56 protein-coding genes and 1 other RNA gene (1 of these 57 cut by a window edge) are annotated in these 57,671 nt (G+C 45.3%); 18 read left to right on the plus strand and 39 right to left on the minus strand.

Annotated features, from left to right (window positions below; translation table 11 throughout):
• Positions 1-206: 206 nt before the first annotated feature.
• The gene (locus KFE96_RS13530; protein WP_255833090.1) at positions 207-938 is read right to left on the minus strand and encodes a hypothetical protein; all 732 of its coding nucleotides are present in this window, start codon (positions 936-938) and stop codon (positions 207-209) included.
• A gap of 148 nt (positions 939-1,086) precedes the next feature.
• Here KFE96_RS13530 and KFE96_RS13535 point away from each other — a divergent pair, with 148 nt between their 5' ends.
• The 3 genes from KFE96_RS13535 to KFE96_RS13545 are packed head-to-tail and all read left to right on the plus strand — an operon-like array spanning position 1,087 to position 2,948.
• Positions 1,087-1,557, plus strand: a complete 471-nt coding sequence (locus KFE96_RS13535) for a hypothetical protein (protein WP_255833091.1) — start codon at positions 1,087-1,089, stop codon at positions 1,555-1,557.
• Positions 1,558-1,566: 9 nt separating this feature from the next.
• The gene (locus KFE96_RS13540; protein WP_247015977.1) at positions 1,567-1,776 is read left to right on the plus strand and encodes a helix-turn-helix transcriptional regulator; all 210 of its coding nucleotides are present in this window, start codon (positions 1,567-1,569) and stop codon (positions 1,774-1,776) included.
• A gap of 11 nt (positions 1,777-1,787) precedes the next feature.
• Positions 1,788-2,948, plus strand: a complete 1,161-nt coding sequence (locus KFE96_RS13545) for a glycosyltransferase family 4 protein (RefSeq protein ID WP_255833092.1) — start codon at positions 1,788-1,790, stop codon at positions 2,946-2,948.
• Here the strand turns inward: KFE96_RS13545 and KFE96_RS13550 are convergent.
• Complete coding sequence (locus KFE96_RS13550; RefSeq protein ID WP_247015981.1) at positions 2,945-3,373, minus strand: CBS domain-containing protein; 429 nt, start codon at positions 3,371-3,373, stop codon at positions 2,945-2,947. The two genes, KFE96_RS13545 and KFE96_RS13550, sit on opposite strands and share 4 nt — an antisense overlap.
• Before the next feature lie 209 nt (positions 3,374-3,582).
• Here KFE96_RS13550 and KFE96_RS13555 point away from each other — a divergent pair, with 209 nt between their 5' ends.
• The 4 genes from KFE96_RS13555 to KFE96_RS13570 are packed head-to-tail and all read left to right on the plus strand — an operon-like array spanning position 3,583 to position 6,184.
• On the plus strand, positions 3,583-4,380 hold the full coding sequence (locus KFE96_RS13555) for a DUF1499 domain-containing protein (protein ID WP_255833093.1): 798 nt from the start codon (positions 3,583-3,585) through the stop codon (positions 4,378-4,380).
• Between the two features lie 24 nt (positions 4,381-4,404).
• Entirely contained in the window at positions 4,405-4,653 is a 249-nt protein-coding gene (locus KFE96_RS13560) for a hypothetical protein (protein WP_255833094.1), read from the plus strand.
• 13 nt (positions 4,654-4,666) lie between these two features.
• Entirely contained in the window at positions 4,667-5,803 is a 1,137-nt protein-coding gene (locus KFE96_RS13565) for a mechanosensitive ion channel family protein (protein WP_255833095.1), read from the plus strand.
• Positions 5,804-5,815: 12 nt separating this feature from the next.
• Positions 5,816-6,184: an acyl-CoA thioesterase gene (locus tag KFE96_RS13570; RefSeq protein ID WP_255833096.1), complete on the plus strand. Its 369-nt coding sequence runs from the start codon at positions 5,816-5,818 to the stop codon at positions 6,182-6,184.
• 77 nt (positions 6,185-6,261) lie between these two features.
• On the opposite strand, the gene KFE96_RS13575 is transcribed toward KFE96_RS13570, so the two are convergent.
• The gene (locus KFE96_RS13575; protein WP_255833097.1) at positions 6,262-6,645 is read right to left on the minus strand and encodes a hypothetical protein; all 384 of its coding nucleotides are present in this window, start codon (positions 6,643-6,645) and stop codon (positions 6,262-6,264) included.
• 99 nt (positions 6,646-6,744) lie between these two features.
• Here KFE96_RS13575 and msrA point away from each other — a divergent pair, with 99 nt between their 5' ends.
• The gene (gene msrA, locus KFE96_RS13580; RefSeq protein WP_255833099.1) at positions 6,745-7,215 is read left to right on the plus strand and encodes a peptide-methionine (S)-S-oxide reductase MsrA; all 471 of its coding nucleotides are present in this window, start codon (positions 6,745-6,747) and stop codon (positions 7,213-7,215) included.
• A 4-nt stretch (positions 7,216-7,219) separates the two neighbouring features.
• On the opposite strand, the gene KFE96_RS13585 is transcribed toward msrA, so the two are convergent.
• The 19 genes from KFE96_RS13585 to miaA all read right to left on the minus strand — a co-directional run bounded on the left by KFE96_RS13585 (position 7,220) and on the right by miaA (position 27,626).
• Positions 7,220-9,508 carry a tetratricopeptide repeat protein gene (locus KFE96_RS13585; RefSeq protein WP_255833100.1) on the minus strand — a complete coding sequence of 763 codons (2,289 nt, stop codon included), beginning with the start codon at positions 9,506-9,508 and terminating at the stop codon, positions 7,220-7,222.
• A 66-nt stretch (positions 9,509-9,574) separates the two neighbouring features.
• Complete coding sequence (locus KFE96_RS13590; protein ID WP_255833101.1) at positions 9,575-10,048, minus strand: transcriptional repressor; 474 nt, start codon at positions 10,046-10,048, stop codon at positions 9,575-9,577.
• A gap of 86 nt (positions 10,049-10,134) precedes the next feature.
• On the minus strand, positions 10,135-10,989 hold the full coding sequence (locus KFE96_RS13595) for an acyl-homoserine-lactone synthase (RefSeq protein WP_255833102.1): 855 nt from the start codon (positions 10,987-10,989) through the stop codon (positions 10,135-10,137).
• Positions 10,990-11,027: 38 nt separating this feature from the next.
• A complete protein-coding gene (locus KFE96_RS13600; RefSeq protein ID WP_255833103.1) occupies positions 11,028-11,753 on the minus strand; it encodes a LuxR family transcriptional regulator in 726 nt (241 codons plus the stop codon).
• A gap of 111 nt (positions 11,754-11,864) precedes the next feature.
• A complete protein-coding gene (locus KFE96_RS13605; protein WP_255833104.1) occupies positions 11,865-13,178 on the minus strand; it encodes an amidohydrolase in 1,314 nt (437 codons plus the stop codon).
• Positions 13,179-13,258: 80 nt separating this feature from the next.
• The gene (gene rodA / locus KFE96_RS13610; RefSeq protein ID WP_255833105.1) at positions 13,259-14,413 is read right to left on the minus strand and encodes a rod shape-determining protein RodA; all 1,155 of its coding nucleotides are present in this window, start codon (positions 14,411-14,413) and stop codon (positions 13,259-13,261) included.
• Positions 14,413-16,257 (minus strand): penicillin-binding protein 2, encoded by a 1,845-nt coding sequence (gene mrdA, locus KFE96_RS13615; RefSeq protein WP_255833106.1) that lies wholly within the window; start codon positions 16,255-16,257, stop codon positions 14,413-14,415. Before mrdA ends, rodA begins: the two co-directional genes overlap by 1 nt.
• A 3-nt stretch (positions 16,258-16,260) precedes the next feature.
• Entirely contained in the window at positions 16,261-16,770 is a 510-nt protein-coding gene (gene mreD / locus KFE96_RS13620; RefSeq protein ID WP_255833107.1) for a rod shape-determining protein MreD, read from the minus strand.
• Positions 16,763-17,641 (minus strand): rod shape-determining protein MreC, encoded by an 879-nt coding sequence (gene mreC, locus KFE96_RS13625; RefSeq protein WP_370650594.1) that lies wholly within the window; start codon positions 17,639-17,641, stop codon positions 16,763-16,765. Before mreC ends, mreD begins: the two co-directional genes overlap by 8 nt.
• Positions 17,642-17,678: 37 nt before the next feature.
• On the minus strand, positions 17,679-18,713 hold the full coding sequence (locus KFE96_RS13630; RefSeq protein WP_255833108.1) for a rod shape-determining protein: 1,035 nt from the start codon (positions 18,711-18,713) through the stop codon (positions 17,679-17,681).
• 172 nt (positions 18,714-18,885) lie between these two features.
• Entirely contained in the window at positions 18,886-19,626 is a 741-nt protein-coding gene (locus KFE96_RS13635; protein ID WP_255833109.1) for a CPBP family intramembrane glutamic endopeptidase, read from the minus strand.
• A 41-nt stretch (positions 19,627-19,667) separates the two neighbouring features.
• On the minus strand, positions 19,668-20,399 hold the full coding sequence (locus KFE96_RS13640) for a CPBP family intramembrane glutamic endopeptidase (protein WP_255833110.1): 732 nt from the start codon (positions 20,397-20,399) through the stop codon (positions 19,668-19,670).
• Positions 20,400-20,513: 114 nt separating this feature from the next.
• Positions 20,514-22,064: a 2-isopropylmalate synthase gene (locus KFE96_RS13645; protein ID WP_247016019.1), complete on the minus strand. Its 1,551-nt coding sequence runs from the start codon at positions 22,062-22,064 to the stop codon at positions 20,514-20,516.
• An 89-nt stretch (positions 22,065-22,153) separates the two neighbouring features.
• A complete protein-coding gene (locus KFE96_RS13650) occupies positions 22,154-22,294 on the minus strand; it encodes a hypothetical protein (RefSeq protein ID WP_255833111.1) in 141 nt (46 codons plus the stop codon).
• 155 nt (positions 22,295-22,449) lie between these two features.
• A complete protein-coding gene (locus tag KFE96_RS13655) occupies positions 22,450-22,989 on the minus strand; it encodes a GNAT family N-acetyltransferase (protein WP_255833112.1) in 540 nt (179 codons plus the stop codon).
• Positions 22,990-23,079: 90 nt separating this feature from the next.
• Positions 23,080-24,099 (minus strand): ketol-acid reductoisomerase, encoded by a 1,020-nt coding sequence (gene ilvC / locus KFE96_RS13660; protein ID WP_247016025.1) that lies wholly within the window; start codon positions 24,097-24,099, stop codon positions 23,080-23,082.
• A 44-nt stretch (positions 24,100-24,143) separates the two neighbouring features.
• A complete protein-coding gene (gene ilvN / locus KFE96_RS13665) occupies positions 24,144-24,656 on the minus strand; it encodes an acetolactate synthase small subunit (RefSeq protein WP_343264849.1) in 513 nt (170 codons plus the stop codon).
• A 34-nt stretch (positions 24,657-24,690) separates the two neighbouring features.
• Positions 24,691-26,475 (minus strand): acetolactate synthase 3 large subunit, encoded by a 1,785-nt coding sequence (locus KFE96_RS13670; protein ID WP_255833114.1) that lies wholly within the window; start codon positions 26,473-26,475, stop codon positions 24,691-24,693.
• 206 nt (positions 26,476-26,681) lie between these two features.
• On the minus strand, positions 26,682-27,626 hold the full coding sequence (miaA, locus tag KFE96_RS13675; protein WP_255833115.1) for a tRNA (adenosine(37)-N6)-dimethylallyltransferase MiaA: 945 nt from the start codon (positions 27,624-27,626) through the stop codon (positions 26,682-26,684).
• 31 nt (positions 27,627-27,657) lie between these two features.
• On the opposite strand from miaA, the gene serB reads away from it, so the two are divergent.
• The gene (gene serB, locus KFE96_RS13680) at positions 27,658-28,551 is read left to right on the plus strand and encodes a phosphoserine phosphatase SerB (RefSeq protein WP_255833116.1); all 894 of its coding nucleotides are present in this window, start codon (positions 27,658-27,660) and stop codon (positions 28,549-28,551) included.
• A 14-nt stretch (positions 28,552-28,565) separates the two neighbouring features.
• On the opposite strand, the gene KFE96_RS13685 is transcribed toward serB, so the two are convergent.
• The 8 genes from KFE96_RS13685 to hflK form a co-directional block, all read right to left on the minus strand.
• The gene (locus tag KFE96_RS13685) at positions 28,566-29,060 is read right to left on the minus strand and encodes a hypothetical protein (RefSeq protein WP_370650595.1); all 495 of its coding nucleotides are present in this window, start codon (positions 29,058-29,060) and stop codon (positions 28,566-28,568) included.
• 49 nt (positions 29,061-29,109) lie between these two features.
• Positions 29,110-29,604 carry a MarR family winged helix-turn-helix transcriptional regulator gene (locus KFE96_RS13690; RefSeq protein ID WP_255833118.1) on the minus strand — a complete coding sequence of 165 codons (495 nt, stop codon included), beginning with the start codon at positions 29,602-29,604 and terminating at the stop codon, positions 29,110-29,112.
• A 101-nt stretch (positions 29,605-29,705) separates the two neighbouring features.
• A complete protein-coding gene (locus KFE96_RS13695; protein WP_255833119.1) occupies positions 29,706-30,872 on the minus strand; it encodes a metallophosphoesterase in 1,167 nt (388 codons plus the stop codon).
• Between the two features lie 331 nt (positions 30,873-31,203).
• On the minus strand, positions 31,204-31,752 hold the full coding sequence (locus tag KFE96_RS13700) for a hypothetical protein (protein ID WP_255833120.1): 549 nt from the start codon (positions 31,750-31,752) through the stop codon (positions 31,204-31,206).
• A 9-nt stretch (positions 31,753-31,761) separates the two neighbouring features.
• Positions 31,762-32,139, minus strand: coding sequence for a PadR family transcriptional regulator (locus tag KFE96_RS13705; RefSeq protein ID WP_255833121.1), 378 nt, complete (start codon positions 32,137-32,139; stop codon positions 31,762-31,764).
• Positions 32,140-32,301: 162 nt separating this feature from the next.
• Positions 32,302-33,822, minus strand: a complete 1,521-nt coding sequence (locus tag KFE96_RS13710; protein ID WP_255833122.1) for a Do family serine endopeptidase — start codon at positions 33,820-33,822, stop codon at positions 32,302-32,304.
• Positions 33,823-34,087: 265 nt separating this feature from the next.
• Positions 34,088-34,957, minus strand: a complete 870-nt coding sequence (hflC, locus tag KFE96_RS13715) for a protease modulator HflC (RefSeq protein ID WP_255833123.1) — start codon at positions 34,955-34,957, stop codon at positions 34,088-34,090.
• A 3-nt stretch (positions 34,958-34,960) separates the two neighbouring features.
• Positions 34,961-36,046 carry an FtsH protease activity modulator HflK gene (gene hflK, locus KFE96_RS13720; RefSeq protein WP_247016049.1) on the minus strand — a complete coding sequence of 362 codons (1,086 nt, stop codon included), beginning with the start codon at positions 36,044-36,046 and terminating at the stop codon, positions 34,961-34,963.
• A gap of 147 nt (positions 36,047-36,193) precedes the next feature.
• On the opposite strand from hflK, the gene KFE96_RS13725 reads away from it, so the two are divergent.
• Complete coding sequence (locus KFE96_RS13725) at positions 36,194-37,258, plus strand: Mrp/NBP35 family ATP-binding protein (RefSeq protein WP_255833124.1); 1,065 nt, start codon at positions 36,194-36,196, stop codon at positions 37,256-37,258.
• Here the strand turns inward: KFE96_RS13725 and folA are convergent.
• The 3 genes from folA to KFE96_RS13740 are packed head-to-tail and all read right to left on the minus strand — an operon-like array spanning position 37,255 to position 40,452.
• Positions 37,255-37,734 (minus strand): type 3 dihydrofolate reductase, encoded by a 480-nt coding sequence (folA, locus tag KFE96_RS13730; RefSeq protein WP_255833125.1) that lies wholly within the window; start codon positions 37,732-37,734, stop codon positions 37,255-37,257. The two genes, KFE96_RS13725 and folA, sit on opposite strands and share 4 nt — an antisense overlap.
• Before the next feature lie 22 nt (positions 37,735-37,756).
• A complete protein-coding gene (locus KFE96_RS13735; RefSeq protein WP_255833126.1) occupies positions 37,757-39,634 on the minus strand; it encodes a HAMP domain-containing sensor histidine kinase in 1,878 nt (625 codons plus the stop codon).
• A 23-nt stretch (positions 39,635-39,657) separates the two neighbouring features.
• Positions 39,658-40,452, minus strand: coding sequence for a thymidylate synthase (locus KFE96_RS13740; RefSeq protein WP_255833127.1), 795 nt, complete (start codon positions 40,450-40,452; stop codon positions 39,658-39,660).
• Between the two features lie 100 nt (positions 40,453-40,552).
• On the opposite strand from KFE96_RS13740, the gene ssrA reads away from it, so the two are divergent.
• Positions 40,553-40,945, plus strand: a transfer-messenger RNA (tmRNA) gene (gene ssrA, locus KFE96_RS13745).
• 51 nt (positions 40,946-40,996) lie between these two features.
• On the opposite strand, the gene KFE96_RS13750 is transcribed toward ssrA, so the two are convergent.
• The gene (locus tag KFE96_RS13750) at positions 40,997-42,454 is read right to left on the minus strand and encodes an MBL fold metallo-hydrolase (protein ID WP_255833128.1); all 1,458 of its coding nucleotides are present in this window, start codon (positions 42,452-42,454) and stop codon (positions 40,997-40,999) included.
• Between the two features lie 280 nt (positions 42,455-42,734).
• Between KFE96_RS13750 and KFE96_RS13755 the strand changes: the two genes are divergently transcribed.
• Positions 42,735-43,262 (plus strand): SspB family protein, encoded by a 528-nt coding sequence (locus tag KFE96_RS13755; protein ID WP_255833129.1) that lies wholly within the window; start codon positions 42,735-42,737, stop codon positions 43,260-43,262.
• Positions 43,263-43,387: 125 nt separating this feature from the next.
• Positions 43,388-44,998 carry a fumarate hydratase gene (locus tag KFE96_RS13760; RefSeq protein WP_255833130.1) on the plus strand — a complete coding sequence of 537 codons (1,611 nt, stop codon included), beginning with the start codon at positions 43,388-43,390 and terminating at the stop codon, positions 44,996-44,998.
• Between the two features lie 80 nt (positions 44,999-45,078).
• Here the strand turns inward: KFE96_RS13760 and KFE96_RS13765 are convergent, their stop codons facing one another.
• Genes KFE96_RS13765 through KFE96_RS13775 form a run of 3 tightly spaced genes read right to left on the minus strand, consistent with a single transcriptional unit; the run spans position 45,079 to position 48,169 of the window.
• Complete coding sequence (locus KFE96_RS13765; protein ID WP_255833132.1) at positions 45,079-45,786, minus strand: hypothetical protein; 708 nt, start codon at positions 45,784-45,786, stop codon at positions 45,079-45,081.
• A gap of 12 nt (positions 45,787-45,798) precedes the next feature.
• Entirely contained in the window at positions 45,799-46,911 is a 1,113-nt protein-coding gene (locus KFE96_RS13770; protein ID WP_255833133.1) for a hypothetical protein, read from the minus strand.
• Positions 46,912-46,921: 10 nt separating this feature from the next.
• On the minus strand, positions 46,922-48,169 hold the full coding sequence (locus KFE96_RS13775; protein WP_255833134.1) for a hypothetical protein: 1,248 nt from the start codon (positions 48,167-48,169) through the stop codon (positions 46,922-46,924).
• Between the two features lie 376 nt (positions 48,170-48,545).
• Between KFE96_RS13775 and KFE96_RS13780 the strand changes: the two genes are divergently transcribed.
• Both KFE96_RS13780 and KFE96_RS13785 read left to right on the plus strand, forming a co-directional pair.
• On the plus strand, positions 48,546-50,087 hold the full coding sequence (locus KFE96_RS13780; protein ID WP_255833135.1) for a SulP family inorganic anion transporter: 1,542 nt from the start codon (positions 48,546-48,548) through the stop codon (positions 50,085-50,087).
• A gap of 145 nt (positions 50,088-50,232) precedes the next feature.
• Positions 50,233-50,697 carry a GNAT family N-acetyltransferase gene (locus KFE96_RS13785; protein WP_247016073.1) on the plus strand — a complete coding sequence of 155 codons (465 nt, stop codon included), beginning with the start codon at positions 50,233-50,235 and terminating at the stop codon, positions 50,695-50,697.
• On the opposite strand, the gene KFE96_RS13790 is transcribed toward KFE96_RS13785, so the two are convergent.
• Entirely contained in the window at positions 50,698-51,825 is a 1,128-nt protein-coding gene (locus tag KFE96_RS13790) for a DNA alkylation repair protein (RefSeq protein ID WP_255833136.1), read from the minus strand.
• Positions 51,826-51,929: 104 nt separating this feature from the next.
• On the opposite strand from KFE96_RS13790, the gene KFE96_RS13795 reads away from it, so the two are divergent.
• The gene (locus tag KFE96_RS13795; RefSeq protein ID WP_255833137.1) at positions 51,930-52,157 is read left to right on the plus strand and encodes a ribbon-helix-helix domain-containing protein; all 228 of its coding nucleotides are present in this window, start codon (positions 51,930-51,932) and stop codon (positions 52,155-52,157) included.
• On the opposite strand, the gene KFE96_RS13800 is transcribed toward KFE96_RS13795, so the two are convergent.
• Positions 52,117-55,533 carry an AsmA family protein gene (locus KFE96_RS13800; RefSeq protein ID WP_255833138.1) on the minus strand — a complete coding sequence of 1,139 codons (3,417 nt, stop codon included), beginning with the start codon at positions 55,531-55,533 and terminating at the stop codon, positions 52,117-52,119. The genes KFE96_RS13795 and KFE96_RS13800 overlap by 41 nt on opposite strands.
• Before the next feature lie 152 nt (positions 55,534-55,685).
• On the opposite strand from KFE96_RS13800, the gene KFE96_RS13805 reads away from it, so the two are divergent.
• The gene (locus KFE96_RS13805) at positions 55,686-56,162 is read left to right on the plus strand and encodes a thioesterase family protein (RefSeq protein WP_255833139.1); all 477 of its coding nucleotides are present in this window, start codon (positions 55,686-55,688) and stop codon (positions 56,160-56,162) included.
• Positions 56,163-57,671, plus strand: the 5' portion of a protein-coding gene (locus KFE96_RS13810; protein ID WP_255833140.1) for a chloride channel protein. It continues 276 nt past the right edge of the window; only the first 1,509 of its 1,785 coding nucleotides appear in the window; its start codon is at positions 56,163-56,165; its stop codon lies off the right edge, out of view. It abuts the gene before it with no gap.

A 57,671-nucleotide genomic window follows, 5' to 3' on the forward strand; every position in this document is an offset into this window, starting at 1 on the left:
AACTAATTTCATGTTTTTTGAAAAAACCTGATTTTCGCGTTTAAACACCTAAAAACTTTACGAATATTTCAAAAATACGCGCTCAAACGAAGCTTCCTTAAGCTAGCTTTTGTGAATAGTCGAATGAATCGGAGAATCTATGTTATTTTGAGGATAGAACGAGTCTGAAACTGTTCAGTTAAGTGCCTGATGTATGTGAATCGCCGCTACTGCTTTTCAAGCTTCTTCTGTGCATCCCGTAGCATAATCTGAAAAGTGCCATGGTCCTTAAACTCTTGCGCGGTCCACATAATAGATTCGTTAAACTGTTTCTCGAAAAGATAAGGTCCTGTACCACCTGTCTTAGCCAGCGGATGAAAAGCTCCGCCAGACACCTCAGGCCTATAGTTCTTATTCCGGCCAGGAACAAAGTAGCGGTATATCCCCTCAAGAATCTGAGTAGGCTTCGAAATGGTTGGTCTTGCATCGTATGAAACAAGAGGCCCGCTATCGGTAAGACTGTTATGAACCAGTGTTTCATCAAGCCCTAGCGCTGCCCTAGCTGCCTGCCCCAGAAAGAGGCGCCGCTCATAATCATCCATCAAGTGCCCAGACCGGTCTTTCCGCAATGCCCCAAGCATCCAATCAGCGGCAGATAAAACAGAACCGTCTTCCATCAGGATATAGTTGTTCCCAAGCGCTTTGAAGAATTCCTTTTCATTTTTAATCTCTTCAGGCTTTCGCATGATCGCTTTAGGCACAACGGGCACTTGAAGAGGAGTGCCTGGAATATGGGATTGCTCGGTATGTTTTGAAGGCTTCTTTACTGGCTTTTCATCTTCGACATCCTGCGCATGAAGAACCGGTGTGCATATATGTATATATAATAAAGAGTAACAGAGAGCTTTTACTGCTCTTCTCCCTACACCCGCTCTAAGCCCTGAATAGCCATTGCTCATTATGATGAAACCCCCTAATATGGCCACAAATCGATAAGCATTTATCGTAAAACAATAATAATTATGCAAGTGAATAAGGCAAAAAATGGACAACATTGGCAGAAACTTATTAGCCCTGAGAATATTGATCGTCATTTTGGTATCAATGATGTCCATTCTACATGTGCTTTACTGGCTCTATCCCTCCAGTTTGAGCGAAGTAATAGCTACTCACGAGCTTGTTGACCAATATGGCGGCTTTGAGCGCCTAGATACTCAACAACGTGCACTAGCTTTTACAGTTACCCTAGCTTCGGTTGCCCTTTTGTGTTGGTCAATGATTCTTATCTACCGATTGTCTCTTCAAATTGGTAACCATGAATGGTTTAGCGCTCTAACAGAAAAGCTTTGTCTGCAACTGGGGAAAACACTGTTCTTTTACACGCTCGCACGATTGATGGAGAATACTTTACTGATCCTCGTCTTAACGATGAACAACCCTGAAGGCGAACGCACCTTTGCTCTTACTGTTTCTTCAAGCCAAGTTGTGATCTTGATACCTGCTTTTCTTGCGATTATTGCTGCTCAGGTAGTGAAGGCTGGCCGCCTTCAAAAAGAAGAACTTCAGCAGATCATCTAGGGATAACACATGCCGATCATTGTAAAACTAGATGTTATGCTCGCCGAACGTAAGGTTAAATCGAAAGATCTAGCCTCAGCTGTGGGTATTACCGAAGCCAATTTAAGCCTTCTTAAATCCGGAAAGGTAAAAGGCGTACGCTTTGCTACACTTGAAGCAATCTGCGATTATTTAAACTGCCAACCGGGCGATATTCTCCGATTTGAAAATGACAAATGAGATTTATTTAAGTGCCTAAAAAACTGAAGATACTTTATCATCACCGCATTGCTGCTCAAGATGGGCAGAGCGTTCACATTCATGAACTGACAAAAGCATTTAAAGCACTTGGACATGAGCTGATATTTGTCGGCCCCTCTCTGCGCCCCAAAGAATTTGGTGAAGAGAATAAGTTTCTCGATCTTGTACGAAAGGTTTTACCTCATTTCGCTCAGGAATTTCTGGAGCTACTATACGGTAGGCATGCCTATAAAAAACTAAAACAAGCATACGAAGAACATAACCCCGATGTGCTCTATGAACGGCATAACCTATTTCTCACCGCAGGTTCCAAATTAAAGCGAAAAACAGGCATTCCTTATCTCGTTGAAGTGAATGCCCCACTTATGGAAGAACGGTCTAGATATAACGGGCTTCACCTCAAAGGCATCGCTGCGAAAATGGAAGAAGATACATGGCGTGCTGCCGATATGAACTTTCCAGTATCCAACGTGCTTGCCGATAAATTGCGGGAAAAAGGTGTAAGGGAAGATCAGATCACCGTAATGCATAATGGCATCAACTATGAAGATTATGAGAACATAGATCAAAACGCCATTCGCAAACGGTATGGGCTTGAAGGAAAAACAGTACTTGGTTTCACTGGCTTCCTGCGAGAATGGCATAAACTGGAAAGAGTGGTTGAGCTTATTTCCAATTTCAGTGAAGAAGAAAGCCCTCACTTACTTGTGGTTGGCGAAGGTCCTTCCGTTGCTACCTGTAAGGAATTAGCAGCAACACTCGGTGTAAGCCACCGAGTGCATTTCACTGGTTTCGTAAAAAGAGAAGATATTCCAGAGCATCTGGCGGCTATGAATATCGCCTTACAACCAGCTGTAACAGATTATGCCAGTCCATTGAAAATTTTCGAATATATGTATTCAGGGCTCGCCATTATCGCCCCTGATCAGCCAAATATTAAAGAGATACTGACTGATCAGGAAAATGCGCTTTTCTTCACACCCGGCAATTTCGAACAAATCGAAGCACTAATCCTAAAACTTGTGGCAGATAAGGAACTGCGGGACCGCATTGGTAACAACGCCAAAACAACCATCCCTGAAAGAGGCTATATTTGGCAGGAAAACGCAGTCCGCATTGCAGAAATTAGCGAACGTTTAATAAAAGCCTAAGCGGTACTGATATATTCCTTAAGGGCATCTGCTTCCTGCTTGGTCTCTTCCATCTGAACTTTCACCACATCCCCGATGGAAATAATCCCAACAACCTTTTCACCGTCCAGCACAGGGATATGGCGAATACGGCGCTCTGTCATCATTTCCATGAGATGACCAACGGAATCATCACCTGTGCAGGTAAACACGGATTTGGTCATTAAACTTTCAACAGGATCTGCAAGCACAGAACCACCTCTTATAGCGAGGCCTCGCATAATATCACGTTCGGAAATAATTCCCGCTAGTTTCCCTGATGATAAAATAGGTATCGCACCAATTCGGCGCTCCCCTAAAAGTTTTGCAACATCTAAAACAGTACTGTCTACGCCAAGCGAAATTACGCTTGATCCTTTAGTCTCCAAAATTCGGCTAACATTCATATAAATCCCCTTTTTGTTGATAGCGGAGGATAGTGTTGCGCTGATGCGCTAAACCATTATGCACTTTTTTAGCGAAATACGCAAAACCAGACTAGAAAATGAAACATTGGCAGCGATCAGAAAGTCTCTTTTCATCACCCTTGGTCTGCGCTATGAAGTTTTGGGGCAAAATTCGGGACCAACGTATTGATTTTACGTAAGGGGAAGTTATGTCTCGGATTTTTTTCAAGAAAGCCGGACAAAAACCGTCTATATTTTCTACACTTGGTCTCATCTTGATGATCATGACCATTCTGGTGTTTGTAAGTGCAGGGCCAATTCTCGGGGTCTGGCAAAACGACAGCATGTCACCAAATGACTTTTTTGATTTGAGAATCAAATTATTAGATTTGGATCAAAAGCTTCTTATTGCAGGAAGCTTCCTCACTTTCTTTGGTATCCTACACGGCAGGTTCAGTTCAAGAGTTCGAACGAGTTGGCGCGGCATTTCAGCTGCGCTTCTGGCTGTCACCGTGGCAGCAACCATGTGGCAGGTTGATCAATCAATCCGGAAGTCCCCCATTCTGCATGATATAACAACAGATATAAGCGATCCCCCATTTTTCACGACACTTGCAGAAAGAATCTATGAAAGTAATTCACCAGAAGACTTTGTCGGTAGCAGGCTTTCAGCAAATTATGCCCAGCTACACACCTCAGCTTACCCCTATATTCAGCCCGTTATTAGCCCGCTGGATAAATCAGGTTTGTTTGATAAAGCACAACTGGCGGTCAAAAAATGTGGATGGGATATAGCTGCTTTAAATGCACAAACTGGCCATTTAGAGGCCGTTTATACGTCTCCATGGTTCAGGCTGAAAAGTAATGTCGTTATCCGCGTGCGCGAAGATGCCGCAGGTAGTAAACTTGATATCAGGGCCACTTCTGCATTAGGGCTAAGTGACTTTGGTATTAACGCCGCCCTTATTGAAGAGTTCAAGGAAGCACTCAATAAAGAAATCTCATAGGGCGCAAATGAAAGCTGTGAGACTATGCTCCAAACTATCCTGAAAATTGTCGCTGCCTGTATTGTGGTAAGCGTCATTACACACTTTGGCATTATCTATTTCACAGAGTTTGAAATGTCCATTCACGGTCATATTGCTATGGGCATTGGAATTTTATTCACTTATGGTGTCGGTGCTGGCTTGATGGCTCTTTTGTTTTTCTCTAACAAACATGGGCATGATGATGAGGTCTACTCATCATCACAGGCTAAGGAAAACAGTGACGATCAATAATTGAGGTAAAAGCGTGGATACAGGAAGCTTCGATGAATTCCTATCTCTGGTAAAAGAAGTTTGGGAAAATGGCCTATACGGCGTTGATATTGGCCATATTGTAGTTGCAGTTTCTATTCTCGCCCTATTTCTTATCTTAAGAAATCTGCTTACACGCTTTTTCATCAACCGCATTAAAAGCTTAGCCAGCAAAACCAAAACGGATCTGGATGACACCGTTGTAGATGCTCTTGAGCAGCCTATTCGTTTCATCCCCGTTTTGCTTGGCATTTTCTTCGCAATAAGCTCCTTAAATTTGGATCAAGAATCTTCTGAATTTGCCTCTAACGTGAATAGATCTTTAATCGCGTTTGTTATTTTTTGGGCGCTTTACCGAGCATCAGACCCTGTCAGCGAGCTTTTGCAAACCGCAGAACGTTTCTTGACCCGCTCAATGATAGAATGGTTATCAAAAGCTATTAAGCTGGCTTTTGCTTTACTCGGCGGTGCTACCATTCTGGAAATTTGGGGCATTCAGGTTGGCCCGCTGATCGCTGGCCTTGGCCTATTTGGCGTTGCTGTCGCACTTGGTGCGCAAGACCTCTTTAAGAACCTGATTGCAGGCTTATTCATCATTGGCGAGAAACGCTTTCATCCTGGGGACTGGATTTTGGTATCAGGCGTTGTGGAAGGCACTGTTGAACACATTGGCTTCCGTACAACTACCGTAAGACGCTTTGATAAAGCGCCGGTTTATGTACCAAATGCCTCGCTTGCAGATTCAGCTGTAACTAACTTCTCCCGTATGACCTTCCGCCGCATTAAATGGCTGATTGGCCTTGAGTATAGCGCTACAGCCGAACAGCTTGAAGCAGTACGAGCGGGCATCGAAGAATATCTGGATAAAAATACAGCGTTCGCGCGTCCTGAAGATACAGCAACCTTTGTACGTATTGATCGTTTCTCTGACAGCTCTATAGACATCCTCCTTTACTGCTTTACAAACACAACAGACTGGCTGGAATGGCTCGCTATCAAAGAAGGCTTGCTGCTAGAAATAAAACGCATAGTAGCTAGTGCAGGAACGGACTTTGCGTTCCCAAGCAGAACCCTTTATTTAGAAGCTATGGGCGATGACCTAGAAGTCGCGCCTCTACATGGTTCTAAATAAGGAAGCAAAGCTTTGACTACAGATAGACGTGTAACAATCCGCGCCATCCCGCAACCGTCAGACCTGAATGTGAATGGCAACATTTTTGGCGGCTGGGTTCTCTCACAAATGGACCTTGCGGGTGCTGACGTAGCTTCAAGCCGTGCCGGAGGTAACGTAGCAACTGTTGCGATTGAAGGCATGACATTCCACTGCCCCATTGAAGTAGGTGATGTGATCAGTGTGTACGCTGAGATTACAAAAATTGGCCGCTCGTCAATCACTACAAATATAGAGGTATTCGCGGAACGTGGTCCGCAGCGCGACATCCACAAGGTAACTGAAGGTGTTTACGTATTCGTTGCAGTTGATGACGAAGGTCGCCCACGTAAAATCGGCTAATTTCTATTTTATAGGTTAGTAACTTTAAAGGGCCTCTAAAGGCCCTTTTTTTTGATACAAAACTTAAACAATTACATTTAGTTCTGCTTAGGTTGATCAGCCTCTTTTGGCGGGCTTTGCTCTATCTGGATACCAGATTTCTCAACGACAGCCGTACATCTCTTTGCAATAACATCTAAAAGCAAACGGTTCTCGGGAGAAATTTCTTCACGTGACAACTGTGCTGAGAGTTCAAGATACTTGTCAAAATCTAACCGTTTTTGAAATTCACTGATGGTACATTCGCAGAGCATCTTACAAACCTGTTCCCCAACTTGTTCAAGACACCCGGTTTCACAACGTTTACGGTCAAGCTCAAGAAGTTCTTGAGGGATTTTACTATCTTTGGCGGATTGCGCCATCACACTTGCAGATGTTGCCAGTGAAATAACGAATATCGATGCTTTTAAAATCCGCTTCACGCCCTTGCTCCCAATTATTTGACCGATTGCCTCTCGACAATTCCACATATCACTTCCATATAGTGGCCTAAAGTTAGAATTTAAAAAAGGGTCAAAATAATGGCAAAAGCAACTTTTGGAGCCGGATGTTTCTGGGGCGTCGAAGAAGTTTTTCGAACGCTGGACGGCGTTGAAGAAACCCTTGTAGGCTATATGGGCGGCTCTAAAGAGCGTCCAACATATAAAGAAGTATGTACAGATACCACCGGCCATGCCGAAGTAGTGGAAGTAACGTACGACGCTGATAAAGTTAGTTTTGATACGCTCGTAGACGTTTTCTTCAACAACCATAACCCAACGCAGCTAAATATGCAGGGGCCTGATGTTGGTTCACAGTACCGTTCTGTTATTTTTTACGCAGATGACGCTCAAAAAGCAGCGGCTGAAGAAGCTAAAGCGGCCCTTATCGCATCGGGCCGTTTCAAAAAAGAAATCGTAACCGCTATTGAGCCTGCGGCCACTTTCTGGGCAGCGGAAGAGTATCATCAGAAATATTTGATGAAACGCGGCATGAGCAGCTGCCATATTTAAACTGTTAACTTTCAGTTTTACGGTATTTCAGGATATATGGGTTCGCTTGTTGGCGAGCCCATTTTTTATAATCTAATCCAACAGGCGCAAGCTCCAAGGCCTTCACCTCTGCTTCTTTTGCTTCTGCATCTCTATCAAACTGTACCTTTAAGAACTCCGCCAACATCATCCAGCCTTCAAAGCTGTCTGGCGCCAACATGGTAGCCTTTTCGAGTGATTGTTCCGCAGTCGTTACATCTTCGCCGGTTAACCACAAAAACCGCCCATATAAACGCCAAGCTTCTGCGCTATCTGGCTCTAGTTCCAACGTTTTCTCACACAACTGCCTGGCTTCAGCTTCACGGCCCTGTACATAACGAATAAGCGCTAAGTCAGAATATACAGTGGAACAATCATGATCATGCTTTAATGAGGTAAGGATAGCTTCTTCTGCATCTTCCATATTGCCTTCATCATAAAGCAGAAATTCACCATATTCATGCCAGTTCCAGTGTGTCTGGCTTAAATCCAGCCCACTTCGAAATAGTTGCTTCACCTCGTCAGGTGCCCCACCAATATAACGAAGACAACAAGCATAAAGAGAATGTGCGAACCCTACGTCTGGATACGCAATCCGTAACCGTGATGCATATTCAAACGCTTCATTATACCTGTACATAGAAAGATATAAGACCGAGAGTTCAGCTACCGCTGCAATCTCTTCAGGTTCGATTTCAAGCACAGCTTTATATATAGTTTCCGCTTCAGCATATTGTTTGAACTGATGATGATGAATATTGCCAATCGCAATACGGCACCAAATATCTTCAGGCTCAATTTCTATAGCTGTTTCAAAATGCTTAAACGCCAAGTCATACTCACTCATATGATCTGACAGAAGATAACCCAGTTCTTTATGTGCCCAGTAAAATTCTGGTTCCAGTTCAAGGGCCTTTTCAAAAGACTTGCGAGCAGCACCTAATTTTCCCAGCGAAGTATATGCTTCACCAAGTTTGGCCCAACCCAGTTCAATGTCAGGCGAAATTTCTGTTGCGTTTTTTAGATATTCTACCGCTTCGTCCCACCGTTTCAGATCGCTACCAAGCAGCACACCTAATCGGTAATTTAAATCACTATCATCTGGGGCAAACTGCAATGCATGCTTATAATTTTTAGCTGCTTCTTGATAGTTCCCTATCTTCTCATGATAAAGCGCACCTAAATAACGCCGAGCCGTAATATCCTTTGGGTCATTCTCAATAATCGCTTTGTAATGCCCTTCAGCCTTATCAAAGGTTTTTTCACTTTCTTCAAAGTGCAAAGCAAGCTTATAGCGAGCCGGAGAATGATCCCGTTCAATTTCTACCAAACGCTCTAGAAGCTGTATCGCCTTGGATTTTGCATCAAGTTGTTCATCATAAAGAGCCGCCAGATGAAACATGGATGCAGTATCAGTATCATCGAGCTTTAGCGCCCTTTCAAAAGACGCTTTGGCCTCTTTAACTTTCCCACCAATGGCATATTGAACATAACCCAAATGGAAAAATGCCCATTGATATCCCGGCAATAATCTTGTTGCTTCTTTAAGCGCTTTTTCGGCCTCCACGAAATTTTCGCTCTGGCGGTAAAGCGACCAACCAAGCCAGCCATGATAATATGGTTCTGTTGGGTCAAGTCTAATCGCTTCTCGTAGGTACTCTTGCCCTTCCGGAACCTTCCCAAGAAAGTCAGCGAGCATGATGCCTAACTTTCCCCAAGCCCAGTCATCCGTTGGGTCTTCCTCTATTGCCCTTCTAAACGCAGTTTCAGATGCTTGGTAGTCATGCAAATGAACACTCAGCAAATGGCCATATTGGCTCCAAACCCAAGTGTCAGAGGGGTCTATCTTAAGAACATATTCCCAATATTCCTTCGCTTCTTTCCAGCGTTCTGCAGCTTCCGAGGAACGAGCGGCCGCTATGTATTTATCTTTATCCCCCAAAGCAGCAAGCTGAGGAATACCTGGGCCTTTGTCAGCATTTGTCGGTGCGGAAGTTTCTCTATCACTCAAAGCATCACGAGCGATGATCGAGTTTTGATCAGATGGATCATATTCAAGAGCACGGCTATACGCCTGCGCCGCTTCTGCTCGCTTACCAGGAACGGCAGATAAAACATCACCAAGGGCACGCCAAGCCGGCGCATATCGCGGAGCAATAGCAATTACCGCCCTTGCTGTATTTTCAGCTTCAAGAAGCTCATCATCACGAAGCTGCTGCTCCGCCAGCATGATAAATTCCTGTGCTGATTTTATAATATCTGCTAATTCTGCCATAAGGCTATGCCGTTTAACGACGAAAAGGCTAAAACACGAGTCTTTATTGTATTTTAGCCTAAAATATTAGGCTGCTTTATTTTTACCTGCGCAGGATCTACAGGTGCCGTGAAGTTCCAGCGTTTGACGCTGAATTTGGAATTCAGCTTTTTTTGAAGCAAATACAACCGCTTGTGACAACTCTGGACTCGTTACTTCTTCAACATTTTCACATGCATCACAAATCAAAAATTGGCTAACATGCCGATCACCAGCATGTGGGCACCCTATATAGGCATTCAGCGATTCAATTTTATGCACCAAACCTTCTTCCATTAGAAAATCCAGAGCACGGTAAACAGTCGGCGGTTTAGCAGAGCCACCTTCATTCGCAAGTTGATCTAAAAGATCATATGCCTTTACTGCTTTATGTCCCTTCCATATCATAATCAGAATGCGACGCCGAAGATCGGTAAAGCGCGAACCACGTTCCGCACAAATTTGTTCTGCTTTTGCAACTGCATTATCAATGCAAACATCATGATCGTGTTTATGAGACACACTATTTTCCTTAGCTAGTTCTCTTTAACATTAACTAAGTATTTGGCAGGTTTCCAGCATTCTGTTCATCAACTTTTGAAAATCCTCTAATTCAGGTGGGAACTGCCACCTGAGAATTGTGAGTTTGCAACGATATGTGCACGTACATCGCTAATTAGTTTATCCAATTCCAATTCTGCAATTGCAACTTCATCTGGATTTGAAGAACCAAGTCGAGGCATGATTTCCGCCATACGTTTAATATGAGGCGTTCTCCTACCTATGAGCTGCGAAAAAGCAATATCAGTCTCATCAACCAGATACGGCTCAGCCTCATCATGCAGACGATTAGCATCTACTATCTCCATGGCACCTTTTGGCACATGATAATAATTTAAAGATTTGTGGAGACTTGTATCATCAAGAAACATTTTATAGGCGATTAACTCACCCCATTCTGTACGCTTGGGCAACCCAAGCGGCACAACCTTGATGCCACATTCAAGTACACGCGGCAGGAAAAAGCTATCATTGATACCTGTTATATAATTTATGCCTTTACTTCGGGCATAAGAAACCATTGCACAAAACAGTAAGCCTTTAAGCGGTATTCCATCTTTATTATATCGAGAATTACTAGACACAAATACCCGAGACATCTCCCAAGCATCCGATTGAGCGGGAGCTTCCTCTACACTGCAAAATGCTTCATATTCATTTTTAAGAAGATGTGGCTTTTCAGTCGGCACCAACCTTAAGCCAGCCTCCAATTCACCATCGGGTCCTAGCGCTACAAGATAGATAGTTCCTTCAGCATCATATGCATCTTTTTCTCTTCCATCAGCACTTCCCCAATGCCGAATTTTGCGACCTTCCACATACAATTTATGGCGCATACAATACATATGATCGAACAATTCTTTATATTCATGCTGTTTTTCAAAAGGAATAATTTTAATCATCTAAATACCAATATAATAAACTTGAAACATGCGCGCGTCTAAAGGGTGATTAAATTTCGCCTAGCAGCTTCTTCTACTGCTTGCGCACGCGTGGAAACACCAAGGCCATTAATGGCTCTGTTAATCTGAAAATTCACTTCACCTTCACTAATACCCAGTAGGTGTGAAATCTCCATGTCACTTTTCCCTAATGCAATACATTTGATGCATTCGAGTAGGTTATTATTCCCTCCTTTTCTTTCATTGTTGTTAATACGTTCCAAAGCAGCCTGATGAAAAAAGGCAACCGTACCTAAAGCCCTAATGGTTTCCGCAGATACATCCGGTTGTTCACCATAAACTACTAAAACGGTGATTGATCCTTCCGGGCCGTGAATTGGCGCGATAAAACCATCTTTACCATCAAAGAAATGCTGAGTTTTTTCCAAAAAACGCTTCGCAAGAGGCGATGCATCAACATGCTCTAAAAGAGTGTTCCACGTAAACGGATATCGAGTATGAAACCGCTCCCCCGTTTCTTCGCCGTAATGAAGTATTTCCTGTTCTGCATGCTTGGATAACCATGCCTGATCTGCAGCCATTGCAGGATTTACTATTGAGGTACCTAAATCATCAGGCGTTACTATTTCAATATACGTCGATTGTTCATACCCAAATTCACGAAGCAGTTTCGCAAAAATACTATCAATTTCATCTGTATTTTTTGCATTCTGAATTAGGCGAATAATATCCACCATCTGCGTATCAATAGACGTATCTTGCATAAACTTAGCACCCCAAACACTATGTTATGCTTGAAGTGCACAAGATCAGACACTTCAAGCAATATGGTTTCTCTTTCACCCAAAAAAGAAACACGTCATAGAAGCAATTCGCTAATTACCTTCTGCCATAATATCCATCACAGCGAGAGTCATTGCTTCTACTCCTTGTGTAATAGTAGCCTGATAATCGGGCTTAAAGAAAGGTGAATGTAAACTTGGTAGCTTTTTTTTGCCTTCGTTCGCTGCTTTTACATCCTCTGGATCTGCAGCTCCTACCCAAAACATGAGACTTGGAATTCGGTCTTCCGTGCGCCCATAATATGCGAAGTCTTCTGCCCCCATGACTGGAGATGACCAGATAACACGATCTTCTCCGAATTTCTTAGTCATTGCCGCATGTATTTTGCCGGTAAAATCAGGTTCATTATATGTCGCAGGTGTTCCCTGACTGTATGTTACTTCAGGCCATAGATCTTCAGGCAATCCAATTGACATAGCCTGCGCTTCTGCAATTCGTTTGATACCTGTCAGCAAATTTTCTCTCACCTCATCGGTGTAAGACCGAACCGTTAACTGCAAATGGGCACCATCAGAAATAATATTATGCTTGGTACCTGAATGGAAAGAGCCAACCGTTACAACACCTGAATCAAGAGGTGACGTTTCTCTGGATACTAATGTCTGAAGCGCTGTAACAATCTGCGCGCCAAGTACAATGGGGTCTTTCGTTGTATGAGGATAAGCCCCGTGCCCACCAATCCCTTTAATAGCAATATCAACGCTATTAACATTGGCAAGCGCAAAACCTTGGGTCATGCCAACGGTTCCTGATGCCATTGCAGAGCTTACATGTAGCGCGATATTATAATCAGGCTTAGGAAAACGTTCAAAAAGCCCATCTTCAAGCATTGCCTGCGCACCACCCACAGTTTCTTCCGCTGGCTGGCCAATAAACACCAATGTGCCTTTCCATTGATCTTTCAATCGAGCAAGCTGCCTGGCGGTTCCAATGAAAGAAGTCATATGAATATCGTGGCCACACGCATGCATCACACCAACGGTATCACCTGCTTCATTCACCCCCATCGCTTTACTGGCAAATGAAAATCCGGTTTGTTCTGTTACAGGCAAAGCATCCAGATCAGTTCGTACAAGCACCGTCGGCCCATCACCATTTTTCAAAACACCAACAACACCGACACGACCAACCTTCTCAGTCACCTCGAAACCAATTTCACGCAGTTCCTTTGCTATGCGTTCAGCGGTATTGAACTCTTTGAAAGAAAGCTCAGGATTACTGTGCAGATGTTTATATAGACTATCCAGGTAGCTATAATCCTTTTGAACGGCGCTTGAAACATCATCCGCTGAAAGTGCAGAAGTACCGAGAAGAGCACATACAAGTGCTGCTTTTATTTTTTTCATTTTCCTACCCCTTATTCTTGTAATTTTGAGCATTACAAATTGAACAGGAATTGCAAACTGAAAAAAACGTGTGCAACAAATTAGATAATGCCGCTACCTCTAGGGGCCAAAGAAACATGTCTATGTGAAGCGACGGAAAGGATAAGCCCAAAAGCAATTGCCCATGTCAGGATTGCTGAACCGCCATAAGAAATAAGAGGTAAAGGCACGCCTACCACAGGCATCATTCCCATAACCATGCCAATATTAATGAACACATAATAGAAAAGGGTCATCGAAAGCCCCGCAGCTAATAATCGCCCAAACTGGTTCCTGCAGCCAATACCCACAAGCAGGCCATACGTTAGAACAATTGTATAAAGCAATAACACAATAATTGCGCCAATCAGGCCAAACTCTTCAACCAGCACGGTGAAGATAAAATCTGTTTTCATTTCGGGTAGAAAATTCAAATGACTTTGGGTTCCTTCCAGAAAGCCTTTACCCGTCATCCCCCCAGAACCCAAAGCGATCTTTGACTGAGTAATCTGGTATCCGGCACCTGTTGGATCAGACTCTGGATTCAAGAACGTAAGTACTCGGCCTTTCTGATACTCCTTCATCAGAGACCAAACAATTGGAGATGCTGCAACTACGGAAACACCCGAAGCGACAAAGAACCATGTTGGGAGACCAGCTAAAAATATGATGGCAACACCGCCGGCGACAAGAGTAATACCAGTACCAAAATCAGGTTGCCGCACAACGAGCAGCACTGGTATGGCTATCAGAATAAGCGGCGTAAACAGAGTAGAGATCTTCTTACTCTGATGAAATGGCCTAGCATGATAGAAGCGCGCTAGGGCCATAATAAGTGCAATCTTCATAAGCTCAGAAGGCTGTAGTCGCATAAAGCCAATATCAAGCCAGCGTTGGGAATTCTTACCAAAATCCCCTACCAATTCCACAGCAACCAGCAACAAAACCCCTATTCCCCAAGCAGGATAGGAAAGTGCCATCCAATAACGGATATCCATTACACCAACAATAAGCATGATGATAAAGGCAACGCCCAAGCGCATAGAATGCCGGGAAGCCCATGGATCCCAGGCGCCTCCAGCAACACTATAGAGCATGGCTACACCGACAGAGCCAATAAGCAAGGTAACAAGGATCATTCCCCAATTCAGACTTAGAAGCCGCTGAAACGCATTCTTTTCGTCCCGCCTGGGGCCAAACATACGCGCACTACCCATTATGCCTCTCCCTGTTCAACAGGTGGTAATGCTGGCTTATCTTTAAGCTCTAATGCTTTATCTAATACTGCACGGCCAATCGGAGCGGCTTTACTAGCTCCACCACCACCATGCTGTACCAGTACAGAAACCGCTACTTCAGGGTTCTCTGCCGGGGCATACCCTACAAACAGCGCATGATCACGTGCTGCCCAAGGTTTTTCGTCATTTTTTAATACACCGCTCTCTCGTTCTGCCCGGCTAATACGCCTTACCTGAGCGGTACCAGTTTTACCAGCCTGCTTTATGGCAGACTTGGAACGCCTGTAATCATGGGCAGTGCCTTTTGGCTCCATCACCATCTCCATGCCGCGCCGCATTAAACGCATCATAAGAGGATTCACTTCCATAGGGCTGAAGTTAGGGTCAAAATCAAGTTCATCAGTATAGCGAATTAATCGCGGCGTTACTTCATTACCTGAAGCAATACGAGATGTCATCACAGCAAGCTGAAGAGGCGTTGCCAACATTGCACCCTGACCAATGGATACATTCAGTGTTTCACCCAAATGCCAGGGCTGGTTCTGAATAACACGCTTCCATTGGCGGTCAGGAACAAGGCCTTCTTTTTCACCGTCCACGCCAAGTGCATAAGTTTGACCCAAGCCAAACCGCTTTGCCATCTCAGCAATAATATCAATATCAAGCTTCTCAGCTATCTCATAAAAATAGACATCGCAGCTTTTGGAAATCGCGTCCAAGAGATCTACATGACCATGACCATTTCGCTGCCAACAGTGGAATAAATTATTCCCTAATCGATGTTTCCCATTACAGAAAAACTTAGTTTCCGGGGTAATAATACCCTGTTCCAGTGCAGCAAGTGCAATAACCATCTTTACCGTAGAACCTGGTGGATATTGGCCTGTCATACATTTGTTAAGCAGCGGCTTCCTGGGGTCATTCAACAAACCCTGCCAATTGGCACTGCTAATTCCCGAGGTAAACTCGTTCGGGTCAAAAGTAGGCGCCGATGCAAGCGAGAGCACATCACCGTTTTTCACATCCATCACAACGACGCCAGCGGATTCCTCACCCAATTGATCAAGGGTGAATTCCTGCAAATCCATATCAAGCGTAAGATGAAGGTCCTGCCCTTTAAGAGCTTCCTGTCTCGGAGGTAGTTCGCGAATTTCCCTGCCAACAGCATTAACTTCTACCCGGCGCGTACCGGCTTCGCCTCGCAATTCTTCTTCAAACCGTTTTTCTATGCCTTGTCTGCCAACTTTAGCTCCGGGTAATTGGTAAAGAGGATTTCGCCCAACATCATTTTCACCCGGACTAGCCAGATATCCAACAATATGCGCAACCGATTGCCCGCTTGGATAAAAGCGAGAGAGACCAACGTTAGTTTCAACCCCCGGAAGGTTGGGCATATCTACATTCACGCGACTGAATGTTTTCCAGTCCAATCCCTTAGCAACAGTAATAGGCAAGAACTTACGCTGTCGTTTGATCTGGCGTTCGATACGCTTCAGCCTACGGTCGCTGATTTTTACAATTCTGTTGAGTTTGGTTAGCGTGTTGGCCACTTCCTTCGCTTGTTCCGGAATAAGATACACACTGAAATCACGGCGATTGGTCGCTATCTTCCGCATCTTGCGATCAAATATCTCTCCGCGAACAGGCGCTAAAAGCCTGACTGATATCCGATTTTTATCTGCGCGAAGTTTGTATTTTTCACCATTTACAATAGAAAGATAATAAAGGCGCCCGCCTAGCGCGGTTACTGCGAGACCTTGTGCACCAGCCAGAATAAAGGCCCGGCGGCTGAATGCTTGATATCTTAATCCTTCACGCGCCATAGTTTACCGCAACACCAAACGTCTTACTCGCCCCAGCAGAAATGCGACAGGTGCATATGAAAAAGCTGTTACCAACCACTGTACTAATAGTGGCTGCACAGGAATTAACGACCTTTCAACAGCGGATACTATCACCCAAGAAACGGCATATAGACCAAAGGACATTAATCCAAAAACAATCCAATGTACCAATTTGTTTCGGCCTTTATAATGCTTTAACTGGTTGAGAACAAAAAGGCGAGTAAGCAGCAAAATCAACATATTTAGACCAAGTGGTACCGAAAGCCATAAATCTAGCCAAAAGCCTAAAATAGCACATGCACCATACGGCATAAGCAGCGGCCGCGATGAGAGCCAATAAAATACTGCGATCAGAACCAGATTGGGAACAACCACATTCGCAGCACCTGTGCCAATGGGCACAAGCATTAGAATAGCAAGGAAGAAGGCTGAAACGACAGGAAGTAGCCCCGCTGGGCCACTAGCCACCATTGGAGAGCGCATTTTATTCATTGCTCTGCTCCGCTTCCAAAAGCTCTACATCATCCGGCACAGCCTGATAATCCATCACGCGAACATAATTAAGTTTATCAAGCAACCCAAGTGGTTCCAACGTGATAATATCCGCATCGATATTTGAGACCCGAGCGACAGGGATATCCGGCGGGAATACCCCACCATGGCCAGATGTTAAAAACCTGTCACCTATTCGAATATCTGCTTCTTCTGGGAAAAAACGAAGTCGCATGAACACTTCATTCTGGCCTTCTGCGATCGCTAGCTCGCCTGAACGCTCTAACCTTACAGGTACTCTACTGTTCAGATCAGTAACCAATAAAACCCGGCTACTTAAAAAACCAACATGAAGCACACGGCCAACAAGGCCTTCACTATCCACTACAGGCAAATTATAGCGCACATTATCCCGGCTACCTGCTCCAATTAGGATGCTACGCTCAAACGCACCACCGCCAACACCAATAACCCGTGCTGTTGCAGCTGGCGTTACCTCGCGTTTTGGCACTTTAAGGATTGTACGTAACTGCTCGTTTTCTCGGCTGAGCTGCATGGCAGCTTCTCGCCATTGCTTCAATCTAGCGTTTTCATCTTTGAGCGTTTCATTTTCTAGATAGATATCTGAAACGCCAACGACCCTCTCAAGCCCCGACTGCACAGCACGTACAGGCTTTTCAAGAAGCGTTAATACTGGCGACACCACATCACCGGCATAGGCACGCACTTGGGAAGGAATTGCAGAACTCACTACTTCCATCCCAAGAAACACGATAGAGATAACCAGATAAAGCCACAGAGCATCCCTGCCGCGGTTCGAACGCCTCGTCCCACTACCAGAAAAATTCGCTGATTGCAGTCTCGTCGCCAGCGTTCTTCCCCTAACTACGCCATGTTAACTTGATGGTTTAGTAGCTTTCAGTAAGCACTAATTTCAGTGTTTCATCTTCAAGTGCACGCCCTGTACCAAGAGCAACACATGTAAGTGGCTCCTCAGCAATAGTAACAGGCAATCCTGTTGCACGACGAATAACCGTATCCAGATCATGTAGCATACCACCGCCACCGGTAAGCACAACGCCGCGGTCAACAATATCAGCCGCGAGTTCTGGTGCTGTATGCTCAAGAGCTACTTTCACCCCTTCAACAATTGCACTTACTGGCTCAGAAAGTGCTTCCGCTACTTGCAACTGGTTAATTTCGATCTCTTTTGGCACACCATTCATCAAATCACGGCCTTTGATCGTAAGATTTTCACCTACGCCATCTTCTGGAATAAGGGCTGTACCAATTTCTTTCTTAATACGTTCCGCTGTCGCTTCACCGATCAATAGATTGTGGTTGCGGCGAATATAAGCAATAAGTGCTTCATCCATCTTGTCACCACCAACACGAACAGATGTAGCATAAACAATACCGCAAAGAGAAAGAACCGCTACTTCTGTTGTACCACCGCCAATATCAACAACCATAGAGCCTTGCGGCTCCGTTACCGGCAGACCTGCACCAATCGCTGCAGCCATTGGTTCATCAATCAAATATACTTTACGAGCGCCAGCTTGCTCAGCTGATTCCTGAATGGCTTTACGTTCAACGGCTGTAGAACCAGAAGGTACACAAACCACTACCTGCGGGCTTGCCCACGAACGATTGTGTACTTTTTGAATGAAATGTTTGATCATCTGTTCCGCAACATGGAAGTCCGCGATCACGCCATCGCGAAGAGGACGGATAGCCTGAATACCACTTGGTGTACGGCCAAGCATAAGCTTCGCTTCATCACCTACCGCTAAAACCCGGTCTCTACCTTGCTCATTTTTGATAGCAACAACAGATGGTTCATTCAGAACAATCCCTCTGCCTTTCACATAAACAAGTGTGTTGGCTGTCCCCAGATCGATAGCCATGTCAGATGAAAACATACCGAGCAGCTTTGATAGCATTTAGCGCCTCTTATTTTTGCGATTCCAATTACTGTGGAAGACGACTCCCTAGTGCGGTTATGCGGCACTTATCTCTTCCAGACAAGAGCCATTACACATGATTAGGGCGAGTTTTTGATTTTTCTGCGTTTTTTTAGCTTTTTCAGGCTCAAATCGCACAAATTATTTTAAATTAAAGCCAATTTATGAAGGCCGTATAACGTTCGTGATACAGCTCAGGTGCAAAAATCAAAATGCCGGATGAAATGCCATTATTGGCGGCATGTAAAAACATAGCAGGATAAATAGACTTTGTTTTCTGGAATATGTATCCGAATGCCAAGCCCGCAATGAATAATATCGGCAGCGTATCAAGATCAAAATGTGCAGCAGCAAATGCAAGTGAGCTTATAATCAGAGCCATAAAGGGCCCAATCTTCTTTTCAAGTGCTGTTTGCAGGTATCCTCTAAAAATGATCTCCTCAATAACGGGTGCAAAAACAACAATACACATTAGAAGAAATATGGAAGATAACGACCCTAAAGAACCGCCTGCCATAATGATCAAAGCTTCAGTTTCAGGCTGCCCGTCTGTCTCAATAAAAGTATCATACGCATACCCAAAGGCTAACAAGGCAACCAGAGCCCCTAAAACGAGCATGAAAAGCTTTTGGGCGCTATATTGGCTGGATCGAAATCCTATTCTTTCATAATCACCTGCCCGTTCCCTCCATATAAAAACAGCAAGTGTAAAAATTGAGAGAGATATCGTGCTTGAAATTAATCCAAGTTCAGTCACCTCAACTTGAAAGATTGCTGCGATAACAGCTAGGAGAAGTGCAGAAATAATCTGCAATACTGGGTATGCAATCACCAGCAATATGGCGATAATGACCATATTGTCCTGCTTAGTCTGCTCCTGTGTATTAGCCATATGCTCGTTCCTCACGTCTGGCTATTGGCTATAGCGCTCCATTAAAATAATTCTGGGTAAGAGAAAAACAGAAACACCGAGAACGAATTATTTAAAATATGGAAAGCTATACTCGGCCAGATTGACCCGGTTTTATGGTATAAATATCCCAGCGCAAACCCAATAAATACCAAAACTGGTAGTATCGACAAATTGAAATGAACCGCACCAAAAATAACGCTTGAGGCAGCAATACCAATAATCGGCGAGGTTTGCTTAATAAGGGCTGTTTGCAGATATCCTCTAAAAATCAACTCCTCAACAATTGGGCCCAGAACCGTTACTACGCCGACAATAATAAAGGCCGATAGACCTCTGTCTGTTTCACGGGCCAAACGCAGGATTTGCTCCAGTTCTGGCTGCCCACTTTCCTGAAAGAACAGCCCATATACTGTCGAAAAACCTAACACTGCGATAGATAGCGCAAGGCCCCAGCCAATAATTTCGCCAACCGGCATTATTGGGGTACGGAGGCCAATTTCTCTAAAACTATTCTGTTTGTTGAGCATTAAATGCCCGCGCATCAAAGCTAAGAGTGCTACACACGGTACCAAGCTGGCATATGCAACTAGATCAACATCCTCTAATGTCTCGCTACTTAGTGCAGAACTCACCCCCATTACCCCAAGCATCAGCATCACAATAATTAGCTGAAGAAGCGGATATAACCCAACCAATACGAGACTGGCAGATAACCCTGGATATTCTTCTTTAGAAAAGACCTGATCTTGCATAACACTCCCCCCTCACCTACTTTTCGTTTAGCTAGTAAACGCAGACCCGGTTTGCAATAGCACAAATAAAAAAGGCTCTGAAAACAGAGCCTTTTAGCGGATTTCATAGTGATTTTATGCCGACATGGGTTCAGGCGCGGTTTTCTGCCTCTTCACCATTAGCTTATTGACCGCAGACACATAGGCCCTAGCGGCGGCAGTAACGGTATCTTCATGAGCACCCTGCCCGTTTACAGTGCGGCCATCATGCTCAAGCCTTACTGTGCATTCTGCCTGAGCGTCTGTACCTTGCGTTACAGCATGCACCTGGAAAAGCTGCAAGTGTGGTTGCATTTCAATGGTTTCTTTAATGGCATTAAACACAGCGTCTACAGGCCCAGCGCCATAAGTAACTGTTTTATGTTTGTCGCCATCAATAGTCATTGTGATGTCAGAGATAGCTGTACCGTTGGTCGACGAGTGCGTATTAACCGAGATCACCTGCATACGGTTAGCCCAAGTGGCTACTTCATCATCCACCAGAGCAACAATATCTTCATCATAGATATTCTTCTTACGGTCGCCTAATTCTTTAAAGCGTCGGAAACATTCCTGGAATGCATTATCACCCAACTCATACCCAAGTTCCGCCAGTTTATCTGCAAACGCATGACGCCCTGAATGCTTACCCATCACAAGTGAGGATTTTGTAACACCTACACTCTCTGGGGTCATAATTTCATAGGTTTCAGCGTTCTTTAAAACGCCGTCCTGATGGATACCACTTTCATGGGCAAATGCGTTTGCACCGACGATCGCTTTATTATTCTGAACCGTGAAACCCGTTACCGTGGAAACAAGCTTGCTAGCACGCATAATCTCGGTGGATTCAATATTAGTATAATAAGGTAATGCATCGCCGCGAGTTTTAAGTGCCATCACTACTTCTTCCATCGCCGCGTTACCAGCACGTTCACCAATGCCGTTGATCGTACATTCTATCTGGCGCGCGCCACCCGCAACACCTGCAAGCGAATTGGCAACAGCCAATCCAAGATCATTATGACAGTGGGTGGAAAAGATAGCCTTATCAGAGTTCGGTACATTCTCAATAACCGAACGGAACATATGTTCATATTCCGCTGGTGTTGCATACCCAACCGTATCCGGCAGGTTAATTGTTGTGGCACCAGCTTTAATCGCGGTCTCCACCGCGCGGTAAAGAAATTCAAGCTCTGTACGGGTCGCGTCTTCCGCACTCCACTCCACATCATCCACAAAACCACGTGCATGGCTCACTGATTTGTGCACCGCCTCAATAACTGCCTCAGGCTCCATATTCAGCTTTACTTTCATATGAAGCGGGCTTGTTGCGATAAAGGTGTGAATACGACCTGAATTCGCAGGTTTCAAAGCTTCAGCAGCCCGGTCAATATCTCCAAGGGCAGCGCGAGCAAGCGAACACACTGTGGAATCCTTAATGCGTTCCGCAATTTGCCGTACGCATTCAAAATCCCCGTTTGAGGCAATTGCAAAGCCAGCCTCAATTACATCCACTTTCATGGCCTCAAGGGTTTCCGCGATACGTAATTTTTCTTCTAGCGTCATGGATGCGCCCGGAGATTGCTCTCCATCACGCAAGGTGGTGTCAAATATTCTCACACGGTTTGCTTCACTGTGTGACATGGCCTTAATCCTGATATTGCTGTTAATCTAAGTTGTTGCGAGTTTGGCGATACCCTTAAACACAAAGCACTAGGGCTTTATTCAAGTGTTTAAGGGCCGATAAGTCGACCAGCACCAAGAAGGAGAAGGCTGAAAAGAAGCCCAGACATAGCAAATGCAAAAGCTTCCGCTTTCATTTTCTGCTGCGCACAAGAGATAGCAATCGCCCGTGCTTTTTTCTTATGTCTCATTGCTTCATTCATATTGTGGTTTCACACTGCCATTTACGCAATAATAAGTTCGAAACAAACACTTATCACATTATAATATTTTAGCAATACAGTTTATTAAGTAATATTATTGCGTAAACTTCTTAAAAAAACGTCAAACAAAGTATATTTGGCATTCAATACTCAATATTCAGGACATAATAATACTCATCGCACCATTCACCTTTCACGAACGACGCTTTTTCATGCAGCTCAGATTGTTCGAAACCAAGTTTCAGGAGCACTTTTTCGGACGCAATGTTACGGGCATCGGTTTCTGCTTTAGCCTGTTTCACACCAACCACTTTGGCAACCGCTGGGATTACATCCTTCAGCGCTTCACCAACATAACGGTTACCGTGTGCTGAACGATTTAAGCTGTAGCCAATACCGATATCAGGATTACCGTCTATCTTGATACCAAGACCGATGTCCCCCACCGCTTTACCGCTAGACTTTTCTTCAATCACAAGCTGGAACCATTCTCCTTCCGGAAAAGGTTCAATAGCTGACATTTTTTCACAAAAGGCCTGAGACCTCTCTAGTGAATACGGGTAGTCCCATAGGGTATAGCGAGCGACCTCTTCATCATCCCGCCAGCTGTGAAAGGCTTCCGCATCATCTTTTCTGAACCGCCGAATAATAAGCCGTTCTGTTTCAATTGGAAAAATATCCATAATTTCCTCGCTGTTATTCTATCTGTATTACGTAATAAAAAAAGGCGACCTGTAAAGGCCGCCTTTTCAACTCAGATAGGAAAAACTATTTTAGTTTTTCTCTTTGTCTACAAGCTTGCCTTCTTTCATCCACGGCATCAAACCGCGTAATTTGGAACCCACTTCCTCAATCGGGTGGCGCTCAGCAAGACCGCGATGTGCATTCAGTTCCGGGTTACCAGCATTGTTATCCGTGATGAAATCTTTTACGAAACGGCCTTTCTGAATATCTTCAAGAACCCGCTTCATCTCCGCTTTTGTTTCATCAGTGATAATGCGCGGACCAGTTTTATAATCACCATATTCAGCTGTGTTTGAAATTGAATAACGCATGTTCGCGATACCACCTTCATAGATCAGATCTACGATAAGTTTGGTTTCGTGCAGACATTCGAAATAGGCCATTTCTGGTGCATAACCCGCTTCAACAAGCGTTTCAAAGCCTGCTTTGATAAGCTCAGAGATACCGCCACACAGAACAGCCTGCTCACCAAAGAGATCAGTTTCACACTCTTCACGGAAATTGGTTTCGATAATACCTGAACGGCCACCGCCAATAGCTGATGCATAAGAAAGACAGAGATCGTGTGCTTTACCTGAAGCGTCCTGATCAACAGCGATCAGGCACGGAACGCCTTTACCAACTGCATACTGCGCGCGCACCGTATGACCCGGGCCCTTCGGTGCAACCATAATCACATCAAGATCTTTACGGGCATTGATCAAACCGAAATGAACATTCAGGCCGTGCGCAAACATAAGTGCCGCGCCCTCTTTCATATTCTCAGCAAGCTCATCAGCGTAAATTGCAGCTTGATGCTCATCCGGTGCCAGCATCATCACCATATCAGCTTCACGTGCTGCTTCTGTCGCTGTCATAGTTTCGAAACCAGCAGCTTCCGCTTTCTTACGTGTTGCTGAACCTTCACGCAGCGCAACAATCACACGCTTCACACCGCTATCGCGCAGGTTACCAGCATGAGCATGGCCCTGACTACCATAGCCAACGATGGCAACGGTTTTATCCTTCACCAAATTTACGTCTGCATCACTATCAAAATAAACACGCATGTCTTTTGTCCTTAAAAGGGAAACCCCGTTTACCTAAATATAAGTTATAGCCCGGCTTCGCCGCGACTAAGGGCAACAGCCCCTGTTCGTGCGGCCTCAACGAGGCCTAATTCTTTCATCAAATCAATAAAGGCGTTGATCTTCTCTGCTGATCCGGTGAGTTCAAACACAAAGCTCTCTGTTGTGCTGTCAACAGCACGTGCCCGGAAAGCCTCCGCCAACCGTAGCGCTTCTACACGCCTGTCACCCGTACCTGAAACCTTAACAAGGGCAAGTTCACGGGCCACAAATGGGCCATCTATCGTCAAGTCTGCTACTCTGTGTACTGGTACAAGGCGATCTAACTGTGCTTTAATCTGTTCAATCACCATGGAAGTACCAGAAGTTACAACAGTGATACGCGAGCGCGCTTCGCCTTTACCAACGGCAGCCACAGTAAGGCTTTCAATATTATAACCACGGCCAGAGAACAGGCCAATTACGCGGGCAAGTACCCCTGCTTCGTTATCAACAATGACACTGATTGTATGTCGTTGAATTGGGCCAATTTCTTTCATCGAACCATCCATCTTATTATCTTTCCGTGCCAGATTAAACGACAGCGAGTGCTTCGTCATCTTTTGGTTTGCTTACACCGTCACCCGGTAACATCATTTCATTGTGAGCAGCACCAGCTGGAACCATCGGGAAACAGTTCTCAAGCTTGGCAACCCGGCAATCCATCACCACGGGGCCATCATGATTAAGCATTTCTTCAATGGCAGCATCCAGATTATCAGGATGATCAACCATAATGCCTTTCATGCCGTAAGCTTCTGCAAGGGCCACAAAATCAGGCAGGGAATCGGAATAGCTTTCAGAATGGCGACCTTCATAGGAAAGATCCTGCCACTGGCGTACCATGCCCATAAATTCATTATTCATAATGAAGATTTTCACGGGCAGTTTATATTGCGCCATGGTGCCAAGTTCTTGGATATTCATCTGAATAGAAGCTTCACCAGCCACATCAATGCAGAGCTTATCAGGAAAGGCGATTTGTGCCCCAATAGCCGCAGGCAAGCCGTAGCCCATAGTCCCTAAGCCACCAGAAGTAAGCCATGCATTGGGGCGATCAAAGCCTAGGAACTGGGCGGCCCACATCTGGTGTTGGCCAACTTCTGTTGAAATAACCGCATCACGATCTTTTACAAAATGCTGCAATCGCTCAAGCGCTTTTTGCGGCATGATAATATCTTCACTATCTTCATAGTTTAAGCATTTGCGTGCACGCCAATGATTAATCTGATCCCACCATGCATTTAGTGGCGGTTGCCCTTTTGAACAGTTTTCTTCTTTCCAGATAGCAATCATGCGTTCAAGCACAGATCTCGCATCCCCAACAACAGGGATATCCACCTGTATGTTTTTATTGATGGAAGAAAGATCGATATCCACATGGATTTTCTTCGATCCTGGTGAGAACTTATCAATAGCGCCGGTAACCCGGTCATCAAAACGAGCACCAATGCAAAGCATTACATCACAGTCATGCATGGCATGGTTTGCTTCCCATGTACCGTGCATACCAAGCATACCAAGAAACTGGTTATCACTTGCGGGATAAGCGCCAAGCCCCATTAGAGTGCTGGTTACTGGCATACCCGTAAGCTTTGCAAACTCACGCAGTAGCCTTGAAGCCTCTGGGCCAGAATTAATGATACCACCGCCAGAATAAATAATCGGACGCATACCCTTGGAAAGCGCCTTAACGGCTTCACGGATTGCGGTTTCATCGCCGTGCATCTGCGGACGGTACGTTCGGTGCTCTGCATGCTCGGAAACTTGATAAGCTGCTTTTTCAATCTGCACATCTTTCGGCATATCAATAACCACAGGCCCCGGACGCCCGTTTGTAGCCACATAGAATGCTTCATGAATAACCGTTGGTACATCTGATGTTTCTTTCACCAGATAATTATGCTTGGTACAGGGACGCGTGATACCAACCGTGTCAGCTTCCTGGAAAGCATCATTACCAATAAGATGGCGCGCCACCTGCCCTGTAATACAAATAAGCGGGATACTATCAAGCATCGCGTCAGTAAGGCCCGTAACAGCGTTCGTGGCCCCTGGGCCTGATGTTACAAGAACAACACCTGGCTTGCCTGTTGCCCGCGCATAGCCTTCAGCTGCATGGGTTGCAGCCTGCTCGTGGCGCACAAGGATATGCTTGATTTTATCCTGCTTGAAAATCTCATCATAAATTGGAAGGACAGCGCCGCCCGGGTATCCGAAAATGACTTCCACACCAAGATCCGTAAGTGCTTTCAGAATCATCTGCGCACCACTCATCTCGGTCGTCGTATCAATTGTCGTAGCCTCAGCTTGTGTCATCGCTTTCAGTCCATACCAATTACTAGCCCGATGACGTGCCCACTTTGGCTACTCGTGCCTCCCTCATAACAGTTGGGGGCGCTAAAAAGCGCCCCCAGGGGGTGGGTCTCGTCACAGTCTGGAACCTACTTGGGCTGAAGGTTCCATAGTATCAACACCTGGGCTGGTTTGGTGTCGATAAAACCCTTTTATTGTACGATTATTACTCAGTCAATAGGTTTTTTGGATATTTTATTCATTAAAATATCATATTCACTTTCCAAATATTGCGCATTTAGGCAATTCCAATGTGAAAACTGGTTCCTAAACCATGTTAACTGCCGCTTTGCAAACCGCCGTGTCTGCATCTTTGCATCTTCGATTGCCTCCTCTTCACTCACCTCACCACGGATAAGTTTGATAAGTGACGGCACACCGAGCGCCCGCATAATCGGCAGGCTGGTATCAAGGTTCCGCTCCATAAGCGCCTCAACTTCCTCAAGCGCACCTTCGCCGAGCATCATGTCAAAACGGTGGTTGCAACGGTCATACAGAACATCTCTTGGCGGCTTGAGAATAAATTTATGGGCACAACCCGCTTTATCATGCGCGGTCATCGGGCCCGGTTCATTATTCTTTTGCCATTCACTCAGCGGTTTACCTGTCGCCCGGTACACCTCAACCGCTCGGCAAACACGCTGACTATCGCCTGGGAATAAACGTTCCGCGATAACGGGATCATATCCTTTTAGTTCGTCATGTAGCTTTTCACTGCCATGCTCGCCCGCTTCCTCTCGAACTGCGTTCCGAATTTCATCCGGAATATCAGGAATTTTCGCCACACCTTCCAAAAGAAATTTGAAATACATCCCCGTGCCACCGATCACGATCGGGTATTTATCCTCATTCCATGCTTTTTCTATTTCTGTCATCGCGAGCTCAGACCAGTAAGCCGCGGAACAAACTTCACTACCATCCATAAAACGGTATAGCCTGTGTGGAGCCTGCAATTCATCCTCTTCACTCGGGCATGCAGTTATCACACGCAGGTCTTTATAAACCTGCATGCTGTCAGCATTAATAATCACACCGTTAAGATCTTTTGCGAGCTTTAAGGACAATGCCGACTTGCCGCTAGCGGTCGGACCTGCAATAAAAAGAGCCTGTTTCAAAAATACCTCACTCTGTTCAGGATGGTGCTTCATGGATATCGCTTTGACCCTCGTCGTCAACCCCGCGTTTGATATTTCACTGGAAAATATTGAAAACAAGGTAACCGATTTATTATCGCTCAACGAATATCGTGGTCGCATCTTATCAGAAAACAGAGCGATGGACCTGATTTTTGAAACCAAAGATCACCGCCGCACCCGTGAGATGCTTACGCCCGCGCTGACTAAGATTGAGGGATTGGATTGGGCTCTTCAGGCAGCCAAGAAACGCAAGAAGAAACTCCTGCTCGCAGATATGGATTCGACCATCATCACCGTTGAGTGCATTGATGAGCTCGCTGATTTTGTTGGCCTTAAAGATAAAGTCTCTGAAATCACCGAGAGCGCCATGCGGGGTGAACTAGATTTTGAAGAAGCCCTTAAAGAACGTGTGGCTCTTCTCAAGGGCCTGACAGCAAGCCAGCTGGATGAATGCTATGAAGACCGGATTGAACTGATGGGTGGTGCACGCACACTTATCCAAACAGTAAAAGCAAATGGCGGCTATGCAGCGCTGGTTTCAGGTGGCTTTACCTTCTTTACCGAGAAAGTAGCAGAACGCGTTGGCTTTGACATGACCCGCGCCAATGTTCTGGAGATAGCTGATGATCAGCTTACAGGTATGGTCGTGCCTCCTATTTGTGGTGCACAAACAAAACTGGATACGCTGAATGAACTAGCTGAAAAGCTAGAGCTGGAGCAAAGAGACATCATCGCCGTTGGTGATGGTGCTAACGATATTCCTATGCTTGAAGCGGCAGGGCTTGGTGTTGCCTATCACGCAAAACCAAAAACCCGCGCAGCAGCCAGAGCAGCGGTGACATATAATGACCTCACTGCTCTACTTTATTTTCAAGGGTATAGCGACGCGGACTTCTCCAACTAACCGCTAATTTAAATTTACTTCAGCTTATACTTGATATTCGCCTTAAATGCTTCGACTTCGAGCGGGGCATTTCTATAACCGTATCTGGCAACATCCTGAATATGCTGGACGATCACTTGATCAAGGCTTGAACGCTCAATTTGCAGCACATGCACAAGTTCATGTGCGAGTTTAGGCCGATCAAGCTTATATCCCTCGCGGACATAAATTGAATATCCAAAGACCTGTGCATTATTGATAATATCTGGACCAACAAGTCCCAACTTCTCACCAAGGACTTTCAGCGCCAGGTTTTCATAGGGAAACGGGACCTCATCTACATAGATGACTCTAACTTTTTCTGGGTATTGAACGCCAACATCTTTGGCAAGTTTTAACTCAGTTTCATTAAGCGGCTCGCCAAGCTCTAATCCTTTTTTATCTACGTCCTTTGCCCATTCGATATATTGCGGCAACAACTGTGCATAAGCTTGTTCCTGTGCATTTGCAGAGAGAACCTGAAAGCTCATGAGGACAGCAACAAGTATTGGTTTCAACATCATTTATCTCTTTATGCTTCTACGTTTCTATAAGTTCTTCATTATATTTGGGAAACTTATCACATAGTCTGTAAAGCAGCGACTGGCGGTTCAGCGCTCGCTCCATCAATTTCACACCCTGCTCAAGGTCAATACCGATTTCCTGCCACATCACATCATAGACATGCTCAAAATCTTTCATGATCGCAACAATCCGCTCGGCCTCAGGGCGGGCAGCAGCCGAAATATCATAGACCCGCTTGCGAGAATCCTTTCCATCAGGAGAAGATGTAAAAAATCCATCTTTTACACTCCCTTTCAGGCGGCTTTCCAAAACCTGACGCGAAATACCGATGTGTTTTGATAGCTCCGTCGAAGACATTGCTCCCTTGGTATAAAGTGCGAGAACAATAGAAATCTTGTTGGCATGCAAACTGATACCTAACTGATCAAACACCTCAGTACCTTGAATACTGATTAATTCAGTCGCTCGGAATAAAATCGCGCCAAACTGCGGGCTTCGTATATCAGACATGTATTTTCCCTCTCTAATTTACGCAAATTTTTCCGAAATTTTTTGCACAAATCAAGTAGAAAAAGAGAGGCTGGATACCAGCCCCTTCTTATATTTCGCCCTTAAAGCTGTTCTTTTGTACCATCGTCCAACAAACGGAACGCATCCACACCATTTAGAAGCAAGCCTTCAGAACGTTTGCTAGGGAAACTGCCCCGATAGTCTTTCGGGTGCTTAACATTCACAGCGAATACTTTACCGTCATAATGCTTCCCAACTGACCATTGCGGTTGGTGCCCAACAACTACCGCCTTAGCGCCGAAGTGTTTTAGTCCTTTTTCCACAGTTTCCTGGCTTAGATCCGCTTCAAAGTAACCACGGTACCAGGAAGGACCTTTACGTCTGTGAACCAAAATCGCTTCTGCGGCTTCATCTTGCGTTGGCACATAGGCCTGACGGTACTGATTGCGTACAATAGTGTTTAACTCATCAAGGCTATAACCCGCTTCAACAATATCAGGGTGCAATCCACCATGAACAAACAGATATCCGTTAATCTGCTCAATTGTGTTTTTGCTCGCCATCCAGCGCCCTAAAAGAGCATCATCCCCAAAAAGATCAAACTCTTGTTTTTTTAAGGCAGCAGCAACATAGAAATATTTGTCTGCCGCTTTCTGGAAATTCCCCTGTAAGTTCTTGATCTCATGGTTACCAAGGATAAAATGAACAGTACCACCTGCCGCTTTTGCCTCTTGTTCAAGCTTATAAATAAACCAAAGAACCTGTGTTGTTGAATCGCCGCGATCAACAAAATCACCAACCAATACAAGATGGCCTTTACCGAAAGCCCAGTTTAGATCAGCATCAATCACTTGCTGGGCAATCAAGAAATCCCGGAAAGTCTTGAAGTTACTTTCAACGTCAGAGATGGCAACAATCGGCTCTCCATCGTTATATACCGCTTTCGGTGTTTCCACATGCGGTGTTATTGTTAGATTAAATGTTGAATCCTCAAGAGGGAAATACACCTCTGCATCTAATTGGCCATCCGGCGCCATATATTCTTTCTCGATATAAAAGCCTTCTTTACCGCCACCTTTTATATAATGCGCAGCAATATTATCTCCTTCGTAAAACACATGAGGGCCCTCGCCTCCAAGCTTATACGCAAGATCATTGTCGCCCATATCAATATCAACACCAAAGGCCACCGCCGCAGTGATAAGAGTTACCAACAACAAAGTTGCCGTGACAAAGAAATGTTTCAAATTGGTTAGGATAAGTCTCATAACTTTTCTCCATTTATAGACGCTACGCTGCGTCGTTATTCTTGGCCAAATACTTGGCAGTGGTGCCCCGTTCACGCTCACTTACAATCCAAACGCTCTAAACTTTAGGCTGCGTATGTCAGGCATATCGCTTTCTATTTATTTATGCAAGTTTTTGCGCAAAATATTGCGTAAATAAATATTACCTTCACAATGAAACATAACTTTTCTCCATTTACGGACGCCTTGCCGCGTCGTTATCGTTAGGTGAACACCAGGCAAAGGTGTCCTGTTCGCGCTCACTTATAATCATGAGCATCGTTCGGTTTATTCGGTTGTCTTAAGTTAGTGGTTACATCTGCCGTTTAAGGATACTGAGCAGTTTGCCAGTTAAACGGCCAATTACCGCACCAAGCACTAAAGCAATTGGCACCAACCACCATCCTAGAAGCTCAGCAGTTCCCGGCGGTTGATTAGATATCATACCAACTACGAACGCTTCACCGTGCTGCGCTGTCCAAACACCAACGCTATCGGCTAAAAATGGTTTTGCTAACCCCAACAGAACCAGCGCGGCTGCCACCATATACCCAAATACTGCGGTGCCGTAATAAAGGCTTTTACCCACACCTCTTTTCACCGCTTCGATCGCTTTAAAACCTTTTGGGGGTGGCGCGCCATCAACGATGTGATCGACATAAGCACTAGCAAGGTCACGCGGATTACCAAAATTATCTAGTATATCGCTAACTGTAACCTCTGCTCCTTGTTCTTCCAGCCGATCATAAATATGGCTTTCAATTTCGCGGATCACCTCATTGGCGGTTGCTTTATCAAGGCGGGACAGATAGCGACCGAGTGATTTAAGGTATTCGTGAATCAATTCCCTATCAGACATCATGTTCTCTCCCTAATTTGATTGCGCTTTGTTAAGCTCTGAAGGTCTGCCCTCCAGTATGCATTCAATATCTGCTGCTGACTTGCGCCAACGAGCGCTGACTGTGGGAAGCACCTTTTCACCAAGTTTGGTAAGTCGGTAATACTTTCTGGGCCTTGCACCTTCTTCCTGTCGCCAGTCTGCATCGATTACCCCTTCCCGTTTGAGCCGGTCCAGAAGAGGATACAGTGTACCCTCTGTAATCGTCACAGTTTCAAACTCATGCAGGAAGTTAAGAAGCTGCAAGCCGTACAAATCCCGGCCTTTCAGAGCAGCCATTATCACCAGTTCCAGGGTACCCTTCCGGTGTTGTACATCCCATTTTGCTTCAAATTTTTCTTGGTCTGTCATAGCGTAACCTTGTTTAACATAGTTACTATGTATTACCAAGTATGATGCATTACAACATGCTGGGCGATATTTTTTTTTAAAAACCTATAAAAACACGGCGCCAAAAAAAAGAGGGCCGGAAAACCGACCCTCTATCAAGGTATTTACGAAAGGTGCTGATTATTAATTATCAGCATCTTTCTTTTCTTTTAGAAGACGAAGCGGTACGTGTGCCGACACGCCGCGTACGTTAATGAGAACAAGAACGCTTTCGCGGCCTTCGTCACGAATCTCTTCAATAATCTCTTCAACTTCAGCTGGGCTGTCTACGCGCTTCTGATCAACACGTACGATTACCGCACCAACACGGATACCCGCATTAGCTGCTGGTGTTCTGCGTGCAACACGCACAACAGCGACACCTTCAACATCATCAGCGATCTTGTAGCGGCGACGAAGATTATCGTTAAGTGGCGCTAGCTCCATACCTTCAACAAGGGCACGGTCGTTATCACGCTCACGCTTGGAACGAGGTTCTTCTTGCTCTTCCTCTTCCGCTTCAGGGTTAATGAATTCACCCGTTTTCACACGAATTGTCTGACGCTCACGTTCACGAATGATAACAACATCAACCGCCTGATCGATTTTTGTGCGCTTAACAAGACGGCTAAGAGAATTGCTGTCTACAACCGGCTTACCGTCCCACTCAATGATAATATCGCCATCTTCGATACCAGCGTCAGCTGCTGGGCCTTCAGGCTCAACACGTGTGATAAGAGCGCCTTTAGTAACATCAACACGCATCGCTTTTGCAATATCTTCATTGAGAGGCTGAATACCCACACCGAGCCAACCACGGCGTACCTTGCCGAACTCACGTAGTTCTTCAACAACGCGGCGAGCGTCATTTGCAGGAATTGAGAAACCGATACCTACGTTACCACCTGTTGGGGAGAAGATAGCGGTGTTCACACCGATCACATCACCTTCCATGTTGAAAAGTGGACCACCAGAATTGCCGCGGTTAATTGGTGCATCTGTCTGAATATATTCAACATCTGAACGATTATTGATATCGCGGTTACGTGCAGAGATAATACCTGCTGATACCGTACCGCCAAGACCAAATGGGTTACCAATTGCTACAACCCAATCACCGATGCGGTCTTTATCACTATCACCCCACTGAACGGCTTCAAACTTCTCACCGTTGCCAGCTTCAATTTTCAGAACAGCTACATCAGAAAGAGCATCGCGGCCTAGGATCTCAGCAGCATATTCCTGACCATCAGTAAGAATAACTGTGATTTCATCTGCTTCATCGATCACGTGGTTGTTTGTGATAACAATACCGCTTTCATCAACGATAAAGCCAGAACCTAGTGAGCGCGCCTGACGCGGCTCATCATCTTCTTCAAAACGATCGCGGAACTGCTCCCAAAATTCGCCGAATGGGCTACCTTCAGGGAAACGACGGTTTCCGTTTCTACGCGCATTACGCTCAATTGTTTGAACTGTGGAAATATTCACTACACTTGGCTGAAGCTTCTCAACAAGATCTGCAAAGCTACCTGGAGAATCAGCCGCAACTACGGGCTTTAGGGAAACCGTAGTCATCGCAATCACAAGCATCGCGATGATGGCAGCTTTAAGTGCCTGCATCGGTGCCTGTGTATTAATCGCTGTAACCTTATAAGTGCTCACGCACATACTCCTTATATTATTTATTACTCTTGTTGGCCGTAAGCAGCATACTGCTGTCTTTCTACATGGCATCACCAAACTATGGTTGGGTCAACCCCATTAAGCGTAGCTTGCGATTAACGGAGACATCCCTGCGATAAACGCCCAATTCAGGCCAAGAGTAACCCCTTCCCACTTAAACCCAAGGCCCTGTTTCATAGGAAACAAGGCCTCCGGCACTTACCTTACGAAGCAGGCGAAGGAGTACCTCCGCCTTTTTTAAGGTTTATTTTTTGCTTTCTGAATTCACAAACAGTTTAAAGAATTCACTGTCTGGTGAAAGAACAAGCGTCGTATCATTTTTGCCAAGCGCTTTACGGTACGCCTGCATGGTACGGTAGAATTCAAAGAATTCCTCGTCCTTACCAAAAGCATCAGCAAAAATTTTCACAGCCTGACCATCCGCTTCACCGCGAATAATCTGTGATTGCTTTTCAGCTTCAGCCACCAGCACAGCTACCTGCCGATCAGCATCTGCTTTAATTTTAACCGCATCACGGTTACCTTCCGCACGCTTTTCAGCAGCTTCCTGTTGACGCTCAGTTTCCATACGCTGGAAAATCGCCTGGCTGTTTTGTGCAGGCAGGTCAACACGCTTCAGGCGTACATCAATTACTTCCAGGCCAATAGATTTTGCCTGTTCGTTAGTGATATCACTAATCTGCTGCATAAGCTGTGCACGCTCGCCAGATACGATATTCTGCATAGGCTCTTTCGCCAGCACCTGACGCACTGTTGATTCCATGATCTTCTCAAGAAGATCAGCTGCAATCCGGTCATTGGCTGCAGCCTGATACCGAAGTACAGGATCAACGATACGGAAACGCGCAAAGCTATCAACGAGAATACGGCGCTGATCAGCCGCCAGAACTTCCTGAGGGCGCACATCCAAGCTTAGAACACGCTTCTCGAGGAAAATAACCTGCTGCATAAGCGGGATTTTAAAATGAAGGCCAGCTTCCTGTACGGGACGCTGAATTTTACCAAACTGCACAACAAGCGCTTGTTCACGTTCATTCACAATAAACACACTGCTAAGGCCAACAAAGACGATAGCAAACAGGGCGATAAGGCCAATAATAAGTTTATTATTCATTGCTTATTCCTTTCCGCCTTTTTTAGTGAGTTCATTCAGTGGAAGATACGGTACAGCACCACCTTTGCTATCAAGGATAACTTTATCCATGCCAGCCAAAATTTCTTCCATCGCTTCAAGGTAAATACGTTTCTTCGTAACGTCCTTCGCGCGAATATATTCATTATAAACTGAAAGGAAGCGTGCAGCTTCACCTTCTGCACGCGCTACTGTCTGAGCACGATATGCTTCCGCACCTTGTAGAAGTTGCTCTGCTTTACCTTGCGCCTGAGGAATAACCTCATTGGCGTATTTTGTAGCGACGTTACGAGCACGCTGCTGGTCAGCTTCCGCACGCTGTACATCAAGGAAGGCGTCTTTTACTTCATCCGGTGCTTCAGATTCAATAATCTGAACACGAAGAACAGTAACACCCGCACTATATTCATCAAGCGTACGCTGAATCATTTGAAGAGCATTTTCTTCAAGTTGACCACGCGCCGTTGTGATGATCGGCACGATTTGGTTTTGACCAACCAGCTCACGCATTGCGCTTTCAGCGACCGCTTTAATTGTACCTTCAGGATCTTGAAGGCGGAAAAGGTAATCACCCAGATCCTTAATGCGCCAAACTACGTTAAAACGAACATCAACGATGTTTTCGTCTTGAGTAAGCATTAAGCTTTCATCAAGTGCTGCTACAGTCTGGCGTCCAGAACGACGGCTTGACGTAACACTGCTACCGATAAGAATCTGCTTCTCATCTGTAACACCACGTACTTCCACAGTTTCAACCGGATACGGTAAATGCCAATGAAGCCCAGGGCCAGTAAGTTCAGTACGTTTACCAAACTGAAGAACAACACCTTGCTCGTTTGGTTCCACACGGTAAAGACCACTCGCGAGCCAAAAAGCAATCGCAACCAGCAAAATCAGGCCGATACCACCGAACCCACTTGGCATAGCTTGTTTAAACTGCTCTTGTCCTTTTTTGATGATATCATCAATTTGCGGAGGCTCTCCGCCACCGCCACCACGACGAGGTCCACCACCGCCGTTATTTCCCCACGGGTTTGGTTTGTCACCGTCACCGTTATTCTGCCAAGGCATAATCTTCTCCCCTTTGGCACCGTATGTCTTGTTAATTACGTACGAACCTCTTTAACCGGATTGCTCGTACCTTATATTTCTATATAAGTTAGGCACTTGAAAGCTGCAACGAATGTCGCACATTTTCCCGGTTAAGAAAGTAAATTAATGTCAGATACGCTTAAAAAAGCTGTCACCGAAGCACTTATTTCCATTATTCCCGAAGGTTCAGAGCAAAATATCGTCGAAAGTGGTGCATTAGGCGCTGTGATTGTAGATGGAGATCAGGTTGGAATCATATTGGATTTCAAAAATAACGCACCCGACAATGTGCAAGCACTTCGCGCGCTTGTTGAAAGCACAGCTAAAACCGTTGAAGGTGTAAGCGCCGCAAACGTTGTGGTTTCCGCAAACAAGCCTCAAAAAGAAGCTCCGAAAATGGGCGTTGGCGGTAAATCAGCCCCTACTCCAACAAATCTACCGGGCGTGAAACATGTGATAGCGGTAGCAAGCGGCAAAGGCGGTGTTGGTAAATCAACCACCAGCATTAATCTCGCCCTTGCTCTTAAAGCCAAGGGGCTGAAAGTTGGCTTAATGGATGCTGATATCTTTGGCCCTTCTGTTCCAACCCTCGTGGGAAGCGATGAGAAACCTGGCATTAAAGGCAAGGTTATTCAACCACTTGAAGCATACGGCATTAAGGTAATGTCTGTTGGCTTCCTTATTGATGTTGACCAGCCAGTGGTATGGCGCGGGCCACGGGTGATGGGAGCAACTCAACAACTTCTTAAAGATGTGGCTTGGGAACCGCTTGATGTTCTGGTTGTTGATATGCCGCCGGGTACAGGCGACGTACAGCTCACCATGGTACAGCAGGCAGTTATTTCAGGTGCTGTGATTGTATCCACACCACAGGACCTTGCACTTATCGATGCTCGCAAAGGCATTACAATGTTTGAAAAAACAGATGTACCAATCCTCGGTATCATTGAGAATATGAGCAGTTTTATTTGCCCATCATGCGGCAGTGAAAGCTATATTTTTGGGCACGGTGGAGCAAAAGAAACCGCAAAAACAATCGGTTGCGATTTCCTTGGCGGTATTCCGCTTCATATGTCTGTTCGTGAAAGCGCTGACAGCGGTAAGCCAATTGTTGCCTGCGAGCCAGACAACCCAATCAGCAAAGCTTATCTAGAGATTGCAGAGACCCTAAAGGGCAAACTTTCAATCTAAGCCCTCTCATAAACAACAAAGGCGTAGGATGGCTTACCGTCCTGCGCTCCATGATCTTCCCTCGAAACGGCTTTCCACCTATCTTCATCGATTTCAGGGAAATAAGCATGGCCCTCTGGCGCTAAACCAACTTCAGTAACATAAAGACGGTCACACAAATCCATTGAGGCAGCATAAATTTGCGCCCCTCCTGTAATCATCACTTCTTCAACGTCACCGGCAGTTTTAATGGCATCTTCGATAGTTGAAACAACATCCACACCTTCTGTCGCCCAGTCCGTGTTGCGTGTGATAACAATATTCTGGCGTCCGGGTAATGGCCTACCAATAGATTCGAAGGTTTTCCGCCCCATGATGATGGGCTTTCCAAGCGTTGTCTTTTTGAAGTATTTTAGATCTTCTGGAAGATGCCACGGCAAATCATTATCAACCCCGATTACGCGGTTTTCGCCCATAGCAACAATGATGGAAATCATACAAAGAACCCTTCAGAAGATTTTAGATAATGCTATCATCATCTACGGTATCTTCCGCAGGTTCTTCAAGTGGTAAATGAACCCGAACCGTGGTTCCTACCCCAGGCATACTTTGCACTGAGATAATCCCGCCCATGCGGTCAACAAGTTCACGGCATATGGCCAACCCAAGCCCTACACCACCATGGCGCCGTGAAAGAGCTGTATCTACCTGTGTAAACCGATCAAAAAGTGTCGCTTGCTTTTCTTCAGGGATACCAATGCCCGTGTCTTCTACTTCGAGCACCCAGCCAGCGAGGCCCGACTTGAAAGATTTTTCAATAATCCGAATACCGACAGAACCTTCATGGGTAAATTTTATGCCGTTTGTAGACAGGTTGATAAGGATTTGCCTTAGCCGTAATTCATCCCCCATCACCTTATCGGGCATATTCATGTCAACCTCAGCTCCGAAGGCGATTCCCTTTTCTTCAGCCTGCTGGCCCTGTATCGTTAGAACCCGTTCAACAAGTTCACGTACAGAAAGTTGCTGGCGTTCAATTTGAACCTTACCGGATTCCAGTTTAGCCAGATCAAGAATATCGTTGATAAGCGAAAGCAAATGAGAGCCACTTTGGTGGATATCTTTCGCATATTCGATATAACGTTCATCTCCGATAGGTCCGATTGCCTGTTCACCCAGCAACTGGGAAAAACCGAGAATAGCATTAAGCGGTGTTCGTAATTCGTGGCTCATAGTTGCCAGAAATTCAGATTTCGCACGGTTCGCTGTTTCCGCCGCCCTGCGTGCTTCCTCAACATCTTTGTTTAGGTTTTGTAGCAGTTTATAGTGCTCTTCAAGCTCCTCATGCGCGGCTTTTAAGGCTCTGGTACGGCGATTTACAATTTCCACCACACGTTTCGAGCGTTCAGACTGAATCCAAATTGCGTAAACGAGTAAAACACTGATAACCGCCGAAAGAAGGAAAGTGACAATCACTCCCAAATAGGAAGGCCTAAAACTGCCCTCCACCGCATATGCCTGAACAGTCCAGACACCAGCACCGAAAGTTAGCTCTGTAGAAACTCTACGATCATCTGCAGCTTCTCGGCTGTTATCTAATATGGCCGAACTTCCTGCAGCAATTGACGCTGTATTATCATCTTCAGCATCGAACCAACTGCTATTCAGCTGGATAATCAGTTCGCCTTCTTTATCAACATCATCCGCAATTTCTCTAACCAGACCGGGAAGATCAACCAGCTGAACGATATAGGAAAGAGCACCTGCTTTGGTCACATACGGATTGACCAACAGAACTGATATTTCTGCCCCCTGATCAATTTCGGGAAAATCAGGTAGCAAAATTGCTGATGGCTTATCTTCCTTGCCCGTCGCACGTAAAAAAGCTGCAATCTGTTCATGGCCACCAATATTCATTCCCAGCAGTTGAGTTTGCAACTCAGCATCGGGGGACCAGGGATAAATTAAAGGAAACCTTGTGGTATCTCGCTCCAGAACCGGGCCTTTCAACTGAAAATCATTTCCGTAGAAAGATTCCATTCCTCTCAGAAAACCATCTTTCTCGGTCATTTCCAACTGGTAGGCAATTGCTACGAAATACCTGTGCTGCTTGAGAGTGGAGTTTGTAGAGACCAGAAGGCGAAATCTTTCTTCAGGAACAGATTTTGACATATTGTAGAAATCGTATAAATCCTGAGCAGCATTGAGGCTATTGGTGATCTCGCGGTGCAGCCGATCAATAAACAAATCAGCTTTTGAAGCAAATGCGGAATCTGCTTCTTGCTCAACATTGAGCCAAGCTTGCCGCGTCGCAAAAACAGTGATTATGACCCCCAAAACAGCTACCAAGATTACTAAAAGTCGCTGTCTTGCCTCTCTATCTTTTTCTCGACCCACTAAAAATTCCCTAGCTCCAACACCTATACGGCTACAGCTCCTTTAATATGCGGATGGCTCTCGTAACCGACAATTTCAATGTCCTCAAATTTGAAATCAAACAAATCTCGCACATTATGGTTAAGCGAAAGTGAAGGAAGCGGTAAAGGATCACGCGTAAGCTGTAAATCCGTCTGCTCGATATGATTACTGTATAGATGAGCATCCCCTAAAGTGTGAACAAAATCACCAACTTGGAGATCACAAACCTGTGCAATCATATGGGTAAGAAGCGCGTATGAAGCAATGTTAAATGGTACACCAAGAAACACATCAGCACTGCGCTGGTAAAGCTGGCACGAGAGTTTTCCTTCTGCAACGTAGAACTGAAATAAACAGTGGCAAGGTGGAAGTGCCATATGGTCAACATCGGCTACATTCCATGCTGACACAATCAAACGGCGGCTGTTCGGATTGTTTTTAATCTGATCGATAAGGTTTTTAATCTGATCAACAGTTTCACCACTCGGGGTTGGCCAGCTGCGCCATTGGTGGCCGTATACGGGGCCAAGATCACCCTTTTCATCCGCCCATTCATCCCAAATGGAAACACCATTATCTTTCAGGTATTTCACATTGGTATCACCAGCGATAAACCATAGAAGTTCATGGATAATAGAACGCAAGTGCAGTTTTTTCGTAGTAACCAGTGGAAACCCTTCGCTTAAATCAAAGCGCATCTGGTGGCCAAAAACACTGTAAGTACCGGTTCCTGTACGGTCCCCTTTAAAAACGCCCTCTTCTCGAATACGTTTCATCAAATCCAGATATTGCTGCACAGAAAGCTCCCCTCAGTTGGTGTTTAGGAATCTATAATCCTTGGGAGCATTTGAGGCAATGTCTATTCCAAAAACTGAAACTAAAGGCGCAAGTGATTTAAGCCTTTTAATTGCCAAACTTATTCACTATATCAGGGGTGCTGCTTCGGTAGCTATGGCAATAAACGGCGCATTAAGTAAGTATTGCGGACCTGGGGGCGGTACCCAGCACCTCCACCATTAAGCCTTTTGGCATTATCTTGGTGGCACCACACCAAAGAAACAGATGTTTTCTTATGGGGGTGAAATAGGATCGACGTGTATTGAACGGTGTTTTGCCTTTTGCCCAGGATGGCACCGCTGTGATGGGCCACCTTATTATAAATGCAAACGACAATGACGTCGAGTTCGCTGTTGCTGCGTAAGCGGTCACAGTAAACTACATTTATGTAAATTCCTGAGGTTTGACTACTTCAGGTGGGGGTTGGGCCACCTAGCAACAGAACGGCCCGCTAATAAAAAGGCTCCGCTTGGGAGCCTTTTTTTTCGCTTAGTCTTCCAATGTCTAATCTTGGCAGATTTCCCATGATGCAGGGCAAACCTGTTTTGGTGCCATATCTGCGATTGCTGCATCAAGATCAGCCAAAGTTAACACTCTGCTGCTATGTTCCGCCGCCAAATATTTCACATCAAAACCCGCTTTTTCGATGGCGGCCTTGAAATCTCTGAGTGTTTCATGGCCTTTGGGTGCACCAGCAACCTGCCTTGAGAAAAAGAAATCTCCCGTCAGCATCATTTTCAGGGACGGCACATAAAACATGAGATGATGTTCGGCATGATCATTTGGCAAATCAAAATATTTCACCAAGCCATCTGCTATTTCGCCTCTGGCCTCTGCTGTTATAAACCTTTCGTCTGGAATATCCTTCCCTGATACCCGGCGAATAGCAGCATGGCTGTCCGGTGTGGTAACAATTGTTGCGCCCAAATCAAACGCATCCCCCGTACCGCCGATATGATCGCTATGGTGGTGGCTAACTGCCACTAATTTAAGAGGCTTTTTATCACCTGTTTCTTTTTGAAGAGCTTCAAATCGGTCCTTGAGGCCATCATACCCACCGAGACCAATATAATGATCACCCGCATCAATGAACAATGTATAAGACCATCCCTGCCCTACGTGATAAAACCCAGTCGCCAGTTTCTCCACTGCCATATCAGACGTATCTATACCTGCGGACATATCTTCATAGTTGTCTGGAATTTGGAAGGCGCCTTTTAGATCATAATCAAAATCTGCTGCCCGTTTCACAGAGATGTTTTCCGGCATCCCGCCTTTAGTTACATACAACTGTTTTGCAAACGGAATCCTTGAACTATTACTGTGATCAATGAAATTATAGGCAAAATCCACACCTGGCTGCCAGTGTGAACGGGTCATTCTATGAATAAGACCAGAGCTGGCATCAACGTAAAGGGTATATTCTGGATACCCATGTGCCTTGAAGCTGATTTTTTCGACAGGCTTCCCCTCAATTACCCCTACTCCTTTGTAGGACGCAGTTTCTTTATTCTCGTAGAGAAGCTTCGCAAGGAGCGGATCAAACCGTTCAGGCATACGCCAATCAATCGATGTAAATGTGCGACCGCTGTTTCGTTGAAGCTGTTTGGTAGCTTCATAAATTCGATATGCTTGTTCGCCATCAAAAATATGATGCTGCATTGAAGGGTCATTAAGTAAACCGTTCCTAACCCGGAATTCCTTACGCTTATTCTCAAAATCAATAATCACACTGTTATCATAGTGAATAATATCAAATTCACCGGCTATATAACCTTGATCATTACTAAGGCGTTTATATTTGGTTCTCAGTTTAACTGACTGCAGTTTAAGTAGCTGGTCACCCCCATATGCCTGCAGTGCTTTATCCGCGATAATATCTTCTTTTTCGCCAACTGCTACGGACGGCACCGCAGAAAATATCCCTGCACAAAAAAGTAAAAAGCTGGAAAGTTTATCCACTATCTATCCCCTCAAATAGTTTAAGTTTCCTCAAAGAGGGACTAAGTATCCAAGGCATATGATAAACAATGATGTTGCGACAAACAGGTTTTGGGCTGCGACAAAATGTTATAAAATTTCATAACATAATTAGCTTTTCTCAGATTCACGCATACCGAAATATGTTTGTTGCACATTATTGTTAAGATAATAATAGAGACAGGTAAGGATTTTTCCCTTCAAGTCTTTACGGAATGGGACTATAAGACCGCTGAAAACAACAAACAAACCGGGTTTTAAAATGGCTGAGAGCACTATTGATTACGACGCAAAGGTACAGCAAGCACTGCGCCAGGTAGTCAGTAACGTTTTAAAGGATGTAGAACAGGATGGCCTGCCTGGCGATCACCATTTCTATATCGCCTTTAAAACACAAGCCCCCGGCGTTGACATCCCTGGCCACCTAACCAGCCGTTTCCCAGACGAAATGACCATTGTGGTTCAACACAAGTTCTGGAACCTAAAAGTGCATGAAGATTATTTTGAAATCATGCTATCTTTTAACCAGACACCTGAGAACCTGATTATTCCGTTTGATGCGATTGTTGGGTTTGTTGATCCAAGCGTTCAGTTTGCTCTTCAGTTCCACGATGCATCTGATATTCCTTCTGATCTGGATATTGAGGAAGAAATCGATGATCTTCCTGAATTTGCAGCTGAACCAATCCTTGAAAAAGCGGTTACAGAAGAAGATACAGACAGCAAAGGGGCCAATACTGAAGCTGGCAGCGACAATATTGTTGCACTCGACGCTTTCCGCAGAAAATAGTGGTGACAGTGCGGTTTTAACTGGCCCGTAAGCGCAATCCTTTCTATAAGCAAATCATGTATTTTTGCTGTGCACCATTCGTGTGCATACTGCTTGATTATGAGCACCATCAGAAAGGGCCACTTATGTCTGATTGGACGTATTCAAAACTATTCCAGCCAGGTGTTGATGAAACACCATACAGAAAAATCACTTCTGATTATGTTTCAACCATAGAGGTTGACGGACGACAAATTCTTAAAGTTGATGATAAGGGGCTGGAGCTACTTGCAAAAGAAGCGATGGCAGATATCGCACACCTTCTGCGGCCCGGCCATCTGCAACAGCTCGCTGATATCCTTGATGATGATGAAGCCAGTGACAATGACCGCTTTGTTGCTAAAGAACTTCTTAAGAACGCCAATATTGCGGCAGGCCGCGTTCTCCCAAGTTGTCAAGATACAGGCACTGCAATTATCGTTGGCAAGAAAGGCCAGCACGTATGGACAGACGGTGATGATGGTGCACCCCTTACTCAAGGCGTGATGCGTACCTACACAGAAACCAATCTGCGCTACAGTCAGATGGCGCCTCTTTCCATGTATAAAGAGGTTAACACAAAGAATAACACACCTGCGCAGATTGATCTCTACTCCACAACAGGTAACGAATATCATTTCCTCTTCATGGCGAAGGGCGGCGGCAGCGCCAACAAAACCTTCCTGTTCCAGCAAACCCCTGCATCCCTGCGCGAAGACAAAATGCTGGCTTTCCTTGAAGAGAAAATTAAAACGCTAGGCACGTCTGCATGCCCACCATACCACTTGGCGATTTGTATCGGTGGTCTGTCCGCAGAGCAAAACCTGGCGACAGTGAAAAAGGCCTCGGCTCGTGATTATGACAATCTTCCAACAGAAGGTGATGCAACAGGCCGTGCGTTCCGTGATGTGGAAATGGAAAAGCAAATCCACAAAATGACACAGAACCTCGGCATTGGTGCCCAGTTCGGCGGTAAATATTTCTGCCACGATGTACGTGTTATTCGCCTGCCGCGCCACGGCGCCAGCCTGCCTGTAGGCATTGGTGTTTCTTGTTCTGCAGACCGCCAGGCAAAAGGTAAGATCACTCCGGAAGGTATTTTCCTCGAGCAGCTTGAAACTGATCCAGCGAAATATCAACCAGATGTAACGGAAGAAAACCTTTCTGAAGAAGTGGTAAAGGTTGATCTGAACCGCCCGATGAAAGAAGTGTTGGCAGAACTTTCACAGTATCCAATTAAAACACGCTTATCCCTTACAGGGACGATCGTTGTTGCCCGCGACCTGGCCCATGCACGTGTTCAAGCGAATATGGAAGCTGGCGCCGAGATGCCTTCATATTTTAAAGATCATATCATTTATTATGCGGGCCCAGCGAAAACACCCCAGGGATATGCGTCAGGCAGCTTCGGCCCAACCACCGCTGGCCGTATGGATAGCTATGTTGGACCATTCCAGAAACTTGGTGGCAGTATGATCAGCCTCGCAAAAGGTAACCGTTCCCGCGATGTAACAAAAGCATGTGCTGAGCACGGCGGGTTTTATCTGGGTTCTATTGGCGGTCCTGCTGCGATCCTTGCGAAAAACAATATTAAGAAAGTGGAAGTGCTCGATTTTGAAGATTTAGGCATGGAAGCTGTTTGGAAAATTGAAGTTGAAGACTTCCCTGCCTTTATCGTTGTAGACGACAAAGGCAACGATTTCTTCCAAGCTCTGTAAGAACTAAATTTACAAGAAACACAAAAAGGCCAATCAATTTCGATTGGCCTTTTTTTAAGTTCTGACACTTTCAGATATAGTTAGAAGCCGATTAAGGTTTTACGCACAACCCCGGCCAAAGCCGCCCCACCTTTGCTCGTAAAATCTTTCACTTTATTCTCAAAATCAGTCATTCGCTTATCAAGCGCAGCTGTCGCTGTATCCAATGATCGGATATTATCTTGTAATCTAGATACTGGAGAGAGTTCAGACGCTTTTATTACGACAGCCTCTAATGCATCTTTGGCATTTGTAGTTACAGTTTCAGCAGCCGCCGCAACTTGTTGGGCTAAAGGATTATCCCCAGCAGCGGCCACCGTCACCTGCTTCACCGACTGTAGACCTGCTGCAGCAGCAGCCGCAATTGCTGCTTCATCGGCATCAGCAGCTGGCGCAGCATTCTTTGCAGCCTCTTGAGCTGCTTTAACAACCGCTGCTACTGCTTGTGTATTTTTTTCAATTTCCGCCGCATTTATATTAGCTTGTTTGATAGTTGAAAGCTGTTGCTTGATTTGGGTTACCTCAGCTTCAATATCTGCTGTATATTGCTGTACTGCAGCATCGAACTGTGTATCGTAACCACCGTTAATATAACCATCCAACCGCTTTTGTACTTCTCCGGTAAACCCTTCGATAACACCATCAACAGCCTTATCGACATTCACTTGCGTTTTACGTACCAGAGCCACATCTTCCGGGCTAAGGTTATCTTCCACTATATCCCAATCCAGTTTCACAGTACTTGACATGAAAGCCCCCTCTTATGTTGCACTTGGCTTAATAGCATCAATAACGGGCGAGATTGCCTCTTCCACTTTACTAATGAGAGTACTAACAGCTCCCTCCTGCAAGTTGCCCATGGCCTCTCTAGCACCTTCGTTAATATCATTAAGGTTTTGGTTGAGGTCATCTTTAATATCAGATAACAGATTTTGCCCTGAAGCTTTCACATCCTTTAAGGTAACCGAGCCATTTCTGGAAGCAAATGCACCTGAAAGTAACCCCTGAGCAAAAGCATTAAGCCCTCCTCTAAAAATGGATCCTTTCCCAAATCCCGAAGACTGCAATTGAGTGATAATCTGATCACTACCTTTTTTGATAGAATCCTGAGATAAGGCAACAACATCATAACCGGAAGGCACTGTTGGTTCAGGGCCTAAATCTATATCCTCAGACGTTAACCTAGGCAGGTTCTCCAGAGCTTTCGTATATCTCCCCTCAATATCCGCACGGTATTTCACCCGCTGGGCAGAGAGCTTATCTAAAATATCCTGCTCGGCAGCATCAAGAGCGCCTACACCTCGCATATAGGCATTATACTTCGTTTCAAAATATTGCGCCGCCAAAGCCAGATAACTGGCTTGTGCCTTTTTTAAATCCAACTCTACCCGTGTATCATTGGGGAACTTCTTTTGACGTTCTTTCTGCTCAATCGCCAGCTGCCGTTTCCCGTTCACTTTATCTGCGAGTTCCTTCATCTGTTCATCAATTTTACTATTCAACAGTGTTAATGCTGTTTTCTTTTCTGTACGAATAGCAGAAACGGTATCAGCATACATGGTATCAACACGCGCCATATGTGTAGCTTTAATTTGCTTTAGCCCTTCTACAACTTTGGGATTGTTCGCACCAAAACTCTGCTCCAACGTGTCCTTCAGTAACTTACGAGTGGCAATATGAGCATCAACCTGTTTCTGATGTGTGTCCTTCAACTGTAAAACTGCTGCTTTTGCTCCCTCAGCGGTATCACCTACCTGAACGGAAACCTGAATGGCTTCGTTTTTTCCAACCGTACAAGCTGTTAAAAGAAAGGCGACACTTGAAAACAGAATTACCTTCCCGAGCCTATTGCTATTTTTTAGAAAAGCACTCATCGCTACCCCCTTATTTCGAATTTGCTTCTAATGCTGCAGATTTCGACGCCACAGACTGTTTTACCGTTTCAAGCGCCATACGAGATTTCACACGATCCCGTAATATTATCTGGAATTCTTCCGAGTTATTCGGCAGTTGCCTGCTCAGCATATAATTTCTTAAATCCTGACGGGCTTTATCCCCATATAGAGCATCTATTTTTTGCTCAACTATACCAAACCTTGGTATCAGCTTATTAATAGAAGCCTGTAGAATCCCCATCATACGCTCGCTCGCAAATCCAGACACAAATGCAAAAATCAAGAACCATGGCAGGTTTGACAGGTTAAACTTAACACCTGTTACACCAGTAATCACAAATGCCCCCACAATAAGCGCAACGACAGGGGCAATGCATAATTGAGGGAACATCAATAAGAAGCGCGTAGGGCTGTAAGGAGAAACCCCTTCATTCCCTTCTGTTTTGTATTCAGGCAAATGACTTCTAGTCGCTCTAGATAACGAAAACAGCGTATTTACGAGCACACCGATAACAGACCAAAAAACCAATTCAAAAACCCAGCCATATCCTTCATGGTACAACCATAAAAATGGCAGGTCATAATCCTTTTCTATTGCATCTAACCTGAGTTGTTTAACTACACCTTCCTCAAGCTGAATCTGTTTTGTGATGGAATCAATTAGATATTCAACAGAAGTACCTTGTTGCTCATAGTCATACTCCGAACGGTTAGATACAAACCATTCGCGCACCATCGCCAGATCGGCCATTTTATAATCCTGATCCGTAGCTGGCCGTAATGCGTTTGGGTTAACAACTGCAATACCGGCTTTAGTAAGTATTGTAGGTCGCGCTACGCTAATCCACCGAGCTGCTCGACCTGCTTCATTGAGTACACCTTTTCTGGATGTCAGAGCTTCGTCTCTGCGCTTTTTAAAGTCATCATCCAGTTTCTCTATTATTTCCCTTGATCTGACCGGAGAAAAAAAACGCAAAAGAATATCTTCTTTAATATCCAGCTGTAGATACCCAGTAGGCGATACCACAAAAGCATTAGCCCACGGCTTTTCTGGAATATCCCTGAAGATATGTACGAAAATATAGAAGGTGAATAAAACCACCATGATTGCCATGGTAAAAGCAAAAGCTTTTGCTTTACTTCTAAAAGTCATCAATAAACCTGATGCAAAATCATCTGATGGTTCTGTACGCGATTGATTTGCTGCCATCTGATATGGTGATGTGCTTGATGCCATATCTGCCCCCTCACTGCAAAGTTCGGAGGATGCTATCATTAAGTGTGATTTAATCTAAGAAGAATCCTTAATTTTTTATTAAAAAATTACTCACCCTGAAAATTGCGTCATATAACTCAATACCTTATATTATACACATATAGCCAAAAAAGCCGAATGTTATCAAACACCCTAAAATTGAATATCTACTTTTAATTTTATTTTAGAAAGATCACAGCAAACGACTCGCTATAATATTGCAACCAGCAGTAAAATATTATCCCTTTCGCGGTATGTGTTTTGTTGGTTTTCCTTGATTTATGACGTTTCACGGCCTAGAAGCCGCGTTTAAGTCTCTCACTGGAAGCAGAGAAATCCCAACACAAGGGCCAACACCGTGTCTAAACCGTTTGCAATTCCTAAGCTGTCTTTGTCGCAGTATAAAACCGAAACCCTCTCCGGCCTTACTGTTGCCTTAGCGCTGGTACCGGAGGCAGTAGCTTTTGCCTTTGTTGCACAAGTTAATCCTCTTGTAGGTCTTTATGCCGCATTTATCGTAGGCCTTGTAACAGCACTTATCGGCGGTCGCCCTGGCATGATTTCGGGCGCAACAGGCGCGCTTGCTGTTGTGATGGTAAGCTTAGTAGTTACCCACGGTGTACAGTACCTGTTCGCAACGGTTATTCTTATGGGAATACTCCAAATCCTGGCCGGGGCCTTTAAACTGGGGAAATTCATCAGAATGGTACCCCACCCTGTGATGTTAGGCTTCGTAAATGGTCTTGCTATCGTTATTTTCCTCGCACAACTGGGCCAGTTCAAAGTAGCTGGTACTGGTGAATGGATGCCAACTGACCAGCTTACAATGATGCTTGGTCTCAGCTTCCTTACAATGGGCACCATCTGGCTTGGTTCAAAATATGTGAAAGCCTTCCCGGCACCGCTTCTCGGTATTCTAGTTATTTCAGCCATCGTGATTGGCTTTAACATTGATGTACCGCGCGTGGGCGACATGGCCTCGATCAGCGGTGGTTTGCCTGACTTCGCTGTTCCTGATGTGCCGTTCAATTTTGAAACATTCAAAATTATCTTCCCATATGCGGTAATCTTGGCGGCAATCGGCCTTATTGAATCTCTACTAACACTCAACCTTGTTGCTGAAATTACGGATGAAAAAGGCGGCACCAGCCAAGAGTGTTTCGCACAAGGCGCGGCCAACTTTATTACTGGCTTCTTTGGCGGTATGGGCGGCTGTGCCATGATTGGTCAATCCATGATCAACGTAAATTCTGGTGGTCGTACACGTGTTGCAGGAACACTGGCTGCGGTGTTTCTTCTAATCTTTATTCTATTTGCAAGCAGCCTGATTGAACAAATTCCGCTCGCGGCCCTCGTTGGCGTGATGTTTATGGTGGTGATTGGCACCTTCGCATGGTCCAGCTTCCGCATTATCAACAAAATCCCGAAAGCAGATGCCTTCGTTCTTATTCTGGTGTCTGGCGTAACGGTTGCCAGCGATCTTGCCATCGCAGTTGTAGTAGGCGTTATTGTTTCCGCCCTTGTATTTGCATGGCAGGCTGCAAAACGTATTGGCGCAAACACAAGCGTGGATGATAAAGGCCAGAAAATTTACGTAATGCACGGGCCGCTTTTCTTTGGTTCCATTTCCAGCTTCAATGATCTGTTCAACCCGAAAACTGATCCAGATACTGTCGTGATTGATTTCATTGATACTCGTGTTTGGGATCACTCTGGCCTGCAGGCCATTGATGCCCTTGCGGAGCGCTATAAATCAGCAGGGAAAACGCTGAAACTGCGCCATCTGAGCGCCGACTGCCAACACCTGTTAACAAAGGGTGGAAACAGGGTTGAAGTAGCACCAAGCGAAGATCCAGAATATGGTATCGCAATGGATTATGAAGGCCGCCTGGAACATTAAGGTGTTTCAAAACAGCAACATTTAAGAAAAGGGAAGCTAACATAGCTTCCCTTTTTCATTTGTTGACATAAAGCCTTCTTCCGCCCAAGCTAACATTTGGGCACGGGTACAGTAATTATGCTGACCCCAGATTTCGTGAGGGGCTATGAGTTTCGCAATCAGAGACGCAACACCAGATGATCTGGAAGCAACATACGGCTTAGCACAAGCTATGGCCGTGAATGATGAAGCTGAGGAATATTTCCAAATCACCAAAGAACAGTTTGCCGATGCAGCTTTTGGTGAAGGAAAACGCTTCAATATTTTAGTTGCAGAAGAAGAAGGTAATGTTGTGGGAATGGCAACCTACTATGAACGTTTCCATATCTGGTTTGGTGAAGACCTGATCGAGATTGATGATCTCTATGTAAGCAATGATGCTCGCGGGCACGGTATTGGCTCCAAACTCCTCAAAGAAATTGGCCGCATGGGTAAAGAACGTGGTGTTCATATCCGCTGGGGCGTAGAGCGAGAAAACTTCAGCACTATTGCTTTTTACCGCCGTATGGGCGTGGAATACCACAACAAGGGTATCTGTATCTGGGCACCGGAAGACGTTCAGGTAGATTAATCACATTACCAATGTGAACGGTTGTTTCGAGAGCGATACGCCGTTCACAATGATCTCAAGCTGGTGCTCACCAGCATAATATTTCCTTGTAGTGATTGGCTTGATTGCATGTTTGCGATCAGCTTTCAATGCACCCGTTTTATCAAGTTTCGTATCTTTCCACTTGAAAACCTTTGGTGCAGTGTTCCCGTTCGCTTTTACAAAGTGGATAGCATAATCAACCATCACCCCCTGCTCCTGCGCGCCACCTGAAAAAGCTACATCAAACGCCAGCGCTTCACCATAAACCACCTTTGATGTGAGGATACGGATATCAGCTTTCATTTCTCCAACAGCTCCATACCCGAACGCCTGAAGAACACCTTTGTGCCCTTGTTTTATGAGCGTACGGCATGCATGCCTTACCAAGCGCTCTCGATTTTTACTGGCATCTTTAAGCCAATCAGCTGCTATATCAGCAACTAAATCAGGATGGTCTTTTGCGATATCGTTCAGATGATTAGCCACTGAGCGTCGCACATATTCTTCTTCATCATCCCTAAGCGCTTCCAGATACGGCAGCATCGGCCCAGGATCAGTCACAAGTGCTTTAAGCTGTATCCCCCAGGGAAGCCGGGGCCTTGAGCCTTCACTCACCAAACGCCGCACATGGCGGTTTTTATCCTTAATCCATTCCCTAAACACTGAGACGCAATAATCGGGGTATTTAGCAATGAAAGGCCGTATAGCAAACTCAGCGCTAAACCGTTTTGTTAGTTCTTTCAAAACCGGCAACGCCTTTTCTGGCTCATCAATACCTCGTTTTGTAACTGCATCAATAAGCGGCCATGCAGGAAAACCTCTTAGGCCCGTTTCATCACATTCTACAGGCGCAAGTTCCGTATTATCCTCTGCGGGATGCATAGCGCCTAAAAGTATATTGGCAAATTCGTCAAAATCAGCGGGCAGAAATCGATCAAGCTGATCAACAATCAACCCCACACGCTCTTTCAGCTCAAGCGCTTCAAGCGTTTCCATACAGCCACTAATAAAATCATCACGCCTGAATGCAGGATAAGTACGTTTAAAAATATCAGCCATTAAGGTGATAACCTGCTCATTAAATGCATTTTTAAACGCTTCAGCCATATTGAATATCCAACAAAATGTTCACTTAATGTTCTCAAATTAACTGAACCTGTCAAAACCGCAAGATACTTGACGCATCTCTACTGCCATGCAACAGACACTTTATGTTTGATCTAGAAGAAGCGCAGCTTGAAAAGCATTCGGTGACTATCTCAGGCCACCGCACATCCATTTCGCTTGAACGAGGGTTTTGGAAGCATCTACGCGCGCTTGCGAAAGAACAAGATCTATCGGTTAATGAACTGGTACGCCAACTGGATGAAGCCAGAGCAGGCTCGCTTTCCGGCGCACTTAGGGTTTTTGTCCTTCAGTCTCTTGAGAAGCGGCTTTAGCAGCTTCCTGCCTCTTCTGTTCTTCTTCTCGCTTTTTCTCCTGCGCCTTTTGGAGAGCCCCCAAAAGACCAAATGCCCGGCTAAAAACAGCAGCCCCAGGTGTTTGCTGGTTTTCATCCCCAGCAGCTTCCCCCTCTTTGAACAGAGCACTTCTAAGGCGACGCTCAATCCCTGCTATCACGAACCGTTCAAACAAACGACTTTCCCACTGCGCGTTCGGGTTATTAAATGCTCCCTGATAATTTACCGGGATTGTGGGAGTATCTTTGGGCTGAGTTAATTCCAGTTGCCCTTTAAGAGACATAAATTCGCTTACAAAATTAAGCTGCCCATCAATGTTGAACTTACCCCAACTGCCAGAAGCATTTGCCTGTTCAAGCAGCATTACACCGCTATCCATGGTGAATTTGGCATTTAAAACATCAAGTGGGGTAGAACCTGTACGCAGCAACCCGCCAATATTATTCAAAAAGCCTCGGCTTGATTTAGCTGACTGCATCTGGGCAACAAGATTAGGCACACCAATAAACTCTAGCGCACCGCCTTCGCCTGAAAAATCTCCAGTCGCAGACAGAGTTGCAGCAACTGGTTTGCCTGCATTCAGCGCACCGCTAAATTCTAGCCCACCTTTGATGGTAGAACTTGCAAACACCTTATATCCTTGAGATTTCAAATACCTATCCAGCGCTATACCATCAGTATTCAGCGTACCATTAAAACGCTGCTCACCCTCAAGAACAGCTGTTAAATTACCACTCAAAGGTTTTCCGTTTAGTGTAGCACCCTGCCCGAACTGAAGTTGAGCCGTTGTATCACCGAGATTTATTGATGCTCCATTAGCTTCAAGGCGCTGCCCAAATATAGTAAGGTTTTTTAGGGATAACCCAATTGTTCCCGCATAACTCCCGAAATTAGAGAGATCTAATTTTGTCGGTGTTCCATTACTTTGCCTCTCAGTTAAAGAGTTCACAGACCAATTTTCAATTGTTCCTTGCCCCTGCAACACTTTAGCTGAGGAAAGGCTAAATTGCCCCTTTAAAAGGCCTTGTCCATTCCTTACTTCGTTCACGGAAATCGAAATATCACCAGCTTTGTCATTATAGGCCATATCAACCAGCAAGTTTTCTGCAGCGTTGGGAACCGAGGCTTCCATTCCAAGGCTTGAAAGCAATGTGCCTGCTCTGTCGTGATTGACCGTAATCTGGGCAGACGTATTCTCAGTACCGCGATTGCCTTCAAGGGTTAACCTAGCGCCAGCAGCAGAGCCTCCAATTTTAAACCCAACTTCCTCTGAGGCAGCTTTTTTCTCCAGATCAAGCGCTAGTTCAACAGGGACGTTATTCCAATCCAAATCATCAGATATTAACTGCGCGAAGTCGGCTATATTTCGGTGATTAATGCTTCCTTGAAGATTGTAATCTGTGACGGCACCACCGCTAATACCAAATTGTCCGGTCAATAATAATTTGTCCGCACCGTTTCCAATATCTAATCCCAGACGCATATTATCCATTGGCCCAGAAAGAGAAATTTTTCCACTCACCAATTGAAAGCCGAGTGCTCGTGCCTGAGACTTATAATCAGAACTTAAGAAGGAGCCTTGCAAAATAGGCCAAGCAATCGTTTCACCATTCAGGTTAATCTCTATCTGATTGCCAATGAGAGCAGCGCCACCATTAGCAATAAAAGTGGCACCAAGTTGTTCGGCCCCCGCGTGAGAAATCTCAACCTTATTCTCCGAAACCGCGGCCGTAATCTTTACCTTTTCAAGAACAGCCCCTTTATAGAGAAGCTCTTTGATTTCCAGATCAACAGCTGTTTCCAGATTAGGGAATTGAAATTCTTCATCAGGTTCATTATCCGAAGTTTCAATCAAATAGGAATCCAGATTTAATTCCTCAAGGCGTAGTAAAAACTGTGTTGGCACCGGGCTGGATACCTTTCCAGAGATTCCTCCGGTAAATTTAGTGGTGTCAATTTCACCCGTGATATCATCAAGTGTCCAACTACCGTTATTTAGTGATAGCTTTGTATTAAGCTTCGCTGCCGCTAATCTTCCTGCTGTTAATTCAGGAGGAGCCTCCAGATTAAGCCAAGCCATCAAACCTTTCAGATTACCTGAATTCAGAGCAATAGTACCGCCACCGTTTTTTGCGTTAAGCGCACCAGCAAACGTGAAACTTGTTGCCCCCGGCAGTAGAGCCTGCATCGATGTTATTGACGCTCCATCCTCTGAAAAAGAAAGAACAGCATCTACCCGCTGCCCAATACCGCTTCCAAGTTTCACGCCTTCAATAGTAAAGTCCAGTGCCCCACGGATAATACCGTCAGTTGATGCTTGAGGCCGAACCTCATTGTCATTCGCAGGCACCGAAACAAGAGATTTAATCCACGCGTCTGCATCAATCACACCAAGCGCAACATTACCCGTTACATGTTGCATGTCTGCCCTGTCAGCCACCGTTACATCCAAACGTCCTCTGGTATCACCAACCATTAATTCACGGCTTACAAGCTTTGTGATATCCCCTTGTTTTTCCAGCTGAACATCAAAAGCGAACGGTAAATTAGGTGCAGAAACATCTGAACTACCTGCCGCTAAGGCGAGAGCCGAAAGCACTGTTTGCAGTTCACTGCCCGACATAATGACCCTGCCAGTGATATCACCTGTGCCGCTAATCCGTCCGGCTACTTCAAGGGTCGAGCCACCAACAATAATATCTGTCTTCAAGGAAACCTCATCCCGCACAGAAACGGGGCGCATACGGCCGCTCGCTTCAATCACTTGTCCATTGCTGCTAAAACCACCCACCCAATCAAGCGGGCCTCTGGGCAGGCTACCTTCAATATCAAATTTGATATTCTCCAGCGTTCGTTTTTCACCGCTCTGATGTTCAAGAACAAGCGCACCACCCGAAATACCCATACGCTCAAACGCCATATTCACATTTGCGCTCTCAGGATTTTCTGCCACAGGCCAACCCTTCACTTTCCACGCGCCACCCTCGGTTTCCGCGAGAGTGACGGACACACCGTCAAGCAACAGGCTTTGGATAGCAACCTCACCTTTAAACAAGCTACTGAAGCCAAGGCGCATCTGAATACGTTCAGCTGTTGCAACCGATTCAGAGAAACCTTCAGTATTTGGTGCCAAGCTTATGGTTTCGAGAGAAACAGAGGGGCGCGGAAAAAGCGCAAAGGAAACATCACCAGCTAGATCAACCTGCATATCAAGCTGATCAGATGCAATAACAGACATTTCTTCCCGGTATTCATTCCAATCAAGGAAATTAAGAGCAACAGAAATCCCTACCAGCGCAATCAAAACCCCGCCTAAAAAGCCATACAGCATCTTCAAGGGCCAACTATGCTTCACAACCGATCTCCGCACTCAGAATGACAATGGAAGGTCACCAAAAATGACCTATGTTTCAATTAACTATAAGATTTAGGCAATCATTAGACGCTTTTTTCTTAACCTTTTCAATCCAGCTGTCTAAGCTGCATCAAATTTCGGATTGAGTACATATGCAACATACTGATTTTAAAATAGACTTTACTGTTGATAAACAGTGGGAAGACTTCAACGGACACATGAATGTGACCGGCTACCTTTTCTATTTCAGCAGGTCTGCAATGGCTTTTTTTGAAAGTATCGGTTTTGGCGCCGATGGCATCAAAAACGACCGCGCATCTTGGTTTGCTCTTCAACAACAACTTACCTATCTGAATGAAGTATTACCCGGCGAGAAAATCCAGCTCCATGTAAACCCTTTTAATCTTGATGAAAAACGGATGCATTTCTGGGTAGGTATGGAAAAAGCGGCAACTGGCGAGCTGATCGCCACTATGGAATCTATGTCTATTTACGTAAATATGGACACACGAAAGAGCCAAAAACTCCCCGAAGATAAATATAAAATGCTGCAAGAGCTTGTTTCAAATTCAAAGCGCGGTATACCTGACCATATAGGTAAGGCTTTAGGGTTCAGGAAAAAGTCATAGATGACTGATACAGAGGGAAGTATCTCCGGTAAAATAAACCGGTATATCAGGGCAACTATGTTCAGCACTGAAGGGCTGGAGTTTGGCGCAATCACACTGCTAGCTGTGCTCGTGGGTGTCATCTCCGGTTATGCTGCCATAGGCTTTTACCTCGCTATTGACTGGCTTCTTCACTTAGGTTTTGGAATTGGCGAAAAAGAACTGGCAACAGGCGCCAAATCACTCCCAGCATGGCAAATCATTGCGGTTCCCACTATTGGTGGCCTTATTGTCGGGCAGATCATTCGCTTCATTAATAAAAATCAGGCCCGTGGTGTACCGCACGTCATTGAAGCTGCAGCTCTTCATGATAGCCGTGTCGGATTAAAGAGCGGCTTCCTGAGCGCTGCCACCACCATTATTTCACTAGGCGCAGGCGCTTCAACCGGTCGTGAAGGTCCTGTAGTGCATCTGGGCGCCACACTTGCTTCATGGGTAACCCGCACACTGAAGCTTAATCCAGCTGTCGCACGTACTCTCTTAGGCTGCGGTGTTGCTGCAGCTGTGGCATCTTCATTCAATGCCCCAATTGCCGGAGTATTTTTCGCACTTGAAGTGATTATTGGTCACTATGCGCTTCATACATTCGCCCCCATCGTTATCGCAGCAATAGCTGGAACTCTTGTAAGCCGCTCACACCTTGGCGATTTTCCGGTCTTCCATACCGCTGAATATGCCATTACCAGTTTCTGGGAATTCCCGGCCTTCTTCATGCTGGGTATCGTTTCTGCCATCATGGCTATTATCTTTATGTCAGGCCTGAACTGGGGCGATAAGATTCGAGTTCATTTCCGGTTGATCCCTATATGGCTGCATCCTGCCATTGCCGGTATCCTTCTTGGCTGTATTGCTCTAGCCTATCCTGAAATCCTCAGCGTTGGCTATGAAGCAACAAGTGAAGCACTGAATGGAAACTACAGCTTTTCTCTGCTTGTTGCGCTTGTGTTTGCTAAAATGGCAGCCACGATTATCTCCATCGCAGGAAGGTTTGGTGGCGGCGTTTTCAGCCCTTCACTATTTCTTGGTGCTATGGTTGGTGGCTCCTTCGGCATTATTGTGGGCTCCATCTCGCCAGAATTTGCATCCACGCCCGGGCTTTATGCTGTAATCGGCATGGGTGCTGTTGCATCAAGCGTTCTGGGCGCTCCTATTTCAACCATGCTGATCGTGTTTGAAATCACAGGCGATTATAATGTCACCATTGCAGTGATGATCGCTTCTGCGGTTGCCAGCACCATCTCAAACATCTTCTACAAACGCAGCATCTTCCTGATGCAGCTTGAAAACCGAGGCATCTGCCTTGAAGGCGGCCGAGCTACATATCTTCTTAAATCCGCGCGTATCTCAGATCATATGAGCAGAGACTTCTTCACCATCCGTGAAACTGAAACAGTGATTAAAGCCCGTGAACTTCTTGTTGTGCAGGGTGGTGGCGTTTTAATCGTAACCGATGAAACAGGACAGATGCGT

This window comes from Kordiimonas sp. SCSIO 12603, assembly GCF_024398035.1.
Classification (GTDB): Bacteria; Pseudomonadota; Alphaproteobacteria; order Sphingomonadales; family Kordiimonadaceae; genus Kordiimonas.

Excerpts from the sequence above, each read along its gene's own strand:
- KFE96_RS13530 (WP_255833090.1), bottom strand. The coding sequence starts at position 938 with ATGAGCAATGGCTATTCAGGGCTTAGAGCGGGTGTAGGGAGAAGAGCA.
- KFE96_RS13535 (WP_255833091.1), top strand. The coding sequence starts at position 1,087 with ATGTCCATTCTACATGTGCTTTACTGGCTCTATCCCTCCAGTTTGAGC.
- KFE96_RS13540 (WP_247015977.1), top strand. The coding sequence starts at position 1,567 with ATGCCGATCATTGTAAAACTAGATGTTATGCTCGCCGAACGTAAGGTT.
- KFE96_RS13550 (WP_247015981.1), bottom strand. The coding sequence starts at position 3,373 with ATGAATGTTAGCCGAATTTTGGAGACTAAAGGATCAAGCGTAATTTCG.
- KFE96_RS13555 (WP_255833093.1), top strand. The coding sequence starts at position 3,583 with ATGTCTCGGATTTTTTTCAAGAAAGCCGGACAAAAACCGTCTATATTT.
- KFE96_RS13560 (WP_255833094.1), top strand. The coding sequence starts at position 4,405 with ATGCTCCAAACTATCCTGAAAATTGTCGCTGCCTGTATTGTGGTAAGC.
- msrA (WP_255833099.1), top strand. The coding sequence starts at position 6,745 with ATGGCAAAAGCAACTTTTGGAGCCGGATGTTTCTGGGGCGTCGAAGAA.
- KFE96_RS13585 (WP_255833100.1), bottom strand. The coding sequence starts at position 9,508 with ATGGCAGAATTAGCAGATATTATAAAATCAGCACAGGAATTTATCATG.
- KFE96_RS13595 (WP_255833102.1), bottom strand. The coding sequence starts at position 10,989 with ATGATTAAAATTATTCCTTTTGAAAAACAGCATGAATATAAAGAATTG.
- KFE96_RS13600 (WP_255833103.1), bottom strand. The coding sequence starts at position 11,753 with ATGCAAGATACGTCTATTGATACGCAGATGGTGGATATTATTCGCCTA.
- KFE96_RS13605 (WP_255833104.1), bottom strand. The coding sequence starts at position 13,178 with ATGAAAAAAATAAAAGCAGCACTTGTATGTGCTCTTCTCGGTACTTCT.
- rodA (WP_255833105.1), bottom strand. The coding sequence starts at position 14,413 with ATGGGTAGTGCGCGTATGTTTGGCCCCAGGCGGGACGAAAAGAATGCG.
- mrdA (WP_255833106.1), bottom strand. The coding sequence starts at position 16,257 with ATGGCGCGTGAAGGATTAAGATATCAAGCATTCAGCCGCCGGGCCTTT.
- mreD (WP_255833107.1), bottom strand. The coding sequence starts at position 16,770 with ATGAATAAAATGCGCTCTCCAATGGTGGCTAGTGGCCCAGCGGGGCTA.
- KFE96_RS13630 (WP_255833108.1), bottom strand. The coding sequence starts at position 18,713 with ATGCTATCAAAGCTGCTCGGTATGTTTTCATCTGACATGGCTATCGAT.
- KFE96_RS13635 (WP_255833109.1), bottom strand. The coding sequence starts at position 19,626 with ATGGCTAATACACAGGAGCAGACTAAGCAGGACAATATGGTCATTATC.
- KFE96_RS13640 (WP_255833110.1), bottom strand. The coding sequence starts at position 20,399 with ATGCAAGATCAGGTCTTTTCTAAAGAAGAATATCCAGGGTTATCTGCC.
- KFE96_RS13645 (WP_247016019.1), bottom strand. The coding sequence starts at position 22,064 with ATGTCACACAGTGAAGCAAACCGTGTGAGAATATTTGACACCACCTTG.
- KFE96_RS13650 (WP_255833111.1), bottom strand. The coding sequence starts at position 22,294 with ATGAGACATAAGAAAAAAGCACGGGCGATTGCTATCTCTTGTGCGCAG.
- KFE96_RS13655 (WP_255833112.1), bottom strand. The coding sequence starts at position 22,989 with ATGGATATTTTTCCAATTGAAACAGAACGGCTTATTATTCGGCGGTTC.
- ilvC (WP_247016025.1), bottom strand. The coding sequence starts at position 24,099 with ATGCGTGTTTATTTTGATAGTGATGCAGACGTAAATTTGGTGAAGGAT.
- ilvN (WP_343264849.1), bottom strand. The coding sequence starts at position 24,656 with ATGAAAGAAATTGGCCCAATTCAACGACATACAATCAGTGTCATTGTT.
- KFE96_RS13670 (WP_255833114.1), bottom strand. The coding sequence starts at position 26,475 with ATGACACAAGCTGAGGCTACGACAATTGATACGACGACCGAGATGAGT.
- serB (WP_255833116.1), top strand. The coding sequence starts at position 27,658 with ATGGATATCGCTTTGACCCTCGTCGTCAACCCCGCGTTTGATATTTCA.
- KFE96_RS13685 (WP_370650595.1), bottom strand. The coding sequence starts at position 29,060 with ATGAGCTTTCAGGTTCTCTCTGCAAATGCACAGGAACAAGCTTATGCA.
- KFE96_RS13690 (WP_255833118.1), bottom strand. The coding sequence starts at position 29,604 with ATGTCTGATATACGAAGCCCGCAGTTTGGCGCGATTTTATTCCGAGCG.
- KFE96_RS13695 (WP_255833119.1), bottom strand. The coding sequence starts at position 30,872 with ATGAGACTTATCCTAACCAATTTGAAACATTTCTTTGTCACGGCAACT.
- KFE96_RS13700 (WP_255833120.1), bottom strand. The coding sequence starts at position 31,752 with ATGATGTCTGATAGGGAATTGATTCACGAATACCTTAAATCACTCGGT.
- KFE96_RS13705 (WP_255833121.1), bottom strand. The coding sequence starts at position 32,139 with ATGACAGACCAAGAAAAATTTGAAGCAAAATGGGATGTACAACACCGG.
- hflC (WP_255833123.1), bottom strand. The coding sequence starts at position 34,957 with ATGAATAATAAACTTATTATTGGCCTTATCGCCCTGTTTGCTATCGTC.
- hflK (WP_247016049.1), bottom strand. The coding sequence starts at position 36,046 with ATGCCTTGGCAGAATAACGGTGACGGTGACAAACCAAACCCGTGGGGA.
- KFE96_RS13725 (WP_255833124.1), top strand. The coding sequence starts at position 36,194 with ATGTCAGATACGCTTAAAAAAGCTGTCACCGAAGCACTTATTTCCATT.
- folA (WP_255833125.1), bottom strand. The coding sequence starts at position 37,734 with ATGATTTCCATCATTGTTGCTATGGGCGAAAACCGCGTAATCGGGGTT.
- KFE96_RS13755 (WP_255833129.1), top strand. The coding sequence starts at position 42,735 with ATGGCTGAGAGCACTATTGATTACGACGCAAAGGTACAGCAAGCACTG.
- KFE96_RS13760 (WP_255833130.1), top strand. The coding sequence starts at position 43,388 with ATGTCTGATTGGACGTATTCAAAACTATTCCAGCCAGGTGTTGATGAA.
- KFE96_RS13765 (WP_255833132.1), bottom strand. The coding sequence starts at position 45,786 with ATGTCAAGTACTGTGAAACTGGATTGGGATATAGTGGAAGATAACCTT.
- KFE96_RS13770 (WP_255833133.1), bottom strand. The coding sequence starts at position 46,911 with ATGAGTGCTTTTCTAAAAAATAGCAATAGGCTCGGGAAGGTAATTCTG.
- KFE96_RS13775 (WP_255833134.1), bottom strand. The coding sequence starts at position 48,169 with ATGGCATCAAGCACATCACCATATCAGATGGCAGCAAATCAATCGCGT.
- KFE96_RS13785 (WP_247016073.1), top strand. The coding sequence starts at position 50,233 with ATGAGTTTCGCAATCAGAGACGCAACACCAGATGATCTGGAAGCAACA.
- KFE96_RS13790 (WP_255833136.1), bottom strand. The coding sequence starts at position 51,825 with ATGGCTGAAGCGTTTAAAAATGCATTTAATGAGCAGGTTATCACCTTA.
- KFE96_RS13795 (WP_255833137.1), top strand. The coding sequence starts at position 51,930 with ATGTTTGATCTAGAAGAAGCGCAGCTTGAAAAGCATTCGGTGACTATC.
- KFE96_RS13805 (WP_255833139.1), top strand. The coding sequence starts at position 55,686 with ATGCAACATACTGATTTTAAAATAGACTTTACTGTTGATAAACAGTGG.